The sequence below is a fragment of the Streptomyces novaecaesareae genome, from assembly GCF_000716875.1.
GTDB classification, from domain to species: Bacteria; Actinomycetota; Actinomycetes; order Streptomycetales; family Streptomycetaceae; genus Kitasatospora; species Kitasatospora novaecaesareae.
In genome coordinates this window covers 1-56,499 of sequence record NZ_JNWQ01000043.1, presented here as the reverse complement: position 1 = coordinate 56,499, position 56,499 = coordinate 1, and the positions used below count along the sequence as shown (strand labels likewise).

The following is a 56,499-nucleotide window of genomic DNA, read 5'->3' as shown; positions in this document are numbered from 1 at the left end:
CCCCCCCCCCGGGTCCGCCGGGTCCGCCGGGTCCGCCGGGTCCGACGAGCCGCGGGCGCGTCAGCGGTTGCCCGCCACCAGCTCCCGCGCCCGCCGCCGTGCCTCCGCCCCCTCCACACCGCGGCCCAGTTCCTCCAGCAGGTCCGCGAGCAGGCCGTGCGAGCGCGCCTCCAGCGCCGGGTCGCCGACGGTACGGCCCAGGGCGACGGCGAGCCGCGCCGAGGAGAGCGCGGCGTCGCGGCGGCCGAGGGCGTGCAGGGCGCGGGCCCGGCTGTGGGCGGCGAGGACGGCCTCGGCGGAGCCCGCGCGGGCGGTGGCGGTCCGGACGGCCTCGTCCGCGTGGTCGAGGGCGGGCCCGGGATCGCCGGAGAGGACCAGGGCGTCGGCGAGGTCGGTGAGCGAGCGGACCAGCAGGTGGGCGGCGGCCGGAGTGCGGGCGGCGGCCACCAGGTCGGTGAGCAGGGGCAGCGCCCGTTCGTACCGACCGGCCCGCAGCAGCGCGGCGCCCACCCGGCTGCGGCAGTGGTGGCGCAGCGCCGGGTCGCCGGCCCGGTCGGCTGCGCCGACGGCGCGGTCCAGGTGCTCGGAGGCGGTGCGGTGGGCGGCGCGGGCGATGTGCAGGACGGCGAGGTCGGTGCCGAGCCGGGCGGCGGCCGCGTCGTCGCCGTCCGCGTGCGCGGCCCGCAGCCCGGCCTCGACGACGGCCCGCCAGTGCGTCCGGTCGTGGTCGGTGGTCTCGTACAACAGGCTGATCCGGTGGGCGAGTTGCCAGGACTGGGCGGTCCGGCCGTACTGCTCGGCGCAGACCACGACGGCCCGCAGTGCGCTCTCCTCCCGGCGGAACCAGGCCGCGGCGCGCTCGCTGCCGCCGGCCGCCGTGCTCTCGGCCGTCCAGCCGGCGGTCACCTCCAGGTAGTGGGCGGTCAGCCGGTCGAGGGCGACGAAGCGTTCGTCGCAGGTGAGTTCGGCGGCCTTCCGGGCGGCGTAGCGGCGCACCAGCTCTCGCCGGGCGTACCGGCCCGGGGCGGCCTCCTCCAGCAGGTGGACGGCGTCAAGCCCGGCCAGCAGGGTGCGGGTGGTGGCGGGCGGGAGGTCGGCGAGGGCGGCCGCGGTGGCGGTGTCGATCACCGCGCCGGGGTGCAGGCCGAGCAGGGTGAACAGTCGGGCGGCGTCGGGCGTCAGGGTCCGGTACGTCCGGTCCAGGGCCCCGGTGAAGCCGATCGGGCCACGGGCGGTACTGCTGCCGGCCCCGGAGAGGGCGGCCAACCCGGTCTGCTCGTCGGCGAGTTCGCGGACGAGGTCGCCGGGGGACCAGTCGGGGCGGGCGGCCAGCCGGGCCGCGGCCAGGCGCAGCGCGAGCGGCAGCCGGTCGCAGCGCTCGGAGAGTTCGGTGAGTTCGGCGACGGCCTCCGGGCCGCCGCCCGTGCGGTCCGGGCCGAGGGTGCGGGCGAGCAGCGCGGCGGCGTCCTCGCGGGTGAGCACGCCCAGCGGGAGCGGGAGGCCGCCCTCGCGGACCAGCAGGTGGCGCAGGCGGCGGCGGCTGGTGACGACGGCGGCGGGCGCGCCGCCCTCCTCCTGCCCGGGGCCCGTCACCGCCGGGCCTGTCACCGGCGGGCCTGTCGCCGGTGGGTCGGGCAGCAGCGGGAGGAGCTGTTCGTACGAGGCGGCGTCGTCCAGCACGATCAGCAGTCGGCGGCCGGAGACGAGGTCGCGGTACCGCCGGGAGCGCTCCGCCGTGGCGGCGGGCAGGGCGTCCGGGGCCTCGCCGAGGGCGGTGAGGAACTCGCCCAGGACGTCGGCGGGTTCGCGCGGCCCGTCCGGGTCGAAGCCGCGCAGGTCGGCCTGGAGGACGCCGTCCGGGAACTGTTCGGCGCCGCGCCGCGCCGCCCAGTGCCGGACCAGGGCGGTCTTGCCGGCCCCCGCCGGGCCGGTGACCAGGACCGGACGGCCGCTCCGGGCGGCGGGCAAGGCCGCGTCCAGCGCGGCGAGTTCGGCCGCACGGCCGACGAACCGGCGGTCGGGCACGACGGCCGCCGGGGCCGCCACCGTCGTGGACGGCGCAGCGGACGTGGCGGACGCGGCGGACGCGGCGGCGGACGCGGCCGGCCGGGCGCTCAACCGCTCGCCGGCGCTGCGCAGTTCGGGGCCGGGCGGGCCGGAGAGCCGGGCCGCAGCCCGCACGTACCGCTCCCGCGCCTCCGGGCGCCGGCCGCCCTGCTCCAGGCAGTGGACCAGCCGGGCGGCCAGGACCTGCCGGGACGGGTGGGCATCGGCCGCCTGGGCGAGTTCGGCGGCCAACTCGCCGCCCCGGCCCGCCCGGAGGAGCGCCTCGGCCAGCCGTTCCAGGCCGCGCAGCCGCAGGTCGGCCAGCGGCGGGACGACCCGCTCGCGCAGCAGGCCGGAGCCGCAGTCGACGAGCGCCGGGCCGCGCCACAGGTCCAGTGCGGCGCGCAGCAGCGGCACCGCCGGGTCCTCCCGCGCCCCGCCCGCCCGGCCGACGGGCTCGGGCAGCAGCACGCCCGCGTGCTCGCAGAGCCGGACGAAGCGCAGCACGTCCACCCGGTCCGGGTCGCCGGCCAGCAGGTACCCGGCCCCCCTGGTGTCCAGCGCCAGGCCCGGCCCGTCCAGCAGCTGGCGCAGGACCGCGACGTGTCCCTGCAGCGCGGACCGCGCGGTGGGCGGGGCAGCGCCGTCCCAGACCAGCTCGATCAGCTCCTCGGTGGCCACCGTCTGGTTCAGCCGCACCGCGAGCGCGCTCAGCAGCGCCCGCCGCTTCGGGGCCGAGGGCGTCACCGCCACGCCGTCCTCGCGCCGCACGACCACCGGGCCGAGCAGATCGATGTGCACGCGCCCCTCTCCTCCCCCACCCGCGGGCTCCCCGAACCGTTCGAGGATAGGCCCGACCTGCGCCTTCACGCCGCGCCGGCGAGGCCTCCCCCGCCGTACGGTCGCGGCGCGAGGCGGGCGCCGGGGCGCCTGCCCCGGCACTCCACCGGGGCCGCTACCTGTTCGACGGGTGCGGCACGAAGCACCGTTCACCCACGAGCCCCCGCGCCCGCCGGGAACCCGCCGCGACCGGCCCGAGCCGCCGGAAGCCGCCGGACGTCGCCGGGACCGGCCGGAGCCCACCCGAGCCGCCGCCCGCCCCCGCCGCAACCGACACCCGCCCCGACCGCGTCCACCGAGAGCAGGAGCGGCGACGGGTCACGGACCGGACGGGTTCGCGCACTACACTGCTCCACCCCGAGGGCAGACCCTCGGGTCCGGTTGTGCGGCGTGGTGGGGGTACTGGTGCGGATTCGGCTGCTCGGCCCGGTGGAGTTGCGGGTCGAGGAGAACGGCTTCGCCACCCTGGCCGGGGCGCAACGGCGGGCGATCCTGGCGCTGTTGGCGCTGCGACTGGGGCGCGTGGTCACCGTCGACCAGTTCTGCGAGGCGCTGTGGGGCGAGTGTCCGCCGGCCAGTGCGCGGGCGGCCGTGCAGGGGCATGTCGCCGCGCTGCGCAAGCTGCTCGCCGACACCCCGTTCGAGCTGCACACCCGGGCGTCGGGCTACCTGCTGGCCGGGCCGGCCGACGAGGTGGACGCGCTGCGGTTCGAGGCGCTGGCCGCGCGGGCCGCCGAGCACGCCGACCGCGGTGACGACACCGCGGCCATCGCGCTGCTGGAGGAGGCGCTGCGGCTGTGGCGCGGCGAGGCCCTGGCCGACCTGCCCGACACCCCGTCGCGCGCCGCCGCGGTGGACCAGCTGAAGCAGGCCGGCACCGCCGCCCTGCTCTGCTGGGCCGGGCTGCGGCTGCGGCAGGGCACCGGCGCGGCGGCGGTGCCGGTCCTGGAGCAGAACGTGCGGGCGGAGGGCCTGCGCGAGGAGCTGGTGGCCCTGCTGATGCGCTGCCTGCACCAGGCCGGACGGCCGGCCGACGCGCTGGCCGCCTACCACCGGGCCCGGCAGCGGCTGGACCGCGAGTTGGGGATCCGGCCCGGCGCCGCCCTGCAGGCCGCGCTCGCCGAGGTGCTCGCCGACGACCACCCCGAGCAGCCGCCCACCGCACCCCCGGCCCCCGCGCCCGGCCGCCGCGCCCTTCCCCGCACCCCCCGCACCTCGGACACCTCCCGGGCCCCGCGCCAACTCCCCCGCCGACCGGTGGACTTCGTCGGCCGGGCAGCCGAGCTCCACCGGCTCGACCACGACTGCGGCCCCGACCGCGGCGGCGACGGCCCGGTGCTGGTGGTCGGCCCGGCCGGGGTCGGCAAGAGCACGCTGGTCACCGCCTGGGCGCACCGGGCCGCCGACCGCTTCCCGGACGGCGTGCTGTTCGCCGGTCTGCACGGCCTCGCCCCGACCGGCCCGGCGCAGCCCTCCGCCGTCCTCGCCGACTTCCTCCGGGCCCTCGGCGTCCCGGCCGGCGAGCTGCCCGCCGACCGCGCCGCACGCGCCGCCCTGTACCGCGAACGGACGTACGGCCGCAGGCTGTTGGTGGTGCTGGACGACGCCGCCGACGCCGACCAGGTCGCCGACCTGCTGCCCGAGGGGCCCGGCTGTGCCGCGGTCGTCACCAGCCGGGGCTCGCTGGAAGAGCTGGTCGCCCTCGACGGGGCCACGCTGCTGCGTCTGGCCCCGCTGCCCGCGGAGGAGGCGCTGCTCCTCCTGGAACGCGCCCTGACGCCCGAGCGGGTGCGCGCCGAGCCGGACGCCGCCGCCCGGCTCGCCCGGTTCTGCGACCACCTGCCGCTCGCGCTGCGGATCGCCGCCGCCCGGCTGGCCGCCCAGCCCGAGTGGACGGTCGCCGAGCTGGCCGACGAACTCGCCGACGAACGCTCCCGGTTGGCGGTCCTGGACGCCGACGGAACCCTCGGCGTCGGTGCACAGCTCGATCTGACGTACCGTCAACTGTCCGACCGGGCGGCCGAGCTGCTGACCGCCCTGGCCGCCCACCCCGGCGGCGAGGTGGACACCCTGGCGAGCGCCGCCCTGCTGGACACCGACACCGCCACCGCCCACCGGGCGCTCGGCGAACTCGCCGCCCACCACCTGGTCACCGGCGCCGCCCCCGGCCGTTACCGCCGCACCGACCTGGTCCGCCTGTTCGGCGCCGGCCTGCTCGCCGCGAAGCCCTCGCCGTACCGGCGCCTGCTGCGGGAACGGCTGGCGGACTACTACCTCGCGGCGCTGCAGCACTGCGGCTTCTTCCTCGACCCCGGCCAGGAGGACACCCAGGCCCCGGTCCACCGGCCGCAGGCCGTCCCGGCCGCCGTCGACATCCGCACCGCGCTCGACTGGTTCCAGACCGAGGAGCTCGCGATCCGCGCCCTGACCGACGCCGCCGTGGCCACCGACCCCCGGCGCGCCTGGCAGCTCGCCCTGACCACCGGCTCGCTCTACTACGGCGCCAGCCGCTTCACCGACTGGCTGGCTCGTGCCCGTGCGGGCCAGCAGGCGGCCGAGCGCTGCGGCGACCCGGTCGCGGTGGCGCTGCTGCTCAACTGCCGGGCGCAGGCCCTGGTCGGGCTCGAACGCCGGCAGGAGTCGGCGGAGGCGGCGCGCCGGGCGGTGGCCGCCGCCGAGTCCGCGGACGGGCCCGCGGCGGCCTCCGCGCGCATCCGGGCGCTGGCCACCCTGGCCCTGGTCACCGCGATGCTCGGCGACTCCGCCGAGGCCCGACGGCTGGCGGCCGCCGCCACCGACCTGGCCCTGGAGTCGGGCAACCGCCGCCGACTGGTCGACGCCAAGGTCCACCAGGGCTGGGTCAACCTGGCGGCGGGCGACCGGGAGGGCGCCCAGCGGCGTTCCCGCGAGGCCCGCGAGCTGCTGCCGCCCACCCCGGTCACCCAGGTCCATCTCTGGTCGATGCTGACCGAGGCGCAGGCCCTCCCGCCGACCGTCCGCGACGACGCCGCCGACCTCGTCTGGCACCGGCTGCTCGCCGCCTGCGAGGAGGCGGGCCTGCTCTACCTGCACGCGCTCGCCGAACAGTCCTACGCCGCCCACCTGCTCGCCCGCGGCCGGGAGTTGGAGGTGCGGGAGCGGCTGCGCACGGCGCTCGACCGCTTCCGCGCGCACGACCGGCGGGCGGGCTGCCAGAGCGAGTTCACCGCCAGCCTGGAGGAGTCGCTCGACCTGCGCGCGGCCGACCGCTCACCGGGCGGCTGAGGCGGCGCCCTTCTCCGCGGCCGCGCAGCCGCGCTCCGGCGGGGCGTAGCCGTGTTCCGCCGCCAGGACCGGGCGCAGTGCCCGGATCGCGTAGAAGTTGCGGGACTTGACCGTCCCCGGCGGCACCCCAAGCCGGGCCGAGGCCTCCAGCACCGACCGGTCCTTCAGGTGGAGTTCGACCAGCACCTCGCGGTGGTGCTTCTGCACCCGCCGCAGCGCCAGCGCGATGTCCCGGGCGACCACCACCTGCTCGTACGGGTCCTCGGCGAGCGGCCGATCCTCCATCGGCTCGCCGATCACCTCCTTGGCGCGGGCGGCGGCCATCCGGTAGTGGTCGATCGCGATCCGCCGGGCGACCGTGAACAGCCAGGGCCGGCTCGCCTCTGGCCCGGCGCTCAGCGCCTCAGGGTGCTGCCAGGCGCGCAGCAGGGTCTCCTGAAGGATGTCCTCGGCCTTGCCGCGGTCCCCGCCGGTGGCCCGCAGCAGCGCGCGCAGCAGGTAGCCGCCGTGCAGCCGGTGGATCTCGGCGAGCGTCTCGGGGTCGAGGGTCGGGCGGGCCGGGGCGGCGGCACCCCCGGCCGCGGTCGACGGGCCCCCGGAGGGCTGGGCGACGGACGTGGGCTGGGCGACGGACGGCTTCGACACGCGCTACCTCTCGGATCGGGCAGGGGCACGGCACGGGGAAGGGCACCGGCTGGGCACCGCCGGAACTCCCCGGCAGTGGCTACGGCAGCACACTGCCGGAGCCCGCCAAGTCCTCACCAACGATCCGCCAACGCCTGAACCGTTGCACGGGATCGGGTGCGAACTTTCCCGTGAGCGCGAGCGTTGGCGAGCCGGGCGGCACCGTGCGCCGTGCGCCGGGCCGGGCCGTGGCCGTGGCCGTGGCCGTGCGCCCGGCCGCCCCCGAACGCTCAGGCCTCGTTGAGCGCCAGGAGCAGTTCCTGCACCCCGTCCTCGCCCCGGTGCTCGATCAGCGCCGCGACCCAGGTCGCCAGCCGCTCCCGCTCGGCCGCCGACCACCCGGGCGCCGACGGGTGCTCGTCCACCACGAGCGCCGCCGCCAGCCCCAGCAGCCCCGGCGCCGAGCCCGGCCGCCACCGCCCCTCCGGTACGGCCCGCAGCGCCAGCCGCCGGGCGACCGCGATCACCTCCTCCGCGGCCGCCTCCGGCACCTCCAGCCCGGGCGGCCCCGCGACCTCCGGTGCCTCCGCCCGCACCAGGGCCGCAACGAGCTCCCGCACCTCCGGCTCGTCCGCTTCCATCCCGTGCCCCTCCCCCGTCCCGCTCACGGGACTCGCGCTCGTTCTCGTTCGGTGGCACCCGGCGGGCGCCGAGTGCCACCGGACGACGGTACCGAGCGGGAGCCGACCGAGCGGGGGATTTAGTGCGCACGTCCGGCCGGGCGGCCCTGCGGCACGGCCTCCCGGCACTCTGCGGGGCGCTCAGTGCACCCTGCCCCGCTCAACGGCCTTCCGGCCGCAAGTGGTTCAGGCGAACCGGAACGGGCTCCCCACCGGTGCTCGCGGGTGTACGGGTCGGAACCGGATGTGGGGGTCAGCCGCCGGTGCGGTCGTCGGGGGTGTGGGTGTCCAGCCGGGCGCGGACGCCGTCGGCGTCGCGGTGCTGCAGGTGTTCGAGGATGGCGAGGCTCCGGTTCCAGGCGGCCCGGGCGGCCTCGGTCTCGCCGAGGGCGAGGTGGGTGTCCCCGATGTGGGTGTGGATGTCCGCCTGGAGGAAGTAGTCGCCGACGGCCTGGCGCAGCCGCAGCGACTCCTGGTAGGCGGGCAGGGCCTCGCGGTACTCGCCGAGTTGGTGGTGGATGAAGCCGATGCTGTCCCAGGTGGACGACTGGGCGGGGAGGTTTCCCGCGTCGCGGGCGAGCTCCAGCGCGCGCCGGCAGTGCGAGAGGCCCGCCCGTGGCTCGCCCTGCTGCGTCAGGTACCAGCCGATGCTGTTGTGCGCGAGGGCCTGCCCGGAGGGGTCGTCGATCGCCCGGAACAGCTCCAGTGCCCGGCGGGACTCGGCCACCGCTTCGACGTTGGCCTGCTCCTCGCCGTACGCGAGGGCGAGGTCGAGCCGGGTCCTGCCCTGGCGGGGCCGGTCACCGAGGACGTCGAACAGGTCGAGGGCGAGTTGCAGGTCGTGCCGGGCCTGGGGCTGGCGGCCGAGGGAGCGGTGCACCTGGCCGAGCCAGCGGTGCGCCCGGGCCTGCCCGGCGAGGTCCGCGGCGCGCTCGGCGGCGGCCAGCGCGGTCTCGCTCCCCCGCTGCCACTGCTGCCACAGCCCCGACTTGAGCAGGTAGGAGACCTGCGCGCCGACGAGCTGCCAGGCGTGTACGTCGAGCCCCGCCCGGTGGGCCTGGTCGACGACCCGTTCGAGCACCGGCTGCTCGCCCCGGTACCAGGCGAGCGCCTGCTCCCGGTCGGCGAGGTCCTCGGGCGTCACCCCGGCGGCCGGCTCCGCGAGGTCGAGCGGCTGCCAGGAGGCGTCGTCGGCGTAGGCGAGGCAGCCGGCGTGATGGGCGGTGTGGAGGTAGTGGTCGAGCATCCGCAGGGTCGCCCGGGCCCGTTCCTGCGGGGGTTCGTCGGCGTCCGCCCGCTCGGCGGCGTAGGCGCGCAGCAGGTCGTGCAGGGTGTACTGGTCCCGGCCCTGCTCCGCGATCAGGTGGGCACGGTGCAGGTCGTCCAGCAGCCGGCGGGCCTCGGACGGCGGCAGGCCCGCGAGGCTCGCGGCCGCGGCCGGGCCGATGTGCGGTCCCGGGTGCAGGCCGAGCAGCCGGAACAGGCGGGCGGCCTGCGGGGCCAGGGCGCGGTAGGACCAGGAGAGCACCACCCGGACGTCGGCGTGGCCGTCTCCGGTCGACAGCAGGTCCAGGCACGCGCGGGAGTCGCGCAGTTCGCGCGCCCAGACGCCGAGCGGGGTGCCGGGGTGGTCGGCCGCCCGGGCGGCGGCGATGTTCAGGGCCAGGGGCAGCCGGGCGCACAGCGCGATCAGTTCGTCGGCCTCGTCCGGCTGCTCCGCGACGGCTGCGGCCCCCAGGCGGCGGGCGAGCAGCTCGCGGGCCTCCTCCGGGGAGAGCACGTCGAGCGGGAGCGGCACGGCGCCGTCCAGGGCGACCAGGCCGGGGAGCCGGTTCCGGCTGGTGACCACCACCAGGCAGGTGTCCGAGCCGGGCAGCAGCGGGCGGACCTGCTCCGCCTCGCGGACGTTGTCGAGGACGATCAGCGTCCGGGTGCCGGCCAGTCGGCTGCGCAGGAGGGCGAGTCGACCGTCCTGGTCGGCGGGGATGCGGGGGGCGGGGACGCCGAGCGCGTCCAGGAAGCCGCGGGCCACGTCGGCGGCGTCGACCGGTGCCCTGGCCGGGTCGAAGCCGCGCAGGTTGGCGAAGAGCTGCCCGTCGGGGAACTGGTCGGCCACCCGGTGGGCGAAGTGCACGGCGAGCGTGGTCTTGCCGACCCCCGCGGTGCCGGCGATCGCCGAGATCACGACCGCACCGCAGCCGGGGGCCCGGTCGGGCAGGAGCTCGTCGAGCGCCCGGAGCTCTCGGCTGCGGCCGGTGAAGTGCCGGATGGCCATCGGTAACTGCTGCGGCACCGGCGACCCGGCCGACCCGGTCTGCCTCGGCAGGGCGGGCCCGGGCCGGGCGGGCCCTGGGCCCGCCGCACCGCCGCCGGGTGGCCGGCCGACTCCCGGGGTGTCCGACCCGCCGGGCCCTCCCGGCTGCTGCGCGCCCGCCTCCCGGGCGGCCTTCAGCCACCGGCCGCGGGTGTCCTGGTCGACGCCCAGGGCCTCGGCGAGCCGGACCACCGAGGACGGCCGCGGCCGGCGCCCGCCCGCCTCCAGGGCGCTGATCGACCGGGCCGACACCCCCGAGCGCGCCGCGAGTTCGTCCTGGCTCCACCCCGCCGACAGGCGTCGCTCACGCAGCAGCGTGGCGAAGACGACAGCTCCCACACATCCCCCCGGATCCCGGCGAACCGTGCCGCCGCCCCGACCCCTCCGGTGCGGACCGCGGACGAGCGTAGCCCCCGCGGGCCCAAGTGTCAGGTCAACGTCAGGCCAACGTCGTGGTCGGCCGGCCCGCACCACCGCGAGGATGGGCCTCCGACGGACCAACCCCAGGAGGAACACGTGAACGTATCCAGGATCCCTTCGCGCCCGGCCAGGGGCGTGGTCCGCGCGCTGGTGGTCGGCACCGCCCTCGCGGCGCTCGCCACCGCCGGTACGGTCGGCGCTTCGGCCGCCGAACCGGGCAGCGCACCGTCCCACCCGGGCGCGGTGCTGATCAAGGAGGTCAGGACCGCCGACGGGGTGCTGAGCGTCTACCGGCTGGCCGACCGGCCGCAGCCCGCCGCCGGGCCCTCAGCGGCGCCCGGCGTCTTCCGGCCGAACACCGCCAGCACCTGCAACGGCATCGACCCGAAGGTCTGCTTCACCGTCAACGGCGCCGGCACGCAGGTCAACTACATGGAGAACAGCACCTACTACGGTGCGGACGCCTCGGCCGACATCCAGATCAAGAACCCGGCCGGGGGGATCGTGGCGCGGTCGACCTTCTTCGCACCCGGCGGCTGGTGGTACGCCGTGGACTACAAGCCGGGCTACGCCGACCCCGGCTGGTGGTGCGGGTTCAGCAGTGCCGGTGGCAGCTACTACACCGGTGCTTGCGTCCGCGTGTCCAACTGACGCGGCGGGCCGGCGGGCGGTGCCCCTCCGGGCGCGCCCCGCCGGTCCGGCGCGCAGGAGTCGACGGAACGTGTTCAGACAACTCAAGGCGTTCGCCGGACGTACAACGGGCAGTCATGAGTGGTCCGCCGGGCGGTACCCCGCAGCCGATGTCCTTGGGGTGCCGTCCTCCTCCCTCGCGACACCAGAGGTCATTCCACCCATGGCAGAGCTGAACCGTCGTCGTTTCCTCCAACTCGCGGGCGCCACCACCGCGTTCGCAGCGCTCTCGCAGAGCATCGCGCGGGCCGCCGCGATCGCCCCGCAGGGCACCACCGGCACTCTCCAGGACGTCGAGCACATCGTCGTGCTGATGCAGGAGAATCGTTCCTTCGACCACTACTTCGGGGCCATGAAGGGGGTCCGCGGCTTCGGCGACCCCCGCCCGGTGACCCTGCCGAGCGGCCAGTCGGTGTGGCACCAGACGGACAGCAGCAAGAAGGAGGTGCTGCCGTTCCGCCCCCAGGTGAACGACCTGGGCATGCAGTTCGTCCAGGACCTCAACCACGACTGGGCCGGCGGCCACAAGGCCTTCAACAACGGCAAGTACGACCAGTGGGTGCCCGCCAAGACCGCCACCACCATGGCGTACCTGACCCGCCAGGACATCCCCTTCCACTACGCGCTCGCGGACGCGTTCACCATCTGCGACGCGTACCACTGCTCGTTCATCGGCTCCACCGACCCGAACCGCTACTACATGTGGACCGGCTTCACCGGCAACGACGGCACCGGCGGCGGCCCCGTCCTCGGCAACCAGGAGGCCGGGTACGGCTGGACGACCTACCCCGAGCGACTGGAGCAGGCCGGCATATCCTGGAAGATCTACCAGGACATCGGCGACGGCCTCGACGCGGCCGGCTCCTGGGGCTGGATCGGCGACGCCTACCGCGGCAACTACGGCGACAACTCGCTGCTCTACTTCAACAACTACCGCAACGCCAAGCCCGGCGACCCGCTCTACGACAAGGCCCGCACCGGCACGAACGCCAAGGCCGACGACGGCCTGTTCGACGTCCTGCGCAGCGACGTGCAGGCCGGCACCCTGCCGCAGATCTCCTGGATCGCCGCTCCCGAGGCCTTCACCGAGCACCCCAACTGGCCCGCCAACTACGGCGCCTGGTACGTCTCCCAGGTCCTGGACGCGCTGACCTCCAACCCCGACGTGTGGGCCCGCACGGCGCTGTTCATCACCTACGACGAGAACGACGGCTTCTTCGACCACGTCGTCCCGCCGTTCCCGCCCTCCTCCGCCTCCCAGGGCCTGTCGACCGTGTCCACCACGGCGGACTACTTCGCCGGGAACATCAGCAACGCCGCCGGACCGTACGGCCTCGGCCAGCGCGTGCCGATGCTGGTGGTCTCGCCCTGGAGCACCGGCGGCTACACCTGCTCCGAGACCTTCGACCACACCTCGATCATCCGCTTCATGGAGCGCCGCTTCGGCGTGCTGGAGCCCAACATCTCGCCCTGGCGCCGGGCCATCTGCGGCGACCTGACCTCCGCCTTCGACTTCACCGCCGCCGACCCGACACCGGCCGCGCTGCCCTCCACGGCCGGCTACCTCCCGCCGGACCGCAACCGCCACCCGGACTACGTGCCCACCCCGCCCGCCACCGGCACCATGCCGAAGCAGGAGACCGGCACCAAGCCCACCCGCCCGCTGAAGTACGCCCCGTCCGTGGACGGCGCCGCCGACACCGGCACGGGCAAGTACCGCCTCACCTTCAGCGGCGGCGCGGCGGCCGGCGCCCAGTTCCTGGTCACCTCCGCGAACCGCACCGACGGCCCGTGGACGTACACGGCGGAGGCCGGCAAGTCGATCGCGGACGCCTGGAACACCACCTACTCCAAGGGCGTCACCGACCTGACCGTGCACGGCCCCAACGGCTTCCTGCGCCGCTTCCGCAACCCCGGAAGGACCGCCGGGCCCGAGGTCACCGCCCGCCACAACGCGGCCACCGGCAACCTCGACCTGACCCTCACCAACGCGGGCACCGCGGACGCCGTCCTGACCGTAGCCAACGCCTACGCCGGCACCCCGCGGACCGTCACCGTCCGCCGGGGCGCGACGGTCGCCTACACCGTCGACCTGAGCTCCTGCCGCAACTGGTACGACGTGACCGTCACCTCCGCCGCGAGCACCGACTTCGTCCGCCGCCTGGCCGGCCACGTCGAGACCGGCGCCCCCGGCCTGTCCGACCCGGGCCTGATCACCTACTGACCGGCCGACCGGAGTGGAGCCCGGCCCCGAGCGGACCGGGCTCCACCCCACCCGTCAGCCGCCCCGCCCGTACGGCGGCCGTTCGGCCCAGTCCGTTCCGGCCGACCCCGGGCCCGCCACCGGCGGCCCGCCTATCGTGGGCGGATGACCGACCGTCGGACCACTCGGCCCTCCACCGCTCGGCCCTCCACCACCGGGGCGTCCACCGCCCGACCCTCCATCGCCCGGACGGGCTACCTCCTGGCCGCCGTCGCCTTCGCCGTCTGCATGACGGGCACCACCCTGCCCACCCCCCTCTACGGGCTGTACCAGGAGAAGATCGGCTTCTCCGAGCTGACGGTCACCGTCGTCTTCGCCGTCTACGCCCTCGGCGTCATCGGGGTCCTGCTGCTCGGCGGCGACGTCTCCGACACCGTCGGACGCCGGCCCGTCCTGCTCTGCGGCCTGGGCTTCGCGGCCTGCAGCGCCGTCGTCTTCCTGGCCGCGGACGACGTGCCGCTGCTCCTCCTGGGCCGGCTGCTGTCCGGCTTCGCGGCAGGCCTGTTCACCGGCACCGGCACCGCGTACGTGCTGGAACTCGCCCCGCCCGAGCACCGGGCCCACGCGGGCTTCGTCGCGACCGCCGCCAACATGGGCGGCCTCGGCTGCGGGCCGCTGCTGTCCGGCCTGCTCGCCGAGTATGCCCCCGACCCGCTCGTCCTGCCCTTCGTCGTCCACCTCGCCCTGGTCGCAGCCTCCTTCGCGCTCCTCCTGCTCCTGCCGGAGACCGTCGCCGGGGCCCGCCCGCTGCGCACCGCCCGGCCCAACCGGCCGACCCTGCCGCCGGAGGTCCGCCGGGTGTTCGTCCCGGCCGCGGTCGCCGCGTTCGCGGGCTTCTCCCTCCTGGGCCTGTTCACCTCCGTCAGCCCCGCCTTCCTCACCGGCGAGCTGGGCGTGCACAACCGCGCGGTCGTCGGCCTCGTCGTCTTCACCGCGTTCTTCGCCTCCACCCTCGGCCAGCTCCTGGTGCCCCGGCTCGGCACCGCCCGGGCGATCCCGCTGGGCTGCCTGGTGCTCATCGCCGGGCTGGCCCTGCTGGCCGCCTCGCTCGCCTGGACCGCCCTCGCGCCCCTGGTGCTCAGCGCCCTGGTGGGCGGCGCGGGCCAGGGCATGGGCCTGCGCGGCGCCGTGGGCGAGATCGCCGCCGCCAGCCCCGCCGAACACCGCGGCGGCGCCCTCTCGGCGCTCTTCGTGGTCGCCTACTTCGGCATCTCGATCCCGGTCATCGGGGTGGGCCTGCTCACCGGGCCGGTCGGCCTGGCCCACGCCGGCCTGGTCTTCGCCGCCTGCATGGCCCTGCTCGCCGCCGCCTCCGGCGCGTACCTGCTGCGCCAGGCGGGCACCCGCACCTGACCCGGCCGCCCCCGAAGCTGGTCCCGGTCTTCGCCCACGGCCTCGCCCCCGCCGAGGTCGCCGACGCGGCCTTCCCCGCGCTCTTCCGCGCCGCCGGGCTCACCGTCCTCGCCACCGGCGACATGCCGCTGTCCACCACGGAGTCCACCCCCGACGGCCACCGGATCGAACTGCCCGCCCAGTGGCTGGTGCTGGGGAGCAGCTGAGCCGGCCCGCGGCGGGCACCTCCGCCTACGGCCTGGCGGCGGCGAGGAGCGCGGTACGGAAGACGAACCGGTTCCACGGGGTCCGCGGGTCGCGGCCGGTCGCCGCCGCCAGGCGCCGCATCCGGTAGCGGACGGTCTGCGGGTGGACGTGGAGGCGGGCGGCGGCAGCGGTGGCGCCGTCGGAGTACAGGACGGCGTCGAGCGTGCGCAGGGTGTCCGCCTCCCCCGTGAGGTGGCCCAGTACCGTCGCGGCCACCCGCGCGGGATCGGCGTCCGGGTGTCCGGTGACCAGGGCCACGACCTCCAGGTCGCCCCGGTCGAGCACCCGGCGCTCGGCGCGGACGAGGGACGAGGCGTGGCGCACGCCGTGGACGGCGAGGCGGTAGTCGCGCGGTGCGGTGGCGGCGGTGGCCCCGGTGAGCAGGGCGCCGGTGAGTCCGTGCCCGGTCATCAGGCGGTCCAGCGCCTGCGCGTCGACGGCCTTGACCAGGGCGACTCCGACGCCGTCCATCGTGGTGTGGATCGAGGTGAGTTCGAGGTCCGCGGCCTCGCCCGCGGCCCGCGCGTCCAGGGCCGCGACCACGACCGACGCCGCCCGCTCCGCGTCCTCGGCCGTCGCACTCGTCCCGGTCGGCGCGCTCGTCCCGGCTGTGGAGCCGGCCGGGTCCACCACCAACAGGTCGAAGGACGGCGGCAGTTGGGCGTCGAGTTCGCGCAGCCGGGCACGGAGGGTGCCGGCGTGGCTCTGCCGGCCGAGCAGCAGGTCGGCGAGGAGCCCGCGGAGCGAGCGCTCACGGTCCTCGCTGAGGATGCGTCCGGTCGACTCGTAGCCGTCGAAGATCGCCTCGGACGACTGGTCGAGCACCGTCAGCCACACCCGGGCGAGCGCGGCGATGTCACCGGCGGAGAGGCCGTCGGCGAACCCGTCGCCGATCCGTTCGAAGAACGCGAGCGCGGCGACGCGGTAGGCGCGCAGGACCGCCGCGAGGGGGCGGGCGTCGCGGGCGCGGACCGCGCCGACACCGCGGAACATCCGGAGGTCCTCGGCCTCCAACACCCCGTCCACGGCCCAGAGTTCGAGCACCCTGCGGAGCGTCCACACGATGATCGAGCGGACCTCCTCCAGCTGGCGGGCGTCGAGGTTGGCGTAGGCCGGGATCTCCCGGGCGACGGCGGCCATGAACGCGTCGACCACGGCCGTCTCGTCCTTGAGGATCCGGGTCACGGCGCTCCGCCGGTCGGCGGCGGAGCCCGGCGCGGCGGGCACCGAGCCTTGTACAGTGCGCACAGTCTTCTTTGTCACCACCTCACAAGGCTAGTCCCCGGCTCCCCGCCCGGCACGTGACCATGGGACGGCGGAGCCGTCGCGACCGCGCGACGGCGATGGCCCTGCGGGAGAGCCGAATGACGTTCCAGCCCGATGTCATCGTGGTCGGTGCCGGCCTCGCCGGTCTGGTGGCGACCCACGAGCTGGCGACGGCCGGCAAGCGGGTGCTGGTCGTCGACCAGGAGAACCGGCGGAACCTGGGCGGGCAGGCGTTCTGGTCCCTCGGCGGCCTCTTCTTCGTCGACAGTCCCGAGCAGCGCCGGGCCGGGATCAAGGACTCCCTGGAGCTGGCCCGGCAGGACTGGTTCGGTTCGGCGGCCTTCGACCGGCTCGACGACGAGGACGTCTGGGGCCGCCGCTGGGCCGAGGCGTACCTGGCGTGGGCGGCCGGCGGCAAGCGCCGCTACCTGCGCGAGCTCGGCCACCGGGTGGTGCCGCTGGTCGGGTGGGCCGAGCGCGGTGACGGCTCGGCCACCGGCCACGGCAACTCGGTGCCGCGCTTCCACATCACCTGGGGCACCGGGCCCGGGGTGGTGGAGGCCTTCGCCCGCCCGGTGCTGCGGGCGGAGCGCAGCGGACTGGTGCGGTTCGCCTTCCGGCACCGGGTGGACGGGTTGCTGACCGAGCGGGGTGCCGTGGTCGGCGTCCGGGGGTCGGTGCTGGCGCCCGACGACTCCGGACGCGGGCTGCCGTCCTCGCGCGAGGTGGTCGGGCCGTTCGAGGAGCGGGCGGCGGCGGTCGTGGTGACCTCCGGGGGCATCGGGCACAACCACGCGCTGATGCGCGCCAACTGGCCGACCGAGCGGATCGGCCCGGCGCCGCGGCACCTGATCTCCGGTGTCCCGGCGCACGTCGACGGCCGCATGCTCGCCATCACCGAGGAGGCCGGCGGCCGCGTCGTCAACCGCGACCGGATGTGGGCCTACACCGAGGGCGTCCACAACTGGGATCCGGTCTGGCCGGACCACGCCATCCGGATCCTGCCGGGGCCGTCCTCGCTGTGGTTCGACGCCGACGGGCGCCGGCTGACCGGCGCCTCCGGCGTGCCGGGCGCGGACTCGATCGGCGCGATGAAGCAGATCCTGGCCACCGGCCACGACTACTCGTGGTTCATCCTGACCCAGTCGATCATCGAGAAGGAGTTCGCGCTCTCCGGCTCCGAGCAGAACCCCGACCTGACCGGCCGTGACCTCCGGTTCGTGCTGAAGAGCCGGCTCGCCAAGGGCGCCCCCGCGCCGGTGGAGCGGTTCAAGCAGTACGGCGAGGACTTCGTCGTCGCCCGCACCCTCCCCGAGCTGGTCGCGGGCATGAACGCGATCGCCCGCGGCCCGAAGCTCGACGCCGCCGACATCGAGCGCCAGATCGTCGCCCGCGACCGCGAGCTGGAGAACAGGTTCAGCAAGGACGTGCAGGTGATGGCGATCCACAACGCCCGCAGGTCGCTGACCGACCGGATCGCCCGGGTCGCCAGGCCCCACCGGATCCTCGACCCGGCCCACGGCCCGCTCATCGGGGTCCGCCTCAACATCCTGTCCCGCAAGACCCTCGGCGGCCTGCAGACCGACCTGGACTCCCGGGTCCTCGGCCCCGACGGCGCCCCGGTCCCCGGCCTCTACGCGGCCGGGGAGGTGGCGGGCTTCGGCGGCGGCGGAGTCCACGGCTACAACGCCCTGGAGGGCACCTTCCTCGGCGGCTGCATCTTCTCCGGCCGCGCGGCGGGCCGCGCCCTGGGCCGCCTCTGACCCCCGGCCGCCCCTGAGCCTCCCCGCCGCTCAGGCGAGGCTCTTCTCCAGGGCGGCGAGGTAGCTGCGCATCAGGTGGTCGCGCATGCCCTCGCCGTCCGGGGAGAAGGCCGCGGCGCCCAGGCTCTTGGCGCGGTCGGTGAGGCCGGCGACGACTCCGGTGTTCTCCCGGACGCGCCCCCCGGGCCGGTACGGCCGGACCGTACGGCCGTTCCCTCCGGCTGCTCCGTCCGAATGCTGTCCGCGCGGCCACTCCGCGGGCTGTTCGTCTACCGATCAGTACGCGTGTGCAATGACCGTGCCGTGCGCGTCCGCCGTACCCGGCCTCGGACGCCGCCGGCGCATCCCTGCTGCCCCCGGACGATCCGACCGTCTACTACTGCGGCCGGACTCCCTCAACGGCGCCGGGAACAACTACCACTGCTACGTGGTGGACCGCAGCTTCCGCGTCCAGGAGGGCGGGATCGCCGCCGCCTTCGCCCAGCCGGGCTTCGGCAAGCAGCAATGGCTCGATCCCACGTTCAAGCCGTCCGACTTCGGGGCCTCCGAGCGCTACAACGTCGCCGGCCTCCTCGCGCACAAGTACCTGGAGGTCGCCGATCCCGAGCGCTGCGCCCACGCCGGCAACGGCTCCTGAGCCACGGTCGGACGGAAGGGGACGGCGGGCCAGGGATCCCACCCTGCCCGCAGGCCCGGGCGAGGCTCATTGCAGAATGGTTGCAGTTACTTGATATAAGCAAGAAGGAGCGTGTGATGCCGGGGTCGCGGGTGGTGCTGGGGATCGAGTCCTCCTGCGACGAGACGGGCGCGGGCCTGGTCCGGGACGGCGTGCTGCTCGGGCAGGCGGTGGCCTCCTCGATGGCCGAGCACGCCCGCTACGGCGGGGTGGTGCCGGAGATCGCCGCCCGGGCCCACGTCCACGCGATGGCACCGGTGGTCGGCGAGGCCCTGGACCGGGCCGGGCTGACCCTGGGCGACATCGACGCGGTCGCGGTGACGACCGGCCCGGGCCTGTCCGGCGCGCTGCACGTGGGCGTGGCCGCCGCCAAGGGGTACGCCTTCTCGCTCGGCGTCCCGCTGTACGGGGTGCACCACCTCGCCGGGCACGTCGCCGCCGCGACGCTGGACGGCGGGCCGCTGCCCGACCCGTGCATCGTGCTGATCGTCTCCGGCGGTCACACCTCCCTGCTGCTCGTCCGGGACCTCGCCCGCGACCCGATCGTCCACCTCGGCGACACCCTGGACGACGCGGCCGGCGAGTGCTTCGACAAGGTCGCCCGGATCCTCGGCCTGCCCTACCCCGGCGGGCCCGCCATCGACCGCGCCGCGCGCGGGGGCGACCCGCACGCGGTGCGCCTGCCCCGCCCGCTGAGCGGGCCGAACGACCCGGCGTACGCCTTCTCCTTCTCCGGCCTCAAGACCGCCGCCGCCCGCTGGGTCGAGGCGCAGCGGGCCGCCGGCGGCGAGCCGCACGTGCCCGACGCGGCGGCCGCGCTCCAGGAGGCGATCGCCGACACCCTCACCCGCAAGGCCGTCCGGGCCTGCACCGACCACGGGATCGACACCCTCGTCGTGGTCGGCGGCGTCGCCGCCAACTCGCGCATCCGCGCCCTGACCGAGCAGCGCTGCGCCGCCGCCGGCCTCACCCTGCGGGTGCCGCCGCTGCACCTGTGCACCGACAACGGCGCGATGGTCGCGGCCATCGGCGACCTGCTGCTCCGCTCGGGCGTGGCACCCGCGCCGATGGATCTGACGATCGACCCGTCCGCGCCGCTGGAGTACGCGGCGCTCTCCCCGCTCGCCGCCGCCCGCGTGGCGTGACTGCGTCGGCGCCGGTGCCGGTGCCGGCGCCGGTGCCGGGGAGGGCATGGCACTTCCGTCATGACATTTCGGTTATCCGACCGCCCGCCTGCGGTCTCCCGTTGTAGTGAGGCCGAACTCCCTCGGCCCGGCGCCGCCTGGGCGCGCCCTACGACGGAAGGACCCGCCGATGACCGCTCCTCCCCCCGCCCGTCCGTTCCGCCGGGGCTGGCTGCTCGCGTCCTGCCTGCCGGTGCTGCTCGTCCTCGGGATGGCGGCCTCCGTTCCGTCCCCCGCCCCCGCCCCCGCGCCGGGCGGGATGCCGGGGATGCCTGGGATGGCAGGGACGGCGGCCGGTACGGCAGGCGCCCTGCAGAGCCCCGGGCGCGGCCTCGCCGCCGAGCAGGACGGCTACCGCCTGGACACCGCGACCGGCGAGCTGCCCGCCGGGCGTCCGTCGGCCCTCCGGTTCACCGTCACCGGCCCGGACGGCGCGCCCGTCACCGACTTCGCCGTCCACCAGACCAGGAAGCTGCACTTCTACGCGATCCGCACCGATCTCACCGGCTTCCAGCACCTGCACCCGGACCCGGCCGAGGACGGCACCTGGACCGCGGACCTCGCCGCCCTCGCCCCCGGCAGCTGGCGGCTGTACGCCGACTTCGTCCCGAACACCGGCCCGCACGCCGCCGAACTCGTCCTCAGCCGCACCGTGACGGTGCCCGGCGATCCCGCCCCGGTGCCGCTGCCCGCCCCGGCCGGCACCACCACCGTCGACGGCTACACCGTCGCCCTGCACGCCCGACCGATGGCCGGGGCACACCAGTTGGTCGCGACCGTCAGCCAAGGCGGCCGACCGGTCACCGACCTCCAGCCCTACCTGGACAGCTACGCCCACCTCAGCGCCTTCCACGAGGGCGACCAGGCACTCGCCCACCTCCACCCGGCGGACGCCGTGAACGGCGACCACGGCGGCCCCACCCTGACCTTCCAGGCCCTCCTCCCGGAACCGGGCGACTGGCGGGTCTTCCTCCAGTTCCAGACCGTCGGCCGACTGCACACCGCCGAACTCACCCTGCACGTCGACTGACCCCGGCCCGGCGGCGGAGGAAGGGGTTTCGATCCCCGGCGAACGGCCGATGCTCACCGGATGGGAACGAACGACGCGGTACGAGGGTGCGAAGTGCTCGTGGTGGGCGCCTACTTCGCGGACTTGGTGTTCCACGGCCTGGCGGGGGCCGTACGCCCGGGGGGTGAAGTGTTCGCCGAGGGCTTCGCGTTGGTGCCCGGCGGGGCGTACTCGTCGGCGATGGCGCTGCGCCGGCTGGGGCACGACGTGGTCTGGAGCACCGACTTCGGCACGGACGCGTTCAGCGGGCAGGTGCTGGCCGCCGCCCGGCAGGAGGGGCTGGACGAAGCGGCCTTCCGGCACCACGACGGCCCGGTGCGCAGTCTGACGGTCGCCCTGGCGGCCGACGGCGAACGCGCCATGGTCAGCTTCATGGATCCGGTCGCGCCGGTACCGCTCGCGCCCGTGCTGCGACGGCACCGCCCGCGCGTCCTGCTGCTGCCCCAGCTCCGCTGCGACGACGTGGCGCTCGCGGCGCTGGACGCGGCCCGGGAGTTGGGCACGGTGGTGGTGATGGACTGCCACGACACCGCCGTCTCGCTGGCCGATCCGGCGGTCCGCCGGGCCCTGGCCGGGGTCGACGTCTTCACGCCCAACACCGCCGAGGCCGTCCGTCTGACCGGCGCCGCCGATCCGGAGGCCGCCGTCGCGGAGCTCGCTGCGCTGGTGCCCACCCTCGTGGTCAAGCGCGGCGCGCACGGGGCCACCGCCGTGCGGGACGGCAAGCGCCACGACGTTCCCGCCGTCCCCGCCCGGGTCGTGGACACCACCGGGGCGGGCGACTGCTTCGACGCCGGGTTCGTGCACGGCCTCCTGGCCGGCTGGAGCCTGCCCGACTGCCTCGCCGCCGCAGCGGCCTGCGGCGCCGCGGCCGTCACCGGCCCGGGCTCCAGCGCCGCCCTGCGGGTCGAGGAACTCCACCGGCGGCTCGGCCGCTCCGCCGCGCGGCCCGGAGAGCCCGTTCCGGCAGCCGGCTCCAGCAGTTGACCGATCGTCACATTAACGCCACCCCACGGCGAACTGTCATGCTAGCGTCGGCCGGATGTCGAGGATTCTGGTCACCGATCTGGACGGCACCTTGCTCGGCGGCTCCCCGGACAGTCGGCGCCGATTACGGGACGCCCTGGAGCGCCACCCCGAGGTGACGCTGGTCTTCGCCACCGGCCGCGCCCTGGACTCCGTCCGGGAACTGATCTGCGACCCACTGGTCCCCAGGCCGCGGTGGATCATCGCCGATGTGGGCGCGACCGTGGTCGACGGCGCCGACCTCACCCCGGTGGACTCGCTGCAGGAACAGCTGCGCACCGGCTGGCCGGGCGCGGAGCGGGTGCGCGCCGCCCTGCGCCGCTTCCCCGGACTCGACTACCAGGACGGCGTGGTCCAGGACGGCCGCTGCTCCTACCACCTCACCCCGGACCGGCTCACCCATGAACTCACCGACGCCGTCCGGGAGTTCGGCTGCACCTGGGAGTACTCGGCCGACCGCTACCTCGACGTGCTGCCGCCGGGCGCGTCCAAGGGCGCCGCCCTGCGGCTGCTCGCCCGGAAGCTGGGCTGGGCACCGGAGGAGATCCTCGTCGCCGGGGACTCCCTGAACGACCTGTCGCTGTTCCGCTTCGGCACGCACGCCGTGGCCGTCGCCGGCGCCGAACCCGCCCTGCTCGAAGCGCTGACCGACAGCCCGCACGTCCACCGGCCCGACGCACCCGGCGCGGCCGGCATCCTCGCGGCACTGCACGCCCTGGGCTGGCTGCCGCCACCCGGGGCCGGACACGACACCGCACAGGACGACACCGCCGAGGACGACACCGCCTACGACGACACCGCACTGGACGACCCCGGACACCTCGGCGCCCCGGCCGGACGGCAGCACTCGCTCGTGGTGGGCTACCACCGCCCGCCGCTGCACTGGACCGGGACGCACTGGCGCCCGCCCGCCAGCCCCAACGGCATCCTGCCCACCCTGACCAGCGCCTTCACCGACGGCCTGCCCGGCGTCTGGGTCACGGCCCTGGCCGGCGCCCACCCCGACGACCACCCCGGCGCCATCCCCGCCCCGCCCACCGGACTCCCGCTGTCCCTGCTGCCGCTCACCTCCGCCGAGTGGACCGGCTACTTCCACCGGGCCTGCAAGGAGACGCTGTGGCCGGTGCTCATGTCCGCACCCGACCGGTCGGTCCACGACGAACGCTCCTGGGCCCACTACCGCGCGGTCAACGCGCGCTTCGCGGAACGGATCAGCGCGCAGGCGGCCCCGGGCGCGACCGTCTGGCTCCACGACTACAACCTCTGGCTGGTCCCCGGCCTGCTGCGCGCCACCCGCCCCGATCTGCGGACCGGGCTGTTCCACCACACGCCGTTCCCGCCTCCGGAGGTCTTCGCCACGCTCCCGGCCGCCACCGAGCTGCGCGCCTCACTGGCCTGCCTGGACTGGGTCGGGTTTCACACCGCCGCCTTCGCCGAACGCTTCCGGCAGGCCCTGTCCGGCCTGCCCGACCGACCGTTCACGGCAGTGCATCCGCTCGGGATCGACCGGCCCGCCATCGAGGCGCTGGCCCGCGACCGCGCACCGCTGCGCCGCCCACCGACCGGCCTGCGGGTGCTCTCGGTCGAACGCCTCGACTACGCCAAGGCCCCCGTCCAGAAGGTCGACGCCATCGCCCGGCTCCTCGACCGACGGCCCGACCTGCGCGGACGGCTCACCTTCCGGCTGATCTGCCCTCCCCCCGAACCGGGCGTGACCGCCTACGACACCACCCGCCGGCTCCTCGAACAGCGCATCGACCAGGTCAACGACGCCTGGCGGCAGGCCGGGTGGCAGCCGGTGGACTACGTGCCCCGCAGCCTTCCCGTCCCCTCGGTCGTCGACGAGTACCTCGCCGCCGACGTCCTCTGGGTGACCTCGCTCCAGGACGGCATGAACCTCACGGCCAAGGAGTTCATCGCGGCCCGGGCCGCCCTCCCCCGGCACCACGCGCACCCGCCCGGGGTGCTGGTGCTCTCCCGCCACACCGGCGCCGCGGCCGGACTGGGCGACGCGGCCCTGCTCACCGACCCCAACTCCGCCGAGGACCTGACCACCGTCCTGTCCCGGGCCCTCGACCTCTCCCCCGCCGAACGCCGCACCCGCATGCACCGGCTCGCCGACCTCATCGGGCACGAACGCCCCGCCGACTGGGCGGCCCGGATCGTCCACGAGATCCGCGGCGCCCGCACCGGACCGGCCGTCGTCGGGTGACCGGCCGGCACAGCCGACCCGGCCGGCGCAGCGCCACGGACCCGACCCGGGCCCGCCGAGGAGGACACCACCCCTTACGGATCCGTGACGCGTCGCCGTCCTGCCGGGGCCGCGCGGTGCCGGGGCGGTAGCGTCGGCGGGCATGAGGATTCTGGTCACCGGCGGCGCCGGGTTCATCGGTTCGGCGGTCGTCCGGGCCCTGGTGGCGGCGGGCCACGAAGTCCGGGTGCTGGACGCGCTGTTGCCCGCCGTGCATCCCTCCGGGGCGGTGCCCGCGCTGCCCGCCGGGGTGGAGTTCCGGCAGGGGGACGTACGGGACGCCGCCGCCGTCGGGCAAGCGCTCGCCGGGGTGGACGCGGTCTGCCACCAGGCGGCGATGGTGGGCCTGGGGCTGGACCTCGACGACGCGCCCGCCTACGCCGGCTGCAACGACCTGGGCACCGCGGTGCTGCTCGCCGCGATGGCCCGCGAGGCGGTGCGGGACCTCGTCCTCGCCGGTTCGATGGTGGTGTACGGCGAGGGCCGGTACCGGTGCCCACTGCACGGGGCCGTCTCGCCGGGCCCGCGCCGCCGGGACGACCTGGACGCCGGCCGCTTCGAGCCGCCCTGCCCCCGGTGCGGCGCCGCGCTCCGCCCCGGCCTGGTCGCGGAGGACGCGCCGGCCGACCCGCGCAACGTGTACGCGGCGACCAAGCTCGCCCAGGAGCACCTGGCCGGCGCCTGGGCCCGCGCCTGCGGCGGCCGGGTGCTGACGCTGCGCTACCACAACGTCTACGGCCCGGGGATGCCGCGCGACACCCCGTACGCCGGGGTGGCCTCGCTGTTCCGTTCCGCCCTGGCGCGGGGCGAGGCGCCCCGGGTGTTCGAGGACGGCGGGCAGCGCCGGGACTTCGTGCACGTCGAGGACGTCGCCGCCGCGAACCTGACCGCGCTGGCGGCGGTCGGCGGCCGGCCGCCGGGCAGCGCCAGGGCGTACAACGTGGGCAGCGGGGAGGTCCGTACGGTCGGCGAGATGGCCGCGGCGCTGGCCGCCGCGCACTGCGGGCCGGCCCCGCTGGTGACCGGCGAGTACCGGCTCGGCGACGTCCGGCACATCACCGCGGACTCCTCCCGGCTGCGCGCGGAGCTGGGCTGGCGGGCGCGGGTGTCGTTCGCCGAGGGCATGGTGGAGTTCGCGGGCGCGCCGCAGCGCGGCTGAGCCCGGCAACCGCGGTCCGCCGCGGTCGGGTCCAGTGGCGGGTTCGCGGCCGGGTCCGGTCGCGGGGTCGCGGCCGGGTTCAGCTCCGCGCGGCGGGCAGGACGATCTCGAAGCAGCAGCCCCCGGCGACGTTGCGGACCCGGGCCCGGCCCGCGTGGGCCTCGACGATGCCCCGGACGATGGCGAGCCCGAGCCCGGCACCGCCGCCCCCGCCGCCCCCGCCTCCCTCTCCGCCACCGCCGCCGCCCCGGTCCCACGGGCTTCCCCGGTCCGCCGGGCGCGGGGTGCGGGCCGCGCCGCCGCGCCACCCGGTGTCGAAGACCCTGGGCAGGTCCTGTTCCGGGATGCCCCCGCAGCCGTCGGTGACCGCGAGCACCACCTCGTCGGCCTCCCGGCGGGCCGAGACGGCGACCACCCCGTCCTCGGGGGTCGAGCGGATGGCGTTGACCAGGAGGTTGCCGAGCACCCGGGTGATCTCGCCGCTGTCGACCTCGACGGGTTCGGCGGCGACCTGCCGGCCCTCCAGGCGGACGCCACGCTGCCGGGCCAGCGGGTGCGCCCCGGCGAGCGCGTCGTCGACCAGGTCGTAGACCGACACCCGGGACAGCGACAGGGACAGCGCCCCCGCCTGGATGCGCGAGAGTTCGAACAGGTCGTCCACCATCCCGGTGAGCCGCTCGACCTCGGTGCGCATCCGCCCGAGGTAGCGCTGGGGGTCGTCGGCGACGCCGTCCTCCAGCGCCTCCGCCATGGCGCGCAGCCCGGCGAGCGGGGTGCGCAGGTCGTGCGAGATCCAGGCGATCAGCTCCCGGCGGGAGGAGTCCAGGGCCGCGGCCCGCGCCCTGGACTCGGCGAGCCTGGCGCTGGTGGCGGCGAGTTCCTCGCTGAGCTGCGCCAGTTCCAGGCCGAGCGGGCGCTCCGGCGCGGTGAACCCGCCGTCGCTGCCGACGGTCCGCGCGGCCTCGGTCAGCGCCCTGCTCCCGGCGACGACCTGCCGGCCGAGCAGCGCAGCGGTCGCCAGCGCCACGACGGAGGCCATCCCCAAGACCGTGATCACCACGCCGAGGTCGTGCCGGGACAGGAACATCGCCTGGGCCACCGCGAAGGTCCCGGAGGTGACGGCGAGCACGGTGACGGCCGCGACGCAGAACAGCGACAGTGCGAGCGAGCGGCGCCGCAGCAGCCGGACGGCCGCCCAGCCGAGCACCCCCGCCCCGCCGGCGCCGAGCGCGGCGAACAGGGCGATCAGCAGCAGGTCCTTCACGCCCGGCCGCCCTTCGCGTCCGGCACCGGGTCGAAGCGGTAGCCGACGCCCCACACGGTGGTGATCAGGGCCGGCGCGGCCGGGTCGTCCTCGACCTTCTGGCGCAGCCGGCGGACGTGGACGGTGACGGTGGACAGGTCACCGAAGTCCCAGCCCCACACCCGCTCCATCAGCTCCTGGCGGGAGAGCACCGTGCCCGGGTGCCGGAGGAGGAACGAGAGCAGGTCGAACTCCCGTAGTGTCAGCAGGAGTTCACGCCCGCCGCGGCGGGCCCGGCGGGCCTGCGGGTCGAGCACGAGGTCGCCGGAGACCAGCGGCCCGCCGCCGGGTGACGCGGGCCCGGCCGCGCGGGAGCGGCGCAGCACCGACTGGACCCTCAGGACGAGTTCGCGCGGGCTGAACGGCTTGGTGACGTAGTCGTCGGCGCCCAGTTCCAGGCCGAGGACGCGGTCCTCCTCGCTGCCCTTGGCGGTGAGCAGGACCACGGGGAGGTCGGCGCCGTCCTCGGCGGCACGCAGTCGGCGCAGGATCTCCAGGCCGTCGATGCCCGGGAGCATGAGGTCCAGGACGAGAAGGTCCGGGCGGTGGGCGCGGGCCAGGGCGAGGCCCCGGTGTCCGTCGGCGGCGCGGTCGACGTGGTGCCCCGCCCGGGTGAGGTAGCCGGCGACGACCTCGGCCACGGTCGGGTCGTCGTCGATCACCAGGATGCGGCCGGGGGCGGGCTGTCCGGCGGCGGGGCTGGTGGCAGGGGTCGCAGCAGGGGCCGCAGCAGGGCTCTCGGCGGGGGGCTCGTTCACCTCGCCGAGGATACGAGCCGCGGGCCACGGCCGGGGACGCGCCGGTCGCCGCGTTCGCCTTCCGTAAGATCCTCCACCAACGCGTCCCCGCACGGCTCCGCCGGACGGATCACACCGCCCGGCCGTAGCACTTCCGTAAGGGCGCGGTTCGGCTTCGGCGGGCCCGGCCACCGTTAGCGTGACCGGCGTGACCTCTCCCCTTCCCCCTGTGCCGTCCGTCGACGTCGTCCTCCCCTGCCTCGACGAGGCCGGGGCACTGCCGTGGGTGCTCGGGCGCGTCCCGGCCGATTGGCGGGCGATCGTCGTGGACAACGGCTCGCGCGACGGCTCCGCCGAGCTGGCCCGGTCCTTGGGCGCCACCGTCGTCGAGGAGCCCCGACGCGGTTTCGGTGCCGCCTGCCATGCCGGTCTGCTCGCCGCGACCGCCGACCTGGTCTGCTTCCTGGACTGCGACGGCTCCCTCGATCCGGCCCAACTGCCGCGGGTGGTGGGCCCGGTGGCGGCGGGCGCGGCGGATCTGGTGCTCGGCCGCCGCCGCCCCGCGCAGGCCGGCGCCTGGCCGCCGCACGCCCGGTTCGCCAACGCGGTGCTCGCCCGCCGTCTGCGCGCCCGCACCGGGGCCCCGCTGCACGACCTGGGGCCGATGCGCGCGGCCCGCCGGGAGCGGCTGCTCGCGCTCGGCCTCGGCGACCGCCGCTCCGGCTACCCGCTGGAGATGGTGCTCGCCGCCTCGGCGGCCGGGATGCGGATCGCCGAGACCCCGGTCGACTACCTGCCGCGCGCCGGCCGTTCCAAGGTGACCGGGACGCTGCGGGGCACGCGTCAGGCCGTACGCGACATGCGGGCCGTGCTGGCCGCGCCGCCACCGACCCTGCTGGTCATCGCCAAGTCCCCGGTGCCGGGGCGGGTGAAGACCCGCCTCACCCCGCCGTGCAGCCCCGAGCAGGCGGCGGCGCTGGCGGAGGCCTCGCTCGCCGACACCCTCGCCGTCCTCGGCCGGATGCCTGCCGGGCGGCGTCTGCTGGTGCTGGAGGGCGAGGCGGGCCGTTGGCTACCGCCCGGCTGGCAGGTCGTCCCGCAGTCGGGCGGCGGGCTGGACGAACGGCTCGCCGCGGCCTTCTCCCACGCGGCCCGGACGGCTCCGGACGCACCCGCCCTACTGGTCGGGATGGACACCCCGCACCTGGATGCGGCGCTCCTCGCGGAGGCGCTGTCCCCGGCCCGCCGCACCGGTGCCGACGCCTGGTACGGGCCTGCCTCCGACGGCGGGTTCTGGGCCCTCGGGCTGGCGCGGCCCACCGAGCGGCTCGCCCGGCGGCTGCTGCTGGGCGTGCCGATGTCCACCTCCGGCACCGGAGCCGCCGTGCTGGACCGGCTGGCCGCCGAATCCCTGACGGTCCGTCACCTGCCGGTGCTGTCCGACGTGGACACCATCGCGGACGCCCGGCGGGTCGCCGCCGAAGCGCCGCACACCGCCTTCGCGGCACGGCTGCGCGCGATGGCCGCCGCCCCGGAGGTGGCGGGGTGAGCGCCCCGGCCGCCGCATGGGTCGAGGACCCGTTCGCCGATGCCGTGCGGGCCGGGCGCGGCCCGCTGTGGCTGCGTGGGGAGGACGGCGCCCGGATCTTCCTGGACGTCGAACGGTGGTGCGCGCCGGCCGCCGGCGGCGATCAGGGCCTGCTGCTGCGCTGCGTGCGGCTCGGCGCCCCGGTCGTCGACCTCGGCTGCGGGCCCGGCCGGCTGGTGGCCGCCCTGCTGGCCCGCGGCGTGCCGGCCCTCGGGGTCGACGTCACGGGTGCCGCGGTGGACCGGACCCGGCACCTCGGCGGCCCGGCGCTGTGCCGTTCGGTGTTCGACCGCCTGCCGGCGGAGGGCCGTTGGGGCGGTGCGCTGCTCGCCGACGGCAATGTCGGCATCGGCGGCGACCCCGGTCTGCTGCTCCGCCGCGCCGCCGAACTCCTGGCGCCGGCGGGTGTGTTGCTGGTGGAGGTGGAGCCGCAGGAAGTGGACGAGCGGCTCACCGTCCGGGTGGAGGGCGCGGACGGCCGGCTCGGCCCGGCGTTCGCCTGGGCCCGCTGCGGCGCCGGGGCCGTCACGCGCCGGGCCGCTGCCGCCGGGCTGGTGGAGGCGGAGCGCTGGTCCTCCCACGGGCGGCGGTTCCTCGCCCTGCGCAAGGGCTCCCCCGCCGCCCGCGCGTGACGAGGCGGGGCGAGGCGAGGCGGGGCGAGGTAGGCCGACCGGGCGAGGCGGGGCAGGGCCTACTCCGGGTCGGCCGCCTGCCAGTGCGGGTGCTCGCGCTCGGCCCAGCGCCGCTCCACCAGCCCGGTCCGCATGCCGAGCCGCGATTCCGGGTCCCGCCAGGCCATCCGGATGTGCCCGGCGACCACGACTGCGATGGCCGCGGCCAGCCAGTCGTGCACGAAGGTCGCGCCGGTCCGCCAGGACGCCGGGGCGAGGTGGGTGAGCCACATCAGCAACCCGGTGCCGACGATCACCAGCATCGTGCCGAGCGTCCACTGCGCGTACAGCTTCTGGCCCGCGTTGAACTTCCCGGCCGGCCGGTGCGCCGCCCGGGCCCGGACGGCCCGCAGCCACTGCCAGTCCGCCGGGGCGAACCGGCTGAGCCGGGCGAGGTCGGCCCGCAGCGCGCGGGAGGCGAGGCCGAGCAGCAGCGGTACGGGCAGCGCCAGGCCGCACCACACGTGCACGGTCACCACCAGCGGCCGGTTGCCGACCAGTTCGGCGAGCGGGGCGAGATAGAGGCAGGCGGCCGTGGCCAGGCAGACGCCCATCAGCGCGGCCGTCACCCGGTGGACCCAGCGCTCGGCGCGGGTGAAGCGGAGGACCAGCTCAGTTCGTCGGCGCATCGTTCCGCCCGTTCGACCGGCCGACCCAGGCGTCGACGTCATAACCGTTCCGTTCCCAGTAGCCCGGCTCGACCGAGCCGGTCACGGTGATGCCCGAAAGCCACTTCGCGGACTTGTAGAAGTACATCGGTGCGACGTACAGCCGCACCGGCCCGCCGTGGTTGTGGCCGATCGGCGCGTCCTGCATGCGCAGCGCGACCAGCACGTCGTCCCGCCGGGCCTGCTCCAGGGTGAGGCTCTCGGTGTACGCGCCGTCGAAGCAGCTGAAGCGTACGGCCTTCGCCTCCGGCGCCACCCCGGCGGCATCCAGCAGGTGCGCCAGCGGCACGCCCTCGAAGGGTGTGTCCGGCACCCGCCACCCGGTGACGCACTGGACGTCCTTGACCAGCCGGCGCTGCGGCATCGCCTGGAGATCGGCCAGCCGGTGCGTCGCGGGGCGCCGGACCAGTCCGTCGACGGTCAGTGTGTAGGTCTCCGCGTCACGCTCGGGGACGGAGGTCACCACCGAGTAGTACCGGAAGCCGTTGTTCCCGGGCAGCAGCCCGCTCAGGCCGCTCGGGTCCCGCTGCGCGAGTGCCGACTCCGCCCGTTGCAGGTACGGCCCGGCGGCCACCCCCACCGCCCCGAGGCCGAGCAGGCCGAGCACCACGCGCCGTCCGACCGGGGTGCCCCTGCCCTCGCGCGTCGTCCCGTCTGTTCCATCTGTTCCGTCGGTTCCGCTTGTTCCGCTTGTTCCGTCCACCCGACGATTCGAGCAGGTCGGCCCGGGCGAAGGCCAGTCCCGGCACCCTCCCGTCAGACTTTCGTCATCTCCGGCTCCGCGCCGCGCGCCGGGTGGAGCGGCTCCTCGCCCGCGCGCCGCCCGCGCAGCACCCGCGCCACGAGCACGCAGGCCAGGGCGGCAGCGTACGCGCTCCGCTGGGCGTCCGGCCCGCCCACCAGGTAGAGCACCTGCCCGGCCGCGGGGACGGCCAGCCACTCCCACCGTCCGTCGAGCGCGACCAGGGCCACCACGAGCAGGCCGTACCAGGGGTAGCTCGGCGCGACGACCAGCAGCGCCGCCCCGGTGACCTCCAGCGCGCCCCGCCACGGACGGCGGGGGTCGCCGTGCCGCAGCACCCACAGCACCACCGCCGCCAGTACCAGGGCACCCGCCCAGGCGGCCCACCGGTCGGGGACGAGCATCCGCAGGAGGCCGAACCGGTCGAGGTGCCCCTGCTCATACCCCTCCTCCCGCAGGTACCCGGGCAGGTACCCGAGGACGCCGAGGCCGGAGACCGCGACGTACGGCAGGTAGCTCACCGCGAACGCGCCGAGCGCCGCCGCCGCCAGCAGCAGGCCCCGTCGGGTCGGCCGCCGATCCGAGCCCCGGCCCCGCAGTCCGGACAGCCCACCGGACAGCCCACCGGACAGCGCGCCCGACAGTGCCCCGGGCAGGGCGAGCGCCGGCAGCAGCTTGGTCGCGACCGCCGCACCGAGCAGGGCGCCCCCGGCGGCGGACCGGCGGCGGGCCGCACAGCCCAGCCCGGCCACCATGAGGAGCGCGCCGAGGGTGTCGACGTGCGCGTCGTTGACCGCCCAGACGGTCACCCCCGGGCACCACCCCCACAGCGCCGCCCGTCGGCTCCCCCGCCCGACCAGCAGCAGGGCGCCGGTCGTCGCGACGGCCAGCAGGGCACCCGCGGCCTGCACGCCGCGCACCCCGCCGCCGAAGGGGTGCACGGCGAGGAACCACGCCTCCGCGACCGGCGGGTAGATCGTGTGCACGGCGGGCCGGTTGATCCGGGTGCAGTCACCGGCCGCCGTCCGCCGCTCGTCCCACCCCGCGCAGCCGTCCCGCACGGGGAACAGGCCCGGATCGCGCAGCCGGAGCAGCGCCGGGTCCTCCGGGGTGTGCGCGTACGGCGAGATGCCGGCCGCCTGGACCCGACCGTCCCACACGTAGCGGTAAGCGTCGTCGCTGGTGCGCGGCGGTGCCAGCAGCCCGACCGCGGCGACGAGCACGCTGCCCGCCATGACCAGCGGCACCACCTGGCGGTCCGCCACCTTGCGGAGCAGGAGCAGCGCGAGGGCGAAGAGCCCGGCGTCGAGCGCGTACCAGCCGTACAGCGGCGACCGGTTCGCGAGCGTTCCGCCGGCGGTCACGGTCAGCGCGAGGGCCGCGACCAGGGCAGCGAGAGCGGCCAGAGCGGCGAGAGTCGGGAGGCAGGGCGGGAGGGTACGGGTGCGCACCCGCCCACCCTGCCACCGGCCCACGGCGGCGCGGGGCAGCGGCGGGGCCGCCGTTCGCAATCCGTAAGCGGATCCGCTGCCGGAAGGCCAGGACGGTCAGGAAGGCCAGGACGGTCAGGCGCCCGGGGCTCCGGGGACGCCGGGGAGGCCCGTCGCGAGGCCGTCCAGGGCGTGCGAACAGACGCAGTCCCGCTCGGCGGGCAGCAGTTCGACGGCCTTGAACAGCACCGTGCGCAGCCGGTCGACGTTGCCCGCGAAGGCCTCCAGCACCTCGGCGTGGGTGACTCCCTCGCCGCTCTCCACTCCCGCGTCGAGGTCGGTGACCAGCGCCAACGAGGTGTAGCAGAGCCCGAGTTCGCGGGCCAGCACGGCCTCCGGGTGCCCGGTCATGCCGACCACCGACCAGCCGTTGGCGGTGAACCAGCGGGACTCGGCGCGGGTGGAGAAGCGCGGGCCCTCGATCACCACCAGGGTGCCGCCGTCCACCGGCTCCCAGGCCGCCCCGGCCCCCGCCTCCAGGGCGGCCCGCCGTCCGGCCGGGCAGTACGGGTCGGCCATCGACACGTGCACCACCTCGGGGACGGAGCCGCCCGGCAGCGGCAGCCCGTCGTAGAAGGTCTGCACCCGGCCCGAGGTCCGGTCGACGAACTGGTCCGGCACCAGCAGCGTGCCCGGCCCGTACTCCGGCCGCAGCCCGCCCACCGCGCACGGCCCGAGCACCTGCCGCACGCCCAGCGAGCGCAGCGCCCAGAGGTTGGCGCGGTAGTTGATCCGGTGCGGCGGCAGTGCGTGCCCGCGCCCGTGCCGGGGCAGGAAGGCGACCCGGCGCCCGGCCACCTCGCCGAGGAACAGCGCGTCGCTGGGCGGACCGTACGGGGTATCCACCCGCACCTCGGTCACCTCGTCCAGCAGTGCGTACAGCCCCGAGCCGCCGATCACGCCCAACTCGGCCCGCGCGGTGCCCTGATCGATCGTCATCGTTCGTCCCCTTCTCCGAGAAACGTCCCGCCCACTCTAGGAGCAGGCCCCTGCGATGCCCGGGGGTGCGGTCTTACGGTTCGCGGACACCGCGCGCCCGGCTGCGGGCGCGGCGCAGTTCCAGTGCCAGGGCGACGGCCGAGGCGCCGAACAGGACTCCGGTGATGGCGAGCCATCGGCCGAGGTAGACCCCTTCGGAGAGGCCGGTGGCTGCCGGGTAGGGCTCGGAGAGGTCGAGGACGAGGGGGAACCAGACGAGCAGCAGGAGGCCGGACAGGAGCGCCGGCACCCGGAGGTAGGTGATCCACGGGACGGCCGGGGTCCGTTGGTGGCGGTGGCGCAGCACGGAGCGGGCCGAGAGGTCGGCGAGCGAGTAGAGCGGCAGCAGGATCAGGTCGTGGGCGAGGGCCGCGCCGACGAACCAGAGCGCCACCGCGAGCGGCCGTTGCGCCACCAGCCGCTGGACGGCGTAGCCGGTGAGCGCGAGCGAGGCGAGGAGGACGAGCAGGTGCATCGGTCCGGCGCCGTACCAGCGCGCGAGGCGGGCGGGGTGGTGGGAGGGGCGGGCGGGGCGCGCGGGGCGGTCCATGGTCACGTCCTGAAGGTGAGTCGGCCGACCCATTTGGTGTTGTTCACACCGGGGTTGGCGGGGACGATGATCCGGGCGGGGTAGCCGTGGTCGAGCGAGAGCTCGGCGCCGTTGACCCGCAGGGCGAGCAGGGACCGCGGGTCGTGGATCTGGTTGCCGCGCAGCAGCACGGAGGTGTACGGGCCGGGCGGTTGGACGGACTCCACCAGCACGGCGGCGGCACCGGGCAGGCCGGCCAGGGCCGCGAGGTCGGCGAGTCGCAGTCCGCTCCAGTGCTGGTCCGGGGTGGACCAGCCCTCCACGCAGGCGATCGGCAGCCGGGCCGACCACTGCGGCAGGGCGAGCAGTTGCTCGCGGGTGAGGACGGACGGCTCGGCGGCGCCGTGCAGTTCGAGCCGCCAGTCGGGCCCGACCAGCTGCGCGGTGATGCCGACGGAGGCGGCGGTCTTGTTGACCTGGAAGCCGTTCGGGCCCTCCCCCGGGTCGCGGTTGTGCGGCGCCAGCAGCGCGGTGGACCGCAGCCCGCCGCCGAGGCTCTGCCCCGCGGTGACCACGAACAGGGCCAGCGAGCCGCCGCCGACCAGCGCGAGCGCACCGCGCCGGGAGGTCGTGGGCGCGGCCGGCGCGACCGCCACCAGCCCGGTCCCGTCGGGCGGCTCGGGCCTGGTCGCGGCGAGCCCGGTCCGCAGCTCCCGCATCAGGGGGCGCGAGCGCAGGGCGCGGACCATCGCGCCGGTCTTGAGGACGACGTGCACCCCGAAGGCGGCGATGAACACCCACGCGCCGTAGAAGTGCAGGGTGTAGAAGGACCCCGGGAAGACGTAGTGGAGCTGGATGTTGAGGATCCCGGTCACGAACTCGAAGCCGGCCCCGCCGACCAGCATCAGCAGCGACAGTCGCTCCAGCGCGTGTGCGACGCTGCGGACGGGCGGCCAGGCGAAGAGCTTCGGGAACACCGACCACAGCTTGGCCAGCAGCACCGGCACCAGGATCACGCCGAGCGTCACGTGCACGCCCTGGGTGAGCCGGTACAGCCAGGCCGGGTGGGTGGGCCAGTCGAAGAGGTAGAAGCCGAGCGGTCCCTTGTCCGGGGTCTGGTCGTTGAGCGCGCCGAGGTCGGGGTTGTAGGCCGCGTAGGACAGCGCGCCGGTCACGAAGAGGACGGGGAGCCCGACGAGGAGGACGAGCCCGAACACCGAGGTCAGCCAGGGGCCGCGGATCGGACTGCGCCAGAACCCCGGCCGGAACGGTCCGGGCGGGGCCGGCAGCTCGCCGATCCGGGCGGCGAACGCCCCCACGGCGGCGCGGCCCCGGGCGAGGGCCCGGCCCGTACCGCGCACGGCCCCGTGCACCGCCCCGCGCACGGCCGGGGCGGGACTCCACCTCGTCCGCCGCCCGGCCGGCTGCCGACCCGAACCGCTCCCACGCCCACCCGTCTCCACCCATGACCTCCAGCCCAGGCAGCCACTGTGACCGGGAGCCCGACGCTCCCCTGCCGTACGGCGGGACGGGCGATCGTGGACACCAGCCGCAGCGGAAGCCGATCGACCGGGCCCGTCCCGGACCCGCCGGACAGCCAACCACCGGCGGCGCCGGTGCCCCGGCGAAGCCGGACCCGACGGGCTCCGGCCTCACCCGAACGGCGGCAGGCCGGGCCGGAAAGGTCCAACCGCAGTGCGGCGCCGGACGCCGGAACGGCCGTTCTCGAAAACGAGAACGGCCGTTCCGGAGAAGGGGGGACGGGCGTCAGCCGCGGCCGAGAACGCGGTCCACGGCGATCTCGATGACCACCCGGTCCGGGTTGACCCGCGGCGGGCGGTAGCGCTCGGCGTAGCGGCGCTCCGCCTCGGCGACCTGCTCGGGCTCGTCCCGGACGACCGCGACGCCCTCCAGCGTCGCCCAGCGCGCCCGGTCGACCTGGCAGACCGCGACCCGCATGCCCTCCGGGCCGGCCGCCGCGACGTTGCGCGCCTTGCGGCTGGTGCGGCTGGTGATGACCCGGGCGGTTCCCGTCTCCGGCTCGAACGTCACGCCGACCGGCACCACGTGCGGCGTGCCGTCCGGGCGGCTGGTGGTCAGCGTGGAGATGTGCCGCTCGCGCCAGAAGGCGAGCATGGCGTCGTCGAGGTCGCGCGGGTCATGGGCCATGATCGCGATCGTACGGCCCCCGGGGAACGATCAAGCCCTGGGGGCCGTACGGGCGGCCCTGGCACCCGGCCCGGGCCTGGCGGTCAGTGGCCGCGGGCGATCCACTCCGGCAGGGCGGGCGCCTCGGCGCCGATGGTGGTCAGGTCGCCGTGGCCGGTGCGCACCACCGTCTCGGCCGGGAGCGTCAGCAGGCGCTCGCGGATCGAGTCGATGATGGTCGGGAAGTGCGAGAAGGAGCGGCCGGTCGCACCCGGTCCGCCGTGGAACAGGGTGTCACCCGTGAACACGGTGCCCAGCGCGGGCGCGTACAGGCAGACCGCGCCCGGCGCGTGGCCCGGGGTGTGCAGGACGGTCAGCTCGGCGCCGGCCACCTCGATCCGCTGTCCGTCGGCCAGTTCGCCGTCCGGGAGGCGCTCGGGGTGGGTGAGCTTCCACAGCGGCAGGTCGTCCGGGTGCAGCAGGATCGGCGCGCCGGTCCTGGCGGCGAGGGCCGGGGCCGCGTCGATGTGGTCGTTGTGCGCGTGGGTGGAGATGATCGCCCGCAGCCGGCGGCCGCCGAGCGCGGCCTCGATGGCCTCGGCGTCGTGCGCGGCGTCGATCACCACCGCCTCCTCGTCGTCGCCGACGATCCAGACGTTGTTCTCCACCTCCCAGCTGCCGCCGTCGAGTTCGAAGGTCCCGGCGGTCACCAGCCGGTCGACGCGCGCGGCGGAGGTCACAGGATCACCACCGAGCGCAGGACGTCGCCGTGGTGCATCCGCTCGAAGGCCTGCTCCACCGCGTCGAGGTCGATGGTCTCGGTGACGAAGGCGCGCAGGTCCAGGCGGCCCTGGAGGTAGAGGTCGATCAGCATCGGGAAGTCCCGCGAGGGCAGGCAGTCGCCGTACCAGGAGGACTTCAGCGCGCCGCCGCGGCCGAAGACGTCGAGCAGCGGCAGCTCCAGCGTCATCTCCGGGGTGGGCACGCCGACCAGGACGACGGTGCCGGCCAGGTCGCGGGCGTAGAAGGCCTGCTTGTAGGTCTCGGGCCGGCCGACCGCCTCGACGACCACGTCCGCGCCGTTGCCGCCGGTCAGCTCGCGGATGGCCTCGACCGGGTCGGTGGTGCGGGAGTTGACGGTGTGGGTGGCGCCGAGCCTGCGGGCGGTCTCCAGCTTGCGGTCGTCGATGTCGACGGCGATGATCTTCGCCGCGCCCGCCAGCCGGGAGCCCAGCACGGCCGCGCCGCCGACGCCGCCGCAGCCGATGACCGCGACCGAGTCGCCGCGGCCGACGTTGCCGGTGTTGATGGCGGCGCCGAGGCCCGCCATCACGCCGCAGCCCAGCAGCCCGGCGACGGCCGGCTCGGCGGCCGGGTCGACCTTGGTGCACTGGCCGGCCGCGACCAGGGTCTTCTCGGCGAACGCGCCGATGCCCAGCGCCGGGGACAGCTCGGTGCCGTCGAGCAGCGTCATCTTCTGCTTGGCGTTGTGGGTGTCGAAGCAGTACTGCGGGCGCCCGCGCCGACAGGACCGGCACTGGCCGCACACCGCTCGCCAGTTGAGGACCACGAAGTCGCCGGGCTCGACCTCGGTGACGCCCTCGCCGACCGACTCCACGATGCCCGCGGCCTCGTGGCCGAGCAGGAACGGGAACTCGTCGTTGATGCCGCCCTCGCGGTAGTGCAGGTCGGTGTGGCAGACGCCGCAGGCCTGGATCCGGACCACCGCCTCGCCCGGGCCTGGGTCCGGCACCACGATCGTGGTCACCTCCACGGGCGCGCCCTTGGCGCGCGCGATGACTGCCTTGACCTGCTGGGGCATCCGATTCCACCTCCGTCGGCCGGTGCGCCTGTGCACCGGCGTGACCTGCGACAAAACGACTGCAGAAGCACTGCCCACGAAGCGTAGCGCCCACCTCACGGCCGCTCACCTGGCAGCTGCCCGCCGACCGTGCCGCGGATGCCCCGAGCAGCCCCGACGCGGCCCCGGCGCGGCCCCGGAGACGGGGGCGCACGGGCGGCGCCGAGCGCTCGTCAGCACGCCCCGAAGTGCCCGGAAAGCACCGGTGTTGGCTGGAAGTGCCGCAGACGGGCGCCCCGCGGCCCACGTACGGTCGTAGCAGAAGGGGTTCACGCGACCACGCTCAGCACACCTGCCCCATCCGGTGGCGCGCCACCGCGCGCCGCCCGTGCCCGGCGCGTACCGACCGTACGCCCGCGCACGTTTCGCGCCATCCCGCAGCAGATGCCCGACCGGTCCCGGCCGTGTCGAGCCGCCGGCCGGCCGCACCACCCGTCCCCGCACCAATCCCGGATCCACCCCCCGTCGGGCCGCCCCCGCGGCCCCCGCCCTGGAGTCTGGAGTACGGATGTCCACCGAGAACAGTGCGACCGGCGCCGGAACCGGCACCGCCCCGCTCCCCCCGCTGCACTGCCTGCGCCACCTGGAGCCCGGACCGCCCCGGCTCGCCGCGCTGCCCACCGGCACGCCGGTCTGGCTGGTCAGCCGGCACGCGGACGTGCGGCAGGTGCTGACGGACCCGCGCCTGGGCCGGGCCCCGCTCTACGCGCCGGACGCGCCGCCGATCACCGTCACGCCCAACATCCTGGACGACCCGCAGAGCATGCTGAACATCGACGGCACCGAGCACCAGCGGCTGCGCCGCACCGTGCAGCGGGCCTTCACCCCGCGCGCGATCGCCCGCTGGAAGCCCTGGGTGGCGTCGGTCGTCGAGTCGCTCATCGACGAGCTGATCGACCACGGCTCCCCCGCCGACATCGTCGGCGCCTACACCCGCCCGCTGCCGGTCGCGGTGATCAGCCGGCTGATGGGCCTGGACAACCTCGACACCAAGCGGCTCGCACACTGGAGCGACCACGCGCTCTCCACCACGGCCTACGGCGCCGAGGCGATCGGCGCCGCGATGGCCGAGTTCTCCGCCTTCGGCACCGAGGTGATCGCCCAGCGCCGCGCCGAACCCGGCGAGGACCTGGTCAGCAGCCTGCTCGCGGCCGCCGCCGAGGACGGCTCGATCACCGAGCCGCAGCTGGTCGCGCTGGTCATCGGCCTGGTCGTAGCCGGCCACGAGACCACCATGACCAGCCTCGGCAACGCCCTCGTCTACCTGCTCCACGACGGCCGCGAGGCCTGGCAGCAGCTCGCCTCCGACGAGTCCAGCGCCGCCGCCGCGACCGAGCAGCTGCTGCGCGCCGTCCCGCTCGGCGACGCCCACGAGCACATGCCCGGGCTGCTGCGCCGCACCGTGGAGGACGTGGAGATCGGCGGGGTGGTGATCCCGGCCGGCAGCGTGGTGGCCGCCGATGCCAACACCGCCAACCAGGACCCGTCGGTCTACACCGGGGACCTGAGCACCGAGCTGTTCTCCCCGCTGGCCGCCCCGATGCTGACCTTCGGGGCCGGGCCGCACCACTGCCTGGGTGCCTGGCTGGCCCGGATGGAACTGGAGCTCGCCCTGCACCGGCTCGCCCGCCGACTGCCCGCCCTGCGGACGACCGACGCGATCGAGCGGATCGACTGGCGGCGCGGCCTGCTCACCCGCAGCCCGAACACCCTCCGGGTGGCCTGGTGACGGGCCGGGCCGACACCGAGCCGGTGGTCGTCCGGGTCGACCGGGACCGCTGCATCGGCTCCGGGATGTGCGCCCGCAGCGCGCCCGACTCGCTCGCCCTCGGCGCCGACGGACTGGCCGCCCCGCTGGCCGAGTACGCCGACGGCGGCGCGGAGTTGACGGAGGAACTGACCGAGGCGGTGGACTTCTGCCCGGTCGAGGCGCTCACCCTCCACTCGGCCCGCGGGGGCTACCGGATCGATCCGGCGGACTGATCCCCGTCCCGGTGGTGCCCGCGGCGAGCGCGACGCCTGCCTGAGCGGGCACCACCGGAATCCGCAGGCACCACGCGGTCTACGGCCGGCCGCGTGCCCCGCCGCAGGCCAGCGCGGCGCGCAGCTCGGCGGCCGGATCGCCGGCGTGGTAGGGCCGTTCGCTCGGCTCGATGTGGTCCAGGAACTCCTGGTACCGCAGGGCGTACGACAGGTGGTGGAGCGGCTCGGCCAACTCCAGGGCACGCGCCGGGTCCGAGCCGGGGACGTGCCGGCGCCAGGCCTGCGCCCACACCTCGGCGTGGTGCTGCCAGGCCTCGGGCGAGAGGAAGGCGCGCGGGCGCAGCCCGTCCAGGGCGGGGTGGCCGAGGCAGGCGTCGGCGAAGTCGATGACGGTGGCCGGGCGGTCGCCGTCGGAGCGCCAGTTGCCGGGGTGGAAGTCGCCGTGTAGCACCGTTTCGGGGAGTCCGCAGGCAGCCAACGCATCTACGAGGGCGGGGAGTTCGGCGAGGAGTTCGCGGACGGCGGCCAGTTCCCCGGCGGTCAGATCGGTCTCGGCGGGGAGCCGGTCCAGCAGCTCCGTCAGCCGGGCGAGCAGCGTACCGGGCGTGCGGTCGCGCAGCCCGGCGGCAGCGGCCCGGTTGTCGGCGAGCGCCGCCTGGACGGCCACCAGACGGGGCACCACGTCGGCGACGGTCTCGGCGGACGGGCCCCAGCAGTCCTCGCCCGGCACGTGGTCGAGCAGCAGCCGGCCGGCCGCCGGATCGGCGGCGAGGACGGTCGGGACGAGCGTCGGATCGACGCCGGCGAACAGCGCGATGACCGCGCCCTCGGCGGCGTTGAAGGCCGGCGTCGTGGTCTTCAGCCAGGCGTCGGCGCCGCCGGAGGCCGGGAGGCGGAAGAGGCCGGAGAGGTTCCAGGTCCGGACCTGCCGTGCCGCCCCGGCCTGCGGGCGGCCGGCCCGGGCGAGTGCCGACTCCGCCCAGGCCAGCGCCCCGCGCAGCCCGGCGGGCGTGGCCCAGGCGGCCCGCCGCTCGGCGGGGCCCAGCCGGGCCGCGGCATCGCCGTCCGGCGCGCGGGAGTCGAGCCCCTCGGGCCGCACCAGCGCCTCGGCGTGGTAGCGCACCCGCCCACCGCTCCCCGGGGTGTCGCTGTGCCCCTCGACCAGCCGCGCCACGAGCACCGGCACCCCGGCCGACTCCGTCGCCCGCGCCACCACCTCGTCCACGGACGACCACCAGGGGCTGTCCACCCCGAAGGGCCCCAGCTGCCCGAAGTACTCGTCGCCGTGGGTGAGATCGACCGTCACGGTCCGGCTGCTCGCTCGCTGCATCGGAGCAGCTTCACCCACCGGCGCGGGCACCCGCGAACGATTTTGCCGAGCCGCCCCACGGACGGCTGCCGCCGGGAACCGAAGTCGCCGCGACCGCCGCCTGCGCCCGCCGCTAACCTGGCCCCGTGACACAGCGATTGGGCACGGTGGTTCTGATGTGCGGTCTGCCCGGGTCGGGCAAGACCACCTACGCGATGGATCTGGTGCGGCGCGGTTACGTCCGGCTGTCGATCGACGAGGTGGTCTGGCGGCGCCTCGGGGGCCGTGACGCCGGGGTGGTCCTGTCGGAGCAGGAGTTCGACCGGCTCAAGGAGGAGGTCCGCGGCGAACAGCGCCGGGAGCTGGTCGAGTTGATGCGGGCCGGGCGCGACGTCGTGGTGGACTACAGCTTCTGGAGCCGGGCCGCCCGGGACGACTACAAGGCGCTGGTGGAAAGCCACGGCTGCCGCTGGGAGCTCGTCCACCTCAAGGCCGACCGGGCGACGCTGGAGCAGCGCCTCGCCGTCCGGAACGAGCAGGAGGGCGCCAACGCCGTCACCGTGGGCGAGGAGCTGCTCCACCGCTACCTGACCGGTTTCGAGGAGCCTCGGGGCGAGGGCGAGCAGGTCCTGCCGCAGCCCCCGTCCCGACGGCCCTGACGGACGGCCCTAACGGATCGCCACCGCCGTGCCCGAGACCCGCACCCGGGCGTCCTCCGCCCGCAGTTCGACGCTCAGGACGCCCGGGCGGCCCAGGTCCTCGCCCTGGTGGAGCGTCAGCACCGTCGGGGCCGCCACCGCGCCCAGCTCGCGCAGGTACGCGCCGAAGGCGGCCGCGGCCGCGCCGGTGGCCGGGTCCTCGACCACGCCGCCGACCGGGAACGGGTCGCGGACGTGGAAGACCTCGGTGGCCTCGCGCCAGACGAGCTGAAGGGTGACCAGGTCGCGGGCCCGCATGAAGTCCGCCAGGCCGTCGAAGTCGTAGTCGAGCCGGGCCAGCCGTCCGCGGGTGCCGGCGGCGAGGACGAGGTGCCGGGCGCCCGCGTAGGCGATGCGCGGCGGCAGGGTCGGGTCCAGGTCGGCGGCGGACCAGCCGAGCAGGGCGAGCGCCTCCTCGACGTCGGCCGCCGGCACCTCCTCGACCTTCGGCTCGACGCTGGTGAGGGTGGCCCGCAGCAGCCCGTCGGTGCCCCGCTCCACCTCGACCGGGACGTCCCCGGCCGCCGTCGCGAAGACGTACCGCCCGGGGCCGGTGTGCTCGGCCAGGGCGACGGCGGAGGCGACCGTCGCGTGCCCGCAGAACGGGACCTCGGTGAGCGGGCTGAAGTACCGTACGCGGTAGGCACCTTCGGCCGGGCCTGCGGTCAGGAAGGCGGTCTCGGAGTAGCCCACCTCGGCGGCGATGGCGAGCATCCGTTGCTCGGTGAGCCCGGTGGCGTCGAGGACGACACCTGCCGGGTTTCCGCCCTCGGGGCGGGTGGCGAAGGCGGCGTAGCGGAGGATCCCGGGCGTGGCGGCAGCGGCTGATGCATCGTCGGTCATGCCCGGACGAACGTGTTCCGCGCTGCCGGTGTTCCCGTCCGCCCCGCCGTTCCCGTCCGCCCCGCGGGTCACCGCAGCACCGCTGGTCACCGCAGCACCGCCTCCAGGAAGTCCGACCCGAGCCGGGCACTGCCCGCCAGGTCGAGCTGGTAGAGCATGTACCGCCCGCGCCGCTCCGTCGTGAGCAGCCCGGCCTTGCGCAGCACCGCCAGGTGGCGCGAGACCTCGGGCGCGCTGAGCTCCCAGGCGGAGGCCAGTTCGCCGGTGGTGTGCGGGCCGCGGGCCCGGCCCCGGCCCCGGCCCCGGCCCCGGCCCCGGTGGGATGATCAGTCGGCGCGGACCTCGGCTGCCCCGGCCTCGGCCAGGTGACGGACGTGCGGATCCCGGTGGCCGGGTTGTGGGGCGGCGGCCTGCACACCGGCGCCGAGGGCGGCTGGCACGTCGAGATCGCCGCCCCGGAGTGGCCGCACCACCGGGTCCTGCTGGCGACCGGCCGGGGCCCGTGGCAGGGCGAGCACGGCGAGAGCTGGTGGCAGGTCTTCGACTCCAGCTGGTCCACCCTGCGCGCCACCGGCCGCACCCTCGCGGTGGCCACCAGCAGCGACCTCACCCTCTGGACCCGCGCGTAGACCTTCCGGATGCGCACGCCGCGCCCAACGCCGATGCTGGCGGCGAGGCGTGCCCGGACAGAGGAAGGACTCAACAGCATGAGCGAACGAAGTGAGCGAATCATCGGGAGGTGCGTGTTGCGCGAAGCGCCCGCCGAGCGAAGCGAGGTGGGCGCATGAGCGCTCTCGACTTCGAGATCGTCGACAGCCCCGACAGCTCGCTCAACAAGACCTCCGTCCTGGTCACCGGCCCGCAGGACGCCCTGCTGGTGGACGCCGGGTTCACCCGCTCCGACGGACGCCGCCTGGTCGAGCGGGTCAAGGCCTCCGGCAAGCGGCTGACCACCGTGTTCGTCAGCCACGGCGACCCGGACTTCTACTTCGGCGCCCAGGAGGTCCAGGACGCCTTCCCGCAGGCCCGGTTCCTGGCCACCGCCTCGACCGTCGAGCACATCCAGGAGACGTACGAGGGCAAGCTGCGCGCCTGGGCCCACCTGGGCCCCGAGCTGCCCACCCGGCTGGTGCGGCCCGAAGTGCTGCCGGGGGACGAGATCGTCTTCGAGGGCCACCGGTTCGAGGTGCGCGGCGCCGACTTCCACCTGCCCGACCGGCACTACCTCTGGCAGCACCACCACCGCGCCGTGCTCGGCGGGGTGCTGCTCTTCGAGGGCCTGCACGTGTGGACGGCCGACACCCCCACCGCCGCCCAACGGGCGGCCTGGATCGACCTGTTGGACGGCATCGAGGCGCTCCACCCGGCCTGGGTGGCGGCCGGCCACCGGGTGGCCGGCGCGCCCACCGACCTGAACGCCGTCGACCACACCCGCGCCTACCTGCGCGCCTTCGAGACCGAGATCGGCCGGGCCGCCGACGCGGCCGCCGCGAAGGAGGCGCTGGAGCGGCGCTTCCCGGACCTGGGGCTGCGGATCGCGGTGGACATCGGCACCAAGGTCGTCATGGGCGAGATGGCCTGGGGGTGAGCGGACGATGATCGAGATCCCCAGGGACGTCTCCGCCTTCGCCGAGTCCGCCGCCCCCGCCGACGTGGTGCGCCGCCAGTACCTGGCCTCCGCCCGGGGCGACCTCGCCGCGCTGCGCGCCACGCTCGCCGAGGACGTCGAGTGGACCGAGATGGCCGGCTTCCCGCTGGCCGGCACCTACCGCACCCCGAAGGGCGTCACCGCGAACGTGATGGAGCGGCTGGCCGCCGAGTGGGACAACTGGACGGCGCACGACGACACCTACGTGGTGGACGGCGAGGACGTCGTGGTGCTGGCCCGCTACACGGCCGTCCACAAGGCCACCGGCAAGCCGCTCGCGGTCAGGGTCGCCCACCACTTCACCGTGCGCGGCGGCCGGATCGTCCGCTTCGAGCAGTTCACCGACACCGCGCTGGTCAGGGAGGCGATGACCGCCTGACGGCCCCGTTCACTCGTACGGGCGAGCGTGGCGCGGCGCGCCCGCCGCCGTCTCGACACACCACCCGGACGGCGGCAGGCTGGCCCCTGGTCCACGGCCGGGGAACGACCGGAGAACGGCCGGAGAACGAGGAGTCGAGCATGGCGGGCACGGACAGCGGCACCACCGGGGCGAACGGCGGGCAGGACCGCCCGATCGTCATCATCGGCGCGTCCCTGGGCGGCGCGAAGGCGGCCGAGGAGCTACGCGAGGCCGGGTACCGGGGCGGCATCGTCCTGATCGGCGAGGAGCACGAGCGCCCGTACGAGCGGCCGCCGCTGTCCAAGGGCTACCTGCAGGGCAAGACGCCCCGGGAGAAGATCTACGTCCACCCGCCGCAGTGGTACGGGGAGCAGGACGTCACGTTGCGCCTGGGCACGGCGGTGGCCTCGATCGACCCGGCCGGGCACACCGTGACGCTCGCCGACGACGGCCGCATCGAGTACCACAAGCTGCTGCTCACCACCGGCTCGGTGCCGCGCCGCCTGCCGGTGCCCGGCGCGGACCAGGACGGCGTGCTCTACCTGCGCCGGGTCGAGGACAGTGACCGGATCAGGGCGGCACTGCGGCCGGGCGCCCGGATCGCGGTGGTCGGCGCCGGCTGGATCGGCCTGGAGGTGGCGGCCGCGGCGCGCGAGGCGGGCGCCGAGGTGACGGTGCTGGAGGCGCTAGAACTGCCGCTGCTGCGGGTGCTCGGCCGGGAGGTCGCCCAGGTCTTCGCCGACCTGCACCGGGCGCACGGCGTGGACCTGCGCTTCGGCGTCACGGTGGCCGAACTGACCGGCGACGGCACCGCGGTGAACGGCGTGCGGCTCGGCGACGGCACGACGGTGGCGGCCGACGCGGTGGTGGTCGGGATCGGCATCTCCCCCGCCACCGGGCTCGCGGAGGCGGCCGGGCTGGAGGTCGACAACGGCATCAAGACCGATCAGCAGCTGCGCACCTCGGACCCGGACGTCTTCGCGGCCGGCGACGCCGCCAACGCCTACCACCCGCTGTTCGGCAGGCACATCCGGGTCGAGCACTGGGCCAACGCCGTCAACCAGCCGCGGACGGCTGCCCGGGCGATGCTCGGGCAGCCGGACGCGGTGTACGACCGGGTCCCCTACTTCTTCACGGACCAGTACGACCTGGGTGCGGAGTACGTCGGCTACGTCGAGCCGGACGGCTACGACCAGGTGGTGTTCCGCGGCGACCCGGCCACCCGCGAGTTCGTCGCGTTCTGGCTGTCCGGCGGCCGGGTGCGCGCGGGGATGAACGTCAACGTCTGGGACGTCACCGACCCGATCCGCGAACTGGTGCGCTCGGGGCGGGTAGTGGACACCAAGGCACTGGCCGACCCGGGGGTTCCGCTCGGCGAGCTCGCGGAGCTGTGACGACCGGCCGGCTCAGCGGGCGGGGATGCCGGGGTTCACCAGGCCCCGGCCCCCGGTGACGGTGTTGCCCGCGCCGATCGTCACCTTGCACGTGGCGGCGTCGTAGTTGGTGACGTCGATCGCGTACCGGTCCGCTCCGGTGGCGCCGGTGAGGTCGGAGCGGTTGCCCCGGAAGACGGTGCCGCAGCCCCAGCCCGGCTGGACGCTGTGGGTCTGGTAGCCGTCGTCGGTGGTGCGCCTGCCGGTGTTGTTCTCGATGACGTAGCCGTTGCCCTTCACGTCGACCCAGGAGTCGTCGTAGTGGCTGCCGGTGAGTCCGTCGCCGTCGAAGGAGTTGCCGGAGACGAGGCCGCCGGTGGTGCCCTCCTTGAGGTCGACGTTCTCGGCGCCGATGTTGGGCCCGAAGGTGTTGCCGGTGATCTGCACGTAGTCGCTGTGGTCGGAGAGGGTGTTGGCGGTGCCGACGTAGACGCCCTCGCCCATGCCGTCCCGGTTCAGGCCGGTGTCGTGGATGCGCGAGCCGCGCAGCGTGCCGTGGGCGCTGGAGTTGCGGAAGTGCACGCCCTCCATCGTGGTGTGGTGGACCGTCACGTTGTCCAGCACCACGTAGTTCGCGGCGTCCGCCATGATGCCCTTCTGGGCGCCGGTGACGGTCAGGCCCTGGACGGTCCAGTAGCTCGCGCCGTCGAGGTGGAGGCCGTAGCCGCCGCCGGTGGGGGTGGTGAGCACGGCCTTCGACGAGCCGGTGAGGGTGATCCGGGCGGCGGCGGTGCCGGGCACGGTGGCCTTGAAGGTGCCGGAGTAGGTGCCGTCGGCGAGTTGGATGGTCTGGCCGGGTGCGGCGGCCGCGAGTGCGGCCTGGAGCTGCTTGGCGGTGCTGACCTTGACCACGGCCGGGGCGGCGGCCGGGGCGGAGGCCGGGGCGGGGGCGGCACCGAGGAGGAGGGCGGCGAGGGAGGCGAGGGCGGCGCCGAGGACGAGCGGGGACTGCGGCTTCACGGACTGCGAATTCACGGGCTTCGGCTTCACGGACGGTGCTCCTTGCGACGGTCGGTAGTGACAGGAACATGCCGTCAGCCAGAGTGGACTGGACCATTCCGGAGCGTCAAGAGTGCCTCGGGTGCGGGATACTCGGACCCTGGGGGAGTCTCGATGTGGGAGGCGCGGTGGGCGGGACGGCCGGATTCGCCGTGGTGGTGTTCGGCGCGCTGGGCGGCGTGGTCGCCTACCTCGCCGGGGTGGTCGGGCTGCGCGAGCTGCGACGCCTGCGCCGGGTCGGCGTCCCGGCCTCGGCGCTGGTACGGGCCCGCGCCCAGGGCCCGGAGGACCGCGCGCGGCCGCCGCGTCCGCTGCTGCAGTTCGAGACCGAGGACGGCCGGGTCGTCGAAGTGTTCTCGCCCGTCCCCTCCACCGCCCGCCACCCGCTGCCCGACGGCGGCTTCGTCCCCGTCCGCTACGACCCGGCGGACCCCCGGCAGGTGCTGGTGGACGGCCGGGAGCGCGTGGGGCTGGAGTACGGCTTCCTCGCCCTCGGGGTGCTGGCCGTCCTGGGCTCGATCACCCTCGCCGCCACCGCCCTCTAGCGGCCCCGCCGCACCTTCACCGGCCAGACCCTCTTCGCCAACGGCGGCTACACCACGCGCTGACCCTCCGGCCGGTGCCCGGGCCCGCCCTGCCGCTCGGCCGGGTGGGCCCGCTCGCCGTCGCCCAGGGTGCCGAGGCCCCCGCCCCCGCCCAGGGCCTCGACCAGTCGGCGGGCCCGGGTGTCCTCGTCGAGCAGCGCCCGCACCAGCGGCCCGGGGGCCGCGCCGGCCAGGTAGGCCTCGACGGAGCGGGGGTCGGCCGGGAGCGCGATCGTCCCGGCACTGAGGGCCGCATGGGCGTCGGCGTAGTCGAGGCCGAGCCGGGCGAGCAGTTCGCCGCCGGTGTCGTCGACGTCCGGCTGCGGCTGCGGCTGCGCCTGGTGGCTCAGGACCTCGTGGACGGCCAGGAGAGCGAGCAGGACGTGCTCGGTGCCGGGCGTCCGGCGGCCGAGGCGCTGGGCCTGTTCGTCGGCCTCCAACCGGATCCACTCCGAAGACGGCGCCGGGGCGGCCGCGCCGGGCTTCAGCAGCCGCTTCCAGCGCGGGAGTCGGTGCGGGCGGCGGCCGAGCAGGGTGTCCCGGGTGGGCGCCAGCAACGGGTCCAGCCCCGGCGGCACGCCGCCCGGGGCGCCGAGCGTGCGCCGGTCCGGCTCAGGCATGGTCTCCATCAGGCCCTCCCCCACACAGGTGGTTTTGCTCACACCATACGCCTGCTTTGCTTCCCCTTTGTAGTCGGTCGCACGTCAAGACCGCGTCAGCACCCGGCGGCGGAAGGTTCGGCGGCGCGCCGTTGTTGGCACCGGGAGAACTCGCGCCGACGAGAGGGGTGAGCACCGTGGCCGACACACTCCCGGGGCCGGAACACGCCCCCGAGGAACACGCCCCGGACGAACACGCCCCGGACGACGGCACCACGGAGGCGCTGGACACCTACTCGCGGATCGTCGCCACCGTGGCCGCCGCCGTGACTCCCCGGGTGGCCGCACTCCAGGTCCCGCGGCGCGGCCGCGGCGGCTGGTTCAGCACCGCGCTCGGCTCGGCGGTGGTCTTCACCGAAGACGGCTTCCTGCTCACCAACGCCCATGTCGTCGGCCACGCCGACGCCGGGACACTGGCCTTCGCCGACGGCACCACCTCCCCGTTCCACACCATCGGCGCCGACCCGCTCTCCGACCTCGCCGTCCTGCGCGCCGACGGCCCGACCCCCACCCCCGTCCGCCTCGGCGAGGCGACCGGGCTGCGGGTCGGACAGCTGGTCGTCGCCGTCGGCAATCCGCTCGGACTCGCCGGCACCGTCACCGCCGGCGTGGTCAGCGCGCTCGGCCGCTCGCTGCCCGCCCGCGCCGGCAGCACCGTACGCATCATCGACAACGTGATCCAGACCGACGCCGCCCTCAACCCCGGCAACTCCGGCGGCGCGCTGACCACCGCGAACGGCGAGGTCGTCGGCATCACCACGGCGGTGGCCGGGAACGGGCTCGGCCTGGCCGTCCCGATCGACGCCACCAGCCGGCAGATCATCGCCGCCCTGCTCACCGAGGGCCGGATCCGCCGCGCCTACCTGGGCCTCGCCGGGGTGCCCGCACCCCTGCCGCCCGTCCTGCGCCACCGCACCGGGCAGCACACCGGGCTGCGGATCGTCGAGGTGGTCCGCGGCGCCCCCGCCGACCGCGCCGGCCTGCACGAGGGTGACCTGCTGCTCACCGCCTCCGGAGAGCCGATGAGCAGCGCCCAGTCCCTGCAGCGCCTGATGCTGGCCGACGCGATCGGCCGCCCGCTGGCGCTCACGGTGCTGCGCGGCGAGGCCCTGGTCGACGTCATCGCCGTCCCGGCGGAACTGCCCTCCGACGACTAAGCGCCGACAGCTAGGCGTTCTCCGGGCGGCGCGGCTTGCGCCACATCGCCCACAGCGTGGGCCCGCCCTCCGGACATTCTGCGGATCCTTGTCTCCGCCGGGGCGCGCGGGGTGGTCGCGGTGGGGCCGCCCTCGGGGGCGGTCCCGCTGTCCGAACCTGCGACCGTGCCGCGCGCCCCGGCACCTGTTCTCCACCGCTTCGCCGGGGCTCCGGAGTACCGGCCGCAGTCCCGGGTGTTCGGTGCGGTCCGCCGCCGGGCGTGGCGCCGGCGGCGGGCCGTTCGGGGGCGCCCTCGGAGCGGGCGGGCCGAGTACGTCCGAACTGCCGACTACCCCTTCGCCACGAGGAGTTCGGCGGCCGGGCCGGCCGGCAGGTGCCAGCGGGCGCGGCGGTGCAGCGCCTGCAGTTCGTGCAGCTCGTCGAGCAGCTCCGGCACCGGTACGGTCAGCACCGGGCAGCCGGCCTTGCGGGCGCAGTACGCGGACACCGACCGCCGCAGCCGGCGGCGCAGCAGGTTGCCGCTCCGGCCGAGGACCAGCAGATCGCCGGGCCGGTCGGCGACGTGGACCAGTGCCGGGCCGGTCTCGCCCCGGACCACCACGGGGCGCAGCGGCACGCCGGGGTCGGCGCCGCCGAAGGCCGCGTCGAGGGCGTCGTGCAGGCGCCGTTCGGCGGCTTCCCGGACGGCGGCGAGCAGCGGCGGGCAGGGCGAGCGCCGGTAGCCGAGCTCGCCGCCCGGCGGTTCCCAGGCGAGCACCGGCAGCAGCTCCGCGCCGCGTTCCCGCGCCTCGGCCACTCCTCGGTGCAGCGCCGCCAGGCTTCCCAGCGATCCGCTGACCCCGACCACCACCCTGGGTGCCGCGCTGCCGTCGTGTCGCCCGCTGCCGTGCATGGTCCGTCCTCGTCTCGTGGTCGCCGGTACCCCTCCAGCCAACCGGCGTCGGTGCTGCCCGCCGGCACTCCTTGACGCCTTCCTGACGTCCGGTACGGCGTTTCGAACGCTCTCCATACGGCGCGGGGCGGCGGGTGCGCGGGCCACCGCGAATGACGTGAATGGTGCTATCGTCAGTAGCATCATGCTGCTGAAGCTGGACGTCGGGGACACCCGACCGCTGCACGAACAGGTCGCGGGCGCGATCAGACGGGCCGTCGCCGAGGGCGAGTGCGTCCCGGGGGACAAACTGCCCCCGGCCCGGGAGCTCTCCCGGGCGCTGGGCGTGAACAGCAACACCGTCCTGCGCGGGCTGCGCGCGCTGCGCGACGAGGGGGTGCTGGAGTTCCGCCGGGGCCGTGGCATCACGATCGCGGCCGGCGCCGACACCCGCTCCGAACTGGTCGAACGGGTACGGCAGTTGGTCGCGGACGCGGCTCGGTCCGGCTACAGCAGGAACGATCTCGTGGAGATGATCAGGGGGATGTCGTGACGGACGAAGGATCGGGCGCGGAGCGGCCTGCGGCCCGGAAGCCGGCGCGTCGGGGCACGCACCGGGGGGCGCTCTGGGGTGCGGCGGTCTGGTCGGCCGGTGTGCTGGCGCTGCTGGTCGCGCTGCCGCTGGCGGCGCGCCACCGGCTGCCGGACCCGCTGGCCACGCACTGGGGCGGGCGGGACCCGGACGGTTCGATGTCGCTGACGGCGGCGACGCTGTTCCCGGCGGGCCTGTGGCTGGTCCTGGTGCTGCTCTCGGCGGTCGCGCGGCGGTACTGGGACGAGGGGACGCCCGGCTTGGCGGCGGCGGTGCTGGCGGGCGGCGGTGTGCTGCTGACGGGGGCCCAGACCTCCATCGTCCACGCCAATCTGGACCGCGCCCGCTGGCAGGACGCCGCGCCGATGGGCATCGAGGTGGTCCTGATCATGCTGGCCACCGGCGCCGCCACGACGCTGGCCTGGCTGGCCGCCCGTCGGCGCGGGGGCCGGGCCGCGGAACGTCCGGCGGCCGGGGCGCCGGTGCTGGAGGTGCCGGAGGGCGAGCGGTTCGTCTGGCTGTCGCGGGCCGTCAACCCGTGGCTGCAGCTGCTGGCCGCGGTGCTCGGGCTGACGGCGGCGGCGGGCGTCCTGGCGGCCGCGAGCGGGCTCGCCGAGCTGGACTGGTCGATCGTCCTGTCGTTCGGGCTCCCCGCCCTCGCCGTCCTCGCCTGCTCCTCGGTGCAGGCGAGGGTGACCGCCCGGGGCCTGACCGTCGGCTTCGGCCCGTTCGGCCGACCCTCCCGGCACTGGTCCCCCGCCGACCTCGCCTCGGCCCGCGCCGAGGAGCGCACCGCCGCCCAGGCGGGCGGCTGGGGCTACCGGATCAACGGCCGCGGCACCACGGTGATGCTGCGCCGGGGCGTCTGCCTGGTGGTGCGTACCCGCCAGGGCGCCGAGTTCGCCGTCAGCGTCGACGACGCCGAGCGCGGCGCGGCCCTGCTCAACGCGCTGATCGCGCGCGCCGCCCAGCACACCGGCTGAGCCGCGGCGACGGCCGGGCACAGGCGGCCGCGGCGACGTCCGGTGGCCCCCGGGACCACCGGACGTCGCCGCGGTCGTCGCCGCAGGCCCTAAACCACTCCATTCGGTGGTGCTTCGAACGTGGATGCGGGTAGACCAGTTGACGGCCGCTCAGGTTCGTCGGTGCCGTCGAACCCGCCCCCATCCTGTCCCCCTGCGGCCCGAGAAGTGCGCGGGCGGAAGCGCCCGCACGCAGGCAAGGAGCCGTCCGTGACTCACGACTCACGCGCGCAGAACTCACCGGACGCCCGGCGGGGCGTCCAGGACGAACGGACCGTCACGTTCCTGCGCCTCGGCGTCGGCCTGCTCGGCATCCTGCTGCCGCCGGCCCTGCCGTTCGGCAACTGGCTGGCCGCCGAGGTGACGGGGCGCAGCACCGACGACTACTGGCCGGGCTCGATGAGCGCCTCGTACTACACCGACACCCGGAACATCTTCGTCGGCGCCCTGTGCGCCCTCGGGGTGTTCCTGATCTGCTACCGCTTCGACCGCCGGGACGACCGCTGGAGCACGGCGGCCGGGGTCTTCGCGGTCGGGGTCGCGCTGTGCCCGACGTCCCTGTCGGGCGCCTCGGGCCTCCAGCGCACCGTCGGGGTGTTGCACCTCGTGTTCGCGGGCCTGCTGTTCGTCATGCTGGCGATGTTCTGCCTCTACTCCTTCCGCAACCCCCGCTCCACCCAGCCCGCCGTGGTCGGTACGGCCTACCTGGCGGCCGGGGTGCTGATCCTGGTCGCCCTGCTGCTCTCCGTCGTCGCCGCGGCGACGGGCATCGGCAGCGGCTGGTCGATCCGGCCGCTGTACCTGTGCGAGTGGCTGGCGACGTGGGCGTTCGGTGCGGCCTGGCTCGGCGCCGCGATCGAACTCGCGCGGCACGGCCGGCGCGAGCTCGACCCGGCCGCCGTCCCCCGGCAGCCGGGCGCTCCGGCGCTGGAGCCGAACCAGCCCGAGGCCCAAGCCTGAGATGTCGTCATCTCGTCATACCGGTGACCGTTACCATGCGCTCCAAGGACCGCCACCCCGGCGGCCGGTGACGGATCCCCACGGAGGGCGAACATGGCGAACGAGGTCCGGGCGGAGCGCGGCCCGCAGGATGACTCCCCTTCGGTGGACCTGCGGATGGACGTCCCGCACTCCGCCCGCGTCTACGACTACCTCATCGGCGGCAAGACCAACTTCGAGGCGGACCGGACCGCCGCGCACGCCTCGGTGCGGGCCTGGCCGTCGCTGCCGATCTCGATGCGCACCACCCGCGACTTCATGCAGCGCTCGGTGCGCCACCTCACCGAGCAGTACGGCGTGCGGCAGTTCCTGGACATCGGCACCGGCATCCCCACCTCGCCGAACGTGCACGAGATCGCCCAGGCGATCGCCCCCGGGGCCCGGGTCGCGTACGTGGACAACGACCCGATCGTGCTGACCCACGCGCGGGCGCTGATGTCCAGCACGCCGGAGGGCCGCACCTGTTACGTGGACGCCGACTTCCGCGACCCGGAGTCGATCATCGGCAACCCCCGGCTGCGCGAGGTGCTCGACCTCTCGCAGCCGGTCGCGCTGTCGCTGATCGCGATCGTCCACTTCGTGCTGGACAAGGACGACCCGCAGGGCATCGTGCGCCGCTTCATGGACGCCCTGGCGCCCGGGAGCTTCCTCGCCCTGACGGTCTTCACCGGCGACACCGACCCGGTGGGCGTGGGCGGCGTCGGCCGGGAGTACAACGCGCGCGGCATCCCGCTGCAGATCCGCGACAAGGCCGAGACCGAGGCCTTCTTCGACGGCTACGAGCTGCTCGACCCGGGCGTCACGCTGGTCCACCAGTGGCGCCCGGACGCCGAGGCCGCACCCGTCCGCGACCGGGACATCGCGATGTACGCGGGCGTGGCGATCAAGCACTGACCGTTTGTGCGACGCGGCGGGCCGGTCAGCCGGGGACGGAGACCAGGCCCGCCTCGTAGGCGAGGATGACCAGCTGCACCCGGTCGCGGGCGTCGAGCTTGGCCAGCAACCGGGTCATGTAGGTCTTGACGGTGGCGATGCTGAGCACCAGTTCGGCGGCGATCTCGGTGTTGGACAGGCCGCGGCCGACCAGGGTGAGGATCTCCCGCTCGCGCTCGGTGATCGCCTCCAGCCGCCGGACGGCGGGCGCCGCCGCGGCGGACGTCCCCGCGTCGGCCCCCCGCTGCGGCGGCCGGCCGCCGACGAAGGCGCCGATCAGCCGCCGGGTGACGCTCGGGGCGATCAGGGCGTCCCCGGCGGCGACCACCCGCACCGCGCCGAGGATGTCGTCCAGCGCCATGTCCTTGACCAGGAACCCGGACGCCCCGGCGCTCAGCGCCGCGTAGACGTGCTCGTCCTCGTCGAAGGTGGTGAGCACGACCACCCTGGTCGGGCCGTCGGCGGCGGTCACCAGCCGGGTGGCCTCGATGCCGTCCATGCCGGGCATCCGGATGTCCATCACCACGACGTCCGGGCGCAGTTCGGCGGCCAGCCGGACGGCCTCGGCCCCGGTGCCCGCCTCACCGACCACCTCGACGTCGGCCGTCTCCGTGATGACCATCTCCAGCGCGGCCCGCACCAGCGGCTGGTCGTCGGCCAGCACGACCCGGATCATGCGCCCGCCTCCCTCGCGACCGAGGAACCCGGTGCCGGGACCGCGGGAGCGGCAGCCTCGCCCCCGGGAGCGGCAGCCAGGCCCGCAGGAACGGCAGCCTCGTCCCCGGGAGCGACAGCCGCGACGGGCAGCGTGGCCGCCACCCGGAACCCGCCGCCCGCCCGCGGTCCGGCATCGAACTCGCCGTGCAGCAGGGCGACCCGCTCACGCAGCCCGGCCAGCCCGAAGCCGCTGCCCGGGGCGGTGCCGTGACCCCGGCCCCGGTCGGTCACCTCGACGGACAGCTCCCCCGCCGTCCGGCGGTCGACGGAGACGACGCACGCATGCACGTCCGCGTGCCGGACCACGTTGGTGACCGACTCCTGGACGATCCGGAAGGCCGAGAGGTCCACCTCCGGCGGCAGCGGCCCCTGCTCGCCGTGCCGCCGGACCTCCACCCGCACGCCCGCCGCGGTGGTGGCCTCGGCCAGCCGGTCGAGGTCGGCCAGGCCCTGCGGGACGGTCGCCGAGGCCTCGCCGTCGGCCCGGCGCAGAGCAACCAGCATCCGGCGCAGCGCGGCCAGGGTGTCCCGCCCGGCGGCCTCGATCTCGCCCAGCGCCGCCTTGGCCCGCTCGGGCCGGCTGTCGATGACCCGGCGGGCGGCGCCCGCCTGCAGGGCGACGATGCCCAGGCTGTGCGCGACGGTGTCGTGCATCTCGCGGGCGATCCGCAGCCGTTCGGCGGTGACCGCCTCGGCGGCCGCCCGGGTGCTCAACGCCTCGGCGTGCTCCCGGTTCTGCCGCACCGAGCGCCCGACCAGCCAGGCGACCAGCGCGAGCAGCGCCGCGCCGTCGGCGGAGCCGATGTGGGTGCCGGTGAAGATCCCGACGGTGTTGCCGCGCACCAGGCCGATGTGCAGCACCAGGAAGCCCACGACCAGGGCGGACACGGCCCGCGAGGTGCGCCGCGGCCGGGTGGCGGTGATCAGGCAGAGCGCGGTGTCCACGGCGAGCAGCGCGGCGGGCGGCACCTGGGCGCCGCCGGCCCAGCCGTCGGTCTCGGTGAAGGCGGCGACGAGCAGCAGCACCACCGAGAGCACCGGCAGCCGGCGCACCAGCGCCGCGCCGGTGAAGGCCACCACCGTGTCGGCCAGCGTGAACGCCAGGCCGCCGTGCGCGGCGGCGCCGCTGTGGTGCCGGGCCGTGCCACCGAGCAGGACGGCGGGGTAGGCGGCGGCCACGCACCACGCGAGCCCGACCCAGATCTCGGGCGGGACGCGCCGGAACAGCGGCGGGGAGGTGGTCGAAGGCATGGTTCAAGATCGTAACGAGGGACGGCGGCCCCGTCATCGGACCGTGGTTGTACATCCGGGGGTGGCAGCCGGGGCGACACGGTGTCAGCGCCGGTCCGATGCGGCGGCGGGGCCCGCCCCGGCACCGTTGACCACATGATCGAAGTCACCCGGCTGACCAAGCAGTTCGGCCGCAAAACCGCCGTCGACCACCTCACCTTCACCGTCCGGCCCGGCCATGTCACCGGTTTCCTCGGCCCCAACGGCGCCGGCAAGTCCACCACGCTGCGGATGATCCTCGGCCTCGACGACCCCAGCGGCGGCACCGCCACCGTCCACGGCCGGTCCTTCCGCAGCCTGCCGCGGGGCCTGCGGCACGTCGGCGCGCTGCTGGACGCGGGCGACGTGCACGGCGGGCGCACCGGCCGAGCCCACCTGCGGGCGCTGGCCCGCAGCAACGCGATCCCGGCCGCGCGGGTCGAGGAGGTGCTGGCGGAGGTCGGGCTCGGCAAGGCCGCCGGGCGGCGGATCGGCGGCTACTCGCTGGGCATGAAGCAGCGCCTCGGCATCGC

General features: G+C 75.6%; 50 protein-coding genes and 2 pseudogenes. 28 read left to right on the top strand and 24 right to left on the bottom strand.

Features of this window, described 5'->3' with window-relative positions:
• Window positions 1-60: 60 nt before the first annotated feature.
• Window positions 61-2,847 (bottom strand): AfsR/SARP family transcriptional regulator, encoded by a 2,787-nt coding sequence (locus tag OP86_RS36675; protein WP_033332356.1) that lies wholly within the window; start codon window positions 2,845-2,847, stop codon window positions 61-63.
• Window positions 2,848-3,291: 444 nt separating this feature from the next.
• On the opposite strand from OP86_RS36675, the gene OP86_RS36670 reads away from it, so the two are divergent.
• Window positions 3,292-6,150 (top strand): AfsR/SARP family transcriptional regulator, encoded by a 2,859-nt coding sequence (locus tag OP86_RS36670; RefSeq protein ID WP_167344214.1) that lies wholly within the window; start codon window positions 3,292-3,294, stop codon window positions 6,148-6,150.
• Here the strand turns inward: OP86_RS36670 and OP86_RS18360 are convergent.
• From OP86_RS18360 to OP86_RS18350, 3 genes are all read right to left on the bottom strand, one after another.
• Window positions 6,136-6,795: a sigma-70 family RNA polymerase sigma factor gene (locus tag OP86_RS18360; RefSeq protein WP_078653609.1), complete on the bottom strand. Its 660-nt coding sequence runs from the start codon at window positions 6,793-6,795 to the stop codon at window positions 6,136-6,138. The genes OP86_RS36670 and OP86_RS18360 overlap by 15 nt on opposite strands.
• A 269-nt stretch (window positions 6,796-7,064) precedes the next feature.
• Window positions 7,065-7,415: a hypothetical protein gene (locus OP86_RS18355; protein WP_030060430.1), complete on the bottom strand. Its 351-nt coding sequence runs from the start codon at window positions 7,413-7,415 to the stop codon at window positions 7,065-7,067.
• 292 nt (window positions 7,416-7,707) lie between these two features.
• Window positions 7,708-10,107, bottom strand: a complete 2,400-nt coding sequence (locus OP86_RS18350) for an ATP-binding protein (protein ID WP_157849776.1) — start codon at window positions 10,105-10,107, stop codon at window positions 7,708-7,710.
• A 177-nt stretch (window positions 10,108-10,284) separates the two neighbouring features.
• On the opposite strand from OP86_RS18350, the gene OP86_RS18345 reads away from it, so the two are divergent.
• The 3 genes from OP86_RS18345 (at window position 10,285) to OP86_RS18335 (ending at window position 14,494) form a co-directional block, all read left to right on the top strand.
• Window positions 10,285-10,839, top strand: a complete 555-nt coding sequence (locus OP86_RS18345) for a hypothetical protein (protein ID WP_157849775.1) — start codon at window positions 10,285-10,287, stop codon at window positions 10,837-10,839.
• A 202-nt stretch (window positions 10,840-11,041) separates the two neighbouring features.
• Window positions 11,042-13,102, top strand: a complete 2,061-nt coding sequence (locus OP86_RS18340) for a phosphocholine-specific phospholipase C (RefSeq protein WP_033332353.1) — start codon at window positions 11,042-11,044, stop codon at window positions 13,100-13,102.
• Between the two features lie 267 nt (window positions 13,103-13,369).
• Window positions 13,370-14,494, top strand: a complete 1,125-nt coding sequence (locus tag OP86_RS18335; RefSeq protein ID WP_425337760.1) for an MFS transporter — start codon at window positions 13,370-13,372, stop codon at window positions 14,492-14,494.
• 231 nt (window positions 14,495-14,725) lie between these two features.
• Here the strand turns inward: OP86_RS18335 and OP86_RS18330 are convergent, their stop codons facing one another.
• Window positions 14,726-15,988, bottom strand: a complete 1,263-nt coding sequence (locus tag OP86_RS18330) for an RsbRD N-terminal domain-containing protein (protein ID WP_157849774.1) — start codon at window positions 15,986-15,988, stop codon at window positions 14,726-14,728.
• Between the two features lie 116 nt (window positions 15,989-16,104).
• On the opposite strand from OP86_RS18330, the gene OP86_RS18325 reads away from it, so the two are divergent.
• From OP86_RS18325 to OP86_RS18295, 7 genes are all read left to right on the top strand, one after another.
• A complete protein-coding gene (locus tag OP86_RS18325) occupies window positions 16,105-17,769 on the top strand; it encodes an FAD-binding dehydrogenase (RefSeq protein WP_030060423.1) in 1,665 nt (554 codons plus the stop codon).
• A 292-nt stretch (window positions 17,770-18,061) separates the two neighbouring features.
• Window positions 18,062-18,406, top strand: a complete 345-nt coding sequence (locus OP86_RS36665; protein ID WP_157849773.1) for a glycohydrolase toxin TNT-related protein — start codon at window positions 18,062-18,064, stop codon at window positions 18,404-18,406.
• Between the two features lie 116 nt (window positions 18,407-18,522).
• Window positions 18,523-19,590, top strand: a complete 1,068-nt coding sequence (gene tsaD, locus OP86_RS18315; protein WP_030060421.1) for a tRNA (adenosine(37)-N6)-threonylcarbamoyltransferase complex transferase subunit TsaD — start codon at window positions 18,523-18,525, stop codon at window positions 19,588-19,590.
• Between the two features lie 169 nt (window positions 19,591-19,759).
• Window positions 19,760-20,659, top strand: coding sequence for a FixH family protein (locus tag OP86_RS18310; RefSeq protein WP_245231794.1), 900 nt, complete (start codon window positions 19,760-19,762; stop codon window positions 20,657-20,659).
• Between the two features lie 60 nt (window positions 20,660-20,719).
• A complete protein-coding gene (locus OP86_RS18305; protein ID WP_245231793.1) occupies window positions 20,720-21,685 on the top strand; it encodes a carbohydrate kinase family protein in 966 nt (321 codons plus the stop codon).
• A 55-nt stretch (window positions 21,686-21,740) separates the two neighbouring features.
• A complete protein-coding gene (locus tag OP86_RS32980; protein WP_051830228.1) occupies window positions 21,741-23,936 on the top strand; it encodes an HAD-IIB family hydrolase in 2,196 nt (731 codons plus the stop codon).
• 142 nt (window positions 23,937-24,078) lie between these two features.
• Entirely contained in the window at window positions 24,079-25,134 is a 1,056-nt protein-coding gene (locus tag OP86_RS18295; protein ID WP_033332348.1) for an NAD-dependent epimerase/dehydratase family protein, read from the top strand.
• A 79-nt stretch (window positions 25,135-25,213) separates the two neighbouring features.
• On the opposite strand, the gene OP86_RS18290 is transcribed toward OP86_RS18295, so the two are convergent.
• Together OP86_RS18290 and OP86_RS18285 are read right to left on the bottom strand one after the other, a co-directional pair.
• Entirely contained in the window at window positions 25,214-26,398 is a 1,185-nt protein-coding gene (locus OP86_RS18290; protein WP_030060415.1) for a sensor histidine kinase, read from the bottom strand.
• Complete coding sequence (locus OP86_RS18285; RefSeq protein ID WP_030060414.1) at window positions 26,395-27,195, bottom strand: response regulator transcription factor; 801 nt, start codon at window positions 27,193-27,195, stop codon at window positions 26,395-26,397. The genes OP86_RS18290 and OP86_RS18285 overlap by 4 nt, the downstream gene beginning before the upstream one ends.
• 187 nt (window positions 27,196-27,382) lie before the next feature.
• Here OP86_RS18285 and OP86_RS37490 point away from each other — a divergent pair.
• The 3 genes and pseudogenes from OP86_RS37490 to OP86_RS18275 all read left to right on the top strand — a co-directional run.
• Window positions 27,383-28,093: pseudogene (locus OP86_RS37490) on the top strand (glycosyltransferase family 2 protein); the annotation flags it as partial.
• Between the two features lie 102 nt (window positions 28,094-28,195).
• Entirely contained in the window at window positions 28,196-28,723 is a 528-nt protein-coding gene (locus OP86_RS37485; RefSeq protein ID WP_245231797.1) for a TIGR04282 family arsenosugar biosynthesis glycosyltransferase, read from the top strand.
• Window positions 28,720-29,394, top strand: coding sequence for a class I SAM-dependent methyltransferase (locus OP86_RS18275; protein ID WP_033332344.1), 675 nt, complete (start codon window positions 28,720-28,722; stop codon window positions 29,392-29,394). The genes OP86_RS37485 and OP86_RS18275 overlap by 4 nt, the downstream gene beginning before the upstream one ends.
• 59 nt (window positions 29,395-29,453) lie before the next feature.
• Here OP86_RS18275 and OP86_RS18270 read toward each other — a convergent pair whose 3' ends face one another.
• From OP86_RS18270 to OP86_RS18230, 9 genes are all read right to left on the bottom strand, one after another.
• The gene (locus tag OP86_RS18270; protein WP_030060410.1) at window positions 29,454-30,062 is read right to left on the bottom strand and encodes a cytochrome b/b6 domain-containing protein; all 609 of its coding nucleotides are present in this window, start codon (window positions 30,060-30,062) and stop codon (window positions 29,454-29,456) included.
• On the bottom strand, window positions 30,046-30,711 hold the full coding sequence (locus OP86_RS18265; protein WP_051830227.1) for a molybdopterin-dependent oxidoreductase: 666 nt from the start codon (window positions 30,709-30,711) through the stop codon (window positions 30,046-30,048). Before OP86_RS18265 ends, OP86_RS18270 begins: the two co-directional genes overlap by 17 nt.
• A 146-nt stretch (window positions 30,712-30,857) precedes the next feature.
• Window positions 30,858-32,294 (bottom strand): hypothetical protein, encoded by a 1,437-nt coding sequence (locus OP86_RS18260; protein WP_051830226.1) that lies wholly within the window; start codon window positions 32,292-32,294, stop codon window positions 30,858-30,860.
• A gap of 114 nt (window positions 32,295-32,408) precedes the next feature.
• Entirely contained in the window at window positions 32,409-33,272 is an 864-nt protein-coding gene (locus OP86_RS18255; RefSeq protein ID WP_030060407.1) for an S-methyl-5'-thioadenosine phosphorylase, read from the bottom strand.
• 73 nt (window positions 33,273-33,345) lie between these two features.
• Complete coding sequence (locus OP86_RS18250; RefSeq protein WP_030060406.1) at window positions 33,346-33,861, bottom strand: hypothetical protein; 516 nt, start codon at window positions 33,859-33,861, stop codon at window positions 33,346-33,348.
• Window positions 33,862-33,863: 2 nt separating this feature from the next.
• Complete coding sequence (locus tag OP86_RS18245) at window positions 33,864-35,138, bottom strand: molybdopterin-dependent oxidoreductase (protein WP_245231796.1); 1,275 nt, start codon at window positions 35,136-35,138, stop codon at window positions 33,864-33,866.
• 469 nt (window positions 35,139-35,607) lie between these two features.
• Window positions 35,608-36,009, bottom strand: coding sequence for a pyridoxamine 5'-phosphate oxidase family protein (locus OP86_RS18240; protein ID WP_030060404.1), 402 nt, complete (start codon window positions 36,007-36,009; stop codon window positions 35,608-35,610).
• Between the two features lie 83 nt (window positions 36,010-36,092).
• Window positions 36,093-36,728, bottom strand: a complete 636-nt coding sequence (locus OP86_RS18235) for an MBL fold metallo-hydrolase (RefSeq protein WP_030060403.1) — start codon at window positions 36,726-36,728, stop codon at window positions 36,093-36,095.
• Window positions 36,725-37,810: an S-(hydroxymethyl)mycothiol dehydrogenase gene (locus tag OP86_RS18230; protein ID WP_033332341.1), complete on the bottom strand. Its 1,086-nt coding sequence runs from the start codon at window positions 37,808-37,810 to the stop codon at window positions 36,725-36,727. Before OP86_RS18230 ends, OP86_RS18235 begins: the two co-directional genes overlap by 4 nt.
• A gap of 547 nt (window positions 37,811-38,357) precedes the next feature.
• Here OP86_RS18230 and OP86_RS18225 point away from each other — a divergent pair.
• Window positions 38,358-39,578: a cytochrome P450 gene (locus tag OP86_RS18225; protein ID WP_030060402.1), complete on the top strand. Its 1,221-nt coding sequence runs from the start codon at window positions 38,358-38,360 to the stop codon at window positions 39,576-39,578.
• Window positions 39,575-39,832 carry a ferredoxin gene (locus tag OP86_RS37480; protein WP_245231792.1) on the top strand — a complete coding sequence of 86 codons (258 nt, stop codon included), beginning with the start codon at window positions 39,575-39,577 and terminating at the stop codon, window positions 39,830-39,832. Before OP86_RS18225 ends, OP86_RS37480 begins: the two co-directional genes overlap by 4 nt.
• Before the next feature lie 79 nt (window positions 39,833-39,911).
• On the opposite strand, the gene OP86_RS18215 is transcribed toward OP86_RS37480, so the two are convergent.
• Window positions 39,912-41,162 carry a phosphotransferase family protein gene (locus OP86_RS18215; RefSeq protein ID WP_051830225.1) on the bottom strand — a complete coding sequence of 417 codons (1,251 nt, stop codon included), beginning with the start codon at window positions 41,160-41,162 and terminating at the stop codon, window positions 39,912-39,914.
• Between the two features lie 125 nt (window positions 41,163-41,287).
• Here OP86_RS18215 and OP86_RS18210 point away from each other — a divergent pair, with 125 nt between their 5' ends.
• On the top strand, window positions 41,288-41,800 hold the full coding sequence (locus tag OP86_RS18210; protein ID WP_030060398.1) for a P-loop nucleotide/nucleoside kinase family protein: 513 nt from the start codon (window positions 41,288-41,290) through the stop codon (window positions 41,798-41,800).
• Between the two features lie 9 nt (window positions 41,801-41,809).
• Here OP86_RS18210 and OP86_RS18205 read toward each other — a convergent pair whose 3' ends face one another.
• Entirely contained in the window at window positions 41,810-42,682 is an 873-nt protein-coding gene (locus OP86_RS18205; RefSeq protein ID WP_030060397.1) for a PhzF family phenazine biosynthesis protein, read from the bottom strand.
• 86 nt (window positions 42,683-42,768) lie between these two features.
• Window positions 42,769-42,975, bottom strand: a pseudogene (locus OP86_RS35915) (ArsR/SmtB family transcription factor); the annotation flags it as partial.
• 81 nt (window positions 42,976-43,056) lie between these two features.
• Between OP86_RS35915 and OP86_RS35910 the strand changes: the two are divergent.
• From OP86_RS35910 to OP86_RS18185, 4 genes are all read left to right on the top strand, one after another.
• Entirely contained in the window at window positions 43,057-43,311 is a 255-nt protein-coding gene (locus tag OP86_RS35910) for a hypothetical protein (protein ID WP_051830223.1), read from the top strand.
• Window positions 43,312-43,466: 155 nt separating this feature from the next.
• Entirely contained in the window at window positions 43,467-44,270 is an 804-nt protein-coding gene (locus OP86_RS18195; protein ID WP_033332339.1) for an MBL fold metallo-hydrolase, read from the top strand.
• A 7-nt stretch (window positions 44,271-44,277) separates the two neighbouring features.
• Window positions 44,278-44,709: a nuclear transport factor 2 family protein gene (locus tag OP86_RS18190; protein ID WP_030060393.1), complete on the top strand. Its 432-nt coding sequence runs from the start codon at window positions 44,278-44,280 to the stop codon at window positions 44,707-44,709.
• 140 nt (window positions 44,710-44,849) lie between these two features.
• Entirely contained in the window at window positions 44,850-46,124 is a 1,275-nt protein-coding gene (locus tag OP86_RS18185; protein WP_051830222.1) for an NAD(P)/FAD-dependent oxidoreductase, read from the top strand.
• Between the two features lie 12 nt (window positions 46,125-46,136).
• On the opposite strand, the gene OP86_RS18180 is transcribed toward OP86_RS18185, so the two are convergent.
• Entirely contained in the window at window positions 46,137-47,123 is a 987-nt protein-coding gene (locus OP86_RS18180; protein WP_030060390.1) for a right-handed parallel beta-helix repeat-containing protein, read from the bottom strand.
• A gap of 155 nt (window positions 47,124-47,278) precedes the next feature.
• Here OP86_RS18180 and OP86_RS18175 point away from each other — a divergent pair, with 155 nt between their 5' ends.
• A complete protein-coding gene (locus tag OP86_RS18175) occupies window positions 47,279-47,707 on the top strand; it encodes a DUF3592 domain-containing protein (RefSeq protein WP_051830221.1) in 429 nt (142 codons plus the stop codon).
• Between the two features lie 47 nt (window positions 47,708-47,754).
• On the opposite strand, the gene OP86_RS18170 is transcribed toward OP86_RS18175, so the two are convergent.
• The gene (locus tag OP86_RS18170) at window positions 47,755-48,375 is read right to left on the bottom strand and encodes a Clp protease N-terminal domain-containing protein (protein WP_051830220.1); all 621 of its coding nucleotides are present in this window, start codon (window positions 48,373-48,375) and stop codon (window positions 47,755-47,757) included.
• Between the two features lie 167 nt (window positions 48,376-48,542).
• Here OP86_RS18170 and OP86_RS18165 point away from each other — a divergent pair, with 167 nt between their 5' ends.
• Entirely contained in the window at window positions 48,543-49,562 is a 1,020-nt protein-coding gene (locus OP86_RS18165; protein ID WP_078653611.1) for a S1C family serine protease, read from the top strand.
• Between the two features lie 329 nt (window positions 49,563-49,891).
• Here the strand turns inward: OP86_RS18165 and OP86_RS18160 are convergent, their stop codons facing one another.
• Window positions 49,892-50,455, bottom strand: a complete 564-nt coding sequence (locus OP86_RS18160; RefSeq protein WP_051830219.1) for a universal stress protein — start codon at window positions 50,453-50,455, stop codon at window positions 49,892-49,894.
• A 184-nt stretch (window positions 50,456-50,639) separates the two neighbouring features.
• On the opposite strand from OP86_RS18160, the gene OP86_RS18155 reads away from it, so the two are divergent.
• The 4 genes from OP86_RS18155 (at window position 50,640) to OP86_RS18140 (ending at window position 53,941) form a co-directional block, all read left to right on the top strand.
• On the top strand, window positions 50,640-50,987 hold the full coding sequence (locus tag OP86_RS18155) for a GntR family transcriptional regulator (RefSeq protein ID WP_030060385.1): 348 nt from the start codon (window positions 50,640-50,642) through the stop codon (window positions 50,985-50,987).
• A complete protein-coding gene (locus OP86_RS18150; RefSeq protein WP_245231791.1) occupies window positions 50,984-52,009 on the top strand; it encodes a DUF1648 domain-containing protein in 1,026 nt (341 codons plus the stop codon). The genes OP86_RS18155 and OP86_RS18150 overlap by 4 nt, the downstream gene beginning before the upstream one ends.
• A gap of 249 nt (window positions 52,010-52,258) precedes the next feature.
• Window positions 52,259-53,008 carry a hypothetical protein gene (locus OP86_RS18145; protein WP_051830218.1) on the top strand — a complete coding sequence of 250 codons (750 nt, stop codon included), beginning with the start codon at window positions 52,259-52,261 and terminating at the stop codon, window positions 53,006-53,008.
• Window positions 53,009-53,101: 93 nt separating this feature from the next.
• A complete protein-coding gene (locus OP86_RS18140) occupies window positions 53,102-53,941 on the top strand; it encodes an SAM-dependent methyltransferase (protein WP_030060383.1) in 840 nt (279 codons plus the stop codon).
• Between the two features lie 25 nt (window positions 53,942-53,966).
• On the opposite strand, the gene OP86_RS18135 is transcribed toward OP86_RS18140, so the two are convergent.
• Complete coding sequence (locus OP86_RS18135; protein WP_033332333.1) at window positions 53,967-54,656, bottom strand: response regulator; 690 nt, start codon at window positions 54,654-54,656, stop codon at window positions 53,967-53,969.
• Window positions 54,653-55,948, bottom strand: a complete 1,296-nt coding sequence (locus tag OP86_RS18130; RefSeq protein WP_063832402.1) for a sensor histidine kinase — start codon at window positions 55,946-55,948, stop codon at window positions 54,653-54,655. Before OP86_RS18130 ends, OP86_RS18135 begins: the two co-directional genes overlap by 4 nt.
• Before the next feature lie 135 nt (window positions 55,949-56,083).
• On the opposite strand from OP86_RS18130, the gene OP86_RS18125 reads away from it, so the two are divergent.
• On the top strand, window positions 56,084-56,499 hold a 416-nt coding region (locus tag OP86_RS18125; RefSeq protein ID WP_033332331.1), incomplete at its 3' end, for an ATP-binding cassette domain-containing protein.

Excerpts from the sequence above, each read along its gene's own strand:
- OP86_RS18230 (WP_033332341.1), bottom strand. The coding sequence starts at position 37,810 with ATGCCCCAGCAGGTCAAGGCAGTCATCGCGCGCGCCAAGGGCGCGCCC.
- OP86_RS18305 (WP_245231793.1), top strand. The coding sequence starts at position 20,720 with ATGGGAACGAACGACGCGGTACGAGGGTGCGAAGTGCTCGTGGTGGGC.
- OP86_RS18270 (WP_030060410.1), bottom strand. The coding sequence starts at position 30,062 with ATGCGCCGACGAACTGAGCTGGTCCTCCGCTTCACCCGCGCCGAGCGC.
- tsaD (WP_030060421.1), top strand. The coding sequence starts at position 18,523 with ATGCCGGGGTCGCGGGTGGTGCTGGGGATCGAGTCCTCCTGCGACGAG.
- OP86_RS18185 (WP_051830222.1), top strand. The coding sequence starts at position 44,850 with ATGGCGGGCACGGACAGCGGCACCACCGGGGCGAACGGCGGGCAGGAC.
- OP86_RS18155 (WP_030060385.1), top strand. The coding sequence starts at position 50,640 with ATGCTGCTGAAGCTGGACGTCGGGGACACCCGACCGCTGCACGAACAG.
- OP86_RS37485 (WP_245231797.1), top strand. The coding sequence starts at position 28,196 with ATGCCTGCCGGGCGGCGTCTGCTGGTGCTGGAGGGCGAGGCGGGCCGT.
- OP86_RS18310 (WP_245231794.1), top strand. The coding sequence starts at position 19,760 with ATGACCGCTCCTCCCCCCGCCCGTCCGTTCCGCCGGGGCTGGCTGCTC.
- OP86_RS18195 (WP_033332339.1), top strand. The coding sequence starts at position 43,467 with ATGAGCGCTCTCGACTTCGAGATCGTCGACAGCCCCGACAGCTCGCTC.
- OP86_RS18255 (WP_030060407.1), bottom strand. The coding sequence starts at position 33,272 with ATGACGATCGATCAGGGCACCGCGCGGGCCGAGTTGGGCGTGATCGGC.
- OP86_RS18340 (WP_033332353.1), top strand. The coding sequence starts at position 11,042 with ATGGCAGAGCTGAACCGTCGTCGTTTCCTCCAACTCGCGGGCGCCACC.
- OP86_RS18135 (WP_033332333.1), bottom strand. The coding sequence starts at position 54,656 with ATGATCCGGGTCGTGCTGGCCGACGACCAGCCGCTGGTGCGGGCCGCG.
- OP86_RS18190 (WP_030060393.1), top strand. The coding sequence starts at position 44,278 with ATGATCGAGATCCCCAGGGACGTCTCCGCCTTCGCCGAGTCCGCCGCC.
- OP86_RS18240 (WP_030060404.1), bottom strand. The coding sequence starts at position 36,009 with ATGGCCCATGACCCGCGCGACCTCGACGACGCCATGCTCGCCTTCTGG.
- OP86_RS18225 (WP_030060402.1), top strand. The coding sequence starts at position 38,358 with ATGTCCACCGAGAACAGTGCGACCGGCGCCGGAACCGGCACCGCCCCG.
- OP86_RS18335 (WP_425337760.1), top strand. The coding sequence starts at position 13,370 with ATGACGGGCACCACCCTGCCCACCCCCCTCTACGGGCTGTACCAGGAG.
- OP86_RS18130 (WP_063832402.1), bottom strand. The coding sequence starts at position 55,948 with ATGCCTTCGACCACCTCCCCGCCGCTGTTCCGGCGCGTCCCGCCCGAG.
- OP86_RS36665 (WP_157849773.1), top strand. The coding sequence starts at position 18,062 with ATGACCGTGCCGTGCGCGTCCGCCGTACCCGGCCTCGGACGCCGCCGG.
- OP86_RS18325 (WP_030060423.1), top strand. The coding sequence starts at position 16,105 with ATGACGTTCCAGCCCGATGTCATCGTGGTCGGTGCCGGCCTCGCCGGT.
- OP86_RS18355 (WP_030060430.1), bottom strand. The coding sequence starts at position 7,415 with ATGGAAGCGGACGAGCCGGAGGTGCGGGAGCTCGTTGCGGCCCTGGTG.
- OP86_RS18140 (WP_030060383.1), top strand. The coding sequence starts at position 53,102 with ATGGCGAACGAGGTCCGGGCGGAGCGCGGCCCGCAGGATGACTCCCCT.
- OP86_RS18160 (WP_051830219.1), bottom strand. The coding sequence starts at position 50,455 with ATGCACGGCAGCGGGCGACACGACGGCAGCGCGGCACCCAGGGTGGTG.
- OP86_RS18170 (WP_051830220.1), bottom strand. The coding sequence starts at position 48,375 with ATGGAGACCATGCCTGAGCCGGACCGGCGCACGCTCGGCGCCCCGGGC.
- OP86_RS18205 (WP_030060397.1), bottom strand. The coding sequence starts at position 42,682 with ATGACCGACGATGCATCAGCCGCTGCCGCCACGCCCGGGATCCTCCGC.
- OP86_RS32980 (WP_051830228.1), top strand. The coding sequence starts at position 21,741 with ATGTCGAGGATTCTGGTCACCGATCTGGACGGCACCTTGCTCGGCGGC.
- OP86_RS18295 (WP_033332348.1), top strand. The coding sequence starts at position 24,079 with ATGAGGATTCTGGTCACCGGCGGCGCCGGGTTCATCGGTTCGGCGGTC.
- OP86_RS18250 (WP_030060406.1), bottom strand. The coding sequence starts at position 33,861 with ATGGACCGCCCCGCGCGCCCCGCCCGCCCCTCCCACCACCCCGCCCGC.
- OP86_RS18215 (WP_051830225.1), bottom strand. The coding sequence starts at position 41,162 with ATGCAGCGAGCGAGCAGCCGGACCGTGACGGTCGATCTCACCCACGGC.